Raw genomic sequence first — 54,367 nt, forward strand, 5'->3', positions numbered from 1 at the left:
GACCAGACTCGTTGTCAGCCCGACCGAGAACCGGAAAACTGAACAGCGCACAGAGCCTCACCCAGGCGATCTACACCACGCCGCGGGACGTGACCGTCCAGGACCGGACCGACCAGCGGCTAGCCAGCACGACGATCCGATCTTGTGCGATTTCCAAGCTGACAGTGCGGGTTCGATTCCCGTCACCCGCTCCACGCGAAAGGCCCTGGTCAGGACGACAGTCCCAGCCAGGGCCTTCGATGCTCCAAGGTCAAGGATCATGCGGCGTGCCATGAGCCCTGCTCGCCGCTAACGTTGTCCCGATCGGCCGGTGAGCACCCGCCGTTCCGCCGATTTCTCCTGGTCGGCACCAGGGCTCGGCCCCGGTTCCGGCTCAGGATCTCGTCCTCCCTGACCGCCGTCATCAGCACCGCAAACGGCGCTGCCGTCGCCCAGAGCGCCACCGTTCAGGTCTGGGACGCGTTCCAGGAGAACCACGGGGATCTCCCGTGTGGTTCGTTGTTGGTGGGCCGCGTGTTCCGACATGGCCGAAACCATCAGGCGCCAGAGGTCTGGACGCTCTTCCGCAGTGGAGCGCGCGCATGCGGTGAAGGCCTCCGCGCCGACCTGCACCGTGACGTACGGGTCGGCGAGCAGGTTGAGGTACCACGCGGGATGGTGGTCTGAGCCGCGGTTGGAGGCGGCCAGCACGTAGCGGTCGCCGTCGCGTTCGTAGACGAGTGCGGTGCGGCGCAGTTCGCCGGGCATCACATCTCCCGGACACTCGCAGCGGCACGGTGGTGGCGGGGCGCCTCGACCTCGTCGAGCAGTGCGATCGCGAAGTCCGCGTAGCTGATCCGACTGGCCGCATCGCCATGCTCGGCGAGCCGGTAGTGGCCGGTGCGTGTGCCGTCGTGGTCGAAGTCGCCTGCGGGGGCCATGTACGCCCAGTCGAGATCGCAGGTCCGGAGCTCTTCAAGGCCTGCTGCGTGGCCGAGGGAGAAGGAGCGGTACTCGTTCGGGTAGCCGGGCTCGTCCATCAGGGGAGCACCGGACGCCCCGGGCATGATCGACGCGAGGCCGACCACCACCAGGCGGCGCACGCCCGCCTTCGCCAGGCCGGTGGCCAGGGCGCGAGACGACGCGGTGAAGAAGTCGTGCGGTGGCACGGACAGGTCCGCGGCGGCACTGATGGCGGCGTCATGCCCGGCGGCCGCGTTCGCGATGCTCACCGCGTCCGTGACGTCGCCTGCCACCACCTGCACGCCGGCCAGGTCGCTGTGGCCTGCGGGGTCGCGCACCACGGCGGTGACCTGGTGGCCGCGTCGATGCGCCTCGGCGACCGCCTGCCGCCCGGCCCGGCCGCCCGCGCCGAAAATCACGATGTTCATGAGTAGCGCCTCTCACCAGGGCCGGGAGCCCGTGCGCCCGGCCGGTTCGCCGACGCTATCGAGGGCAGCGGTTACCACCGGGATACCAGCTATCGTGAGCCCCATGAGGCAACCCCTGCCCGCCGACATGTTCGACGAGCTGTGCCCGTCCTCGCTCAATCCGATCCGATTCGGCGACAAGTGGGCGGCGCTCATCATCCGCTGCCTCGAGTCCGGACCGCGTCGGTTCTCCGAGCTGCGCGTACCGCTGCGCCGCGTCACCCCCAAGGTCCTCACCCAGTCGCTGCGCTCCCTCGAACGGGACGGTCTGGTCAAGCGGACCGTCCACGCCAAGCTCACCCCGCATGTCGAGTACGAGCTGACGCCCGTGGGCCGCAGCATGCTCGAACCGATGGCGGTCGCATGTGCTTGGGCCGAGCAGCACTGGACCGAACTGCTCGACGCCCGCGAGTCGTACGACGACGCCACCCGCCTCGACCGCGCCGGATAACACGGTGTGCTGCGGGCTCGACACTGCAGGCAGGTCCGGCCCTCGGCGTGCCAGCAACGTGCACCGGGCCAGGACGAGCAAGGTCAACCGAGGCCGTCAAGGACCCTTTGACCAGGCGCAGGCCCGGCCGTGTCCGGGGACCGGCCGCCGACTTCCTGAGCTGCCGGGCCATCGGCAGGCGGACGCCCCGTTGGTGGCCGGGAAACGAATCGCTTCGGCGGGCAACCGGCCCTACCCTTCGCTGCCATGAAGCTCCTCTCCGTCAATGTGGGCAAGCCCCGCCCCAATCCGTGGAAGAAGCTCAGCGCGACCGGAATCGACAAGCGACCCGTCCCCGGGCCGGTCGTTGTCGTCGCGCCCGGCCCCAAGGGCACCGGCGAAGTCGGTCTCGTGGGCGACCGTGTCTACGACCTGAAGCACCACGGCGGTCCCGACCAGGCTGTCTACGCCTACGCCCGCGAGGATCTCGACCGCTGGGAAGCCGAGTTGGACAGACCCATCACGAACGGTGGCTTCGGGGAGAACCTGACGACCATCGACCTCGATGTCAATCGCGCATTGATCGGCGAACGCTGGCGGATCGGGTCGGAAGTCGTCCTGGAGGTCTCCTGCCCACGGATCCCGTGTGCGACATTCCAGGGCTGGCTGCAACAGCACGGCTGGATCAAGCGGTTCACGCAAGCCGCATTACCGGGTGCCTATCTGCGTGTGATCGAGCCAGGCCAGATCCGCGCCGCCGACCCGATCGAGATCATGTACCGGCCCGCCCACCACGTGACCGTCGAACTTGTCTTCCGCGCGATGACACTCGAACCGGAACTGTTGCCGCAACTGCTGGCCGCCGAGGCACTGCCGCAGGAGGAAAGGGACCTGGCTCTCAGGCGGTGTCCCTGAGGAGGTGCCAGCAGCGCTGCGGACCAGGCGACTAGCCCGGCCAGCCGATCGCGTCGAGGAACTCCTCAACGGCGACCACGACCCGACTGAGCACCGCGACCGACTCGGTCAGCGGGCCGGGAACGTACATACCGTGATCGGCGCCGTCCACCTCCAGCACGTGGGGTGACAGCCGGCGGGCCATCGCACCGTCCCAAACCTTGTCGGCGGTGCCACCCACGAGCAGGAACGGCGCTGTCGCGCGGCCCAACGCATCAGCCACCCACGGCAGGGTGAGCAGGGGCGTGAGCCACACGGCGGGCAGGGATCTCTCAGCGGCGACCGCTGCGGCGTTCGTGCCGAGCGACTTGCCGATCAGCAGTGGCCGACCGCCGACGGTGTCGATCAGTGGAACGATCTCCCCGCCGACCCAGCTCTCGATTTCTGGCTGATCAGGCCTCGGAAACTCCTGGGACCACGAGTGTCGATGCACCGTTGCGCCCCGCTGCTCCGCGACATCGCCGGCATACATCAGCAGGGGCGCGCCCGGCCCGAACCGGGCGCCGGGAATCACGACAGCGTCAGCCACGCGGACGACCTTACCGGCGACCGGCCGAGGACAGGCCGGGCGCGCAGTGGACGAACCGCCGGTCAGCCGGCGAGTTCTCGCAGAAGGCTTGTCCGGAAGATGACCCGCCTCGCCGCTGACCTCACCCACTTCCTCCGCACGTAGGGAAGGCGCTTCTGCGCCGTTCAGGGGTTGGTTGCCGGCCACCTGTCCGTGGCAAGATCCGCTAGGTGCAGATCGGGATGCTGGGACCGTTCGAGGTTCGCACCGGCGGCGGCGTCCTGGCGGACGCGCCGGGGGCCCGGTTGCGCGCGCTGTTGATCGCCCTCGCGCTCGAACCGGGTCACGTGGTCCCGAAGGCGACGCTCATCGACTGGATCTGGGGTGAGCGCCCGCCCGCCGACGCGGCGAACGCCCTGCAACGCCTGGTTTCCCGGCTGCGGAAGGTGCTGCCGGAAGGGTCGGTCGACGGGCAGACGGACGGGTACCGCTTGACGGTCGAACCCGACGCCGTCGACGCCGTGCGGTTCGAACGCCTCGTCGGCCAGGCCCGCACCGACGACGAGCCACGACGGGTACGGCTGCTGCGCGAGGCCCTGGCACTGTGGCGTGGTGCCGCCATGCAGGACGTCGGTCTTCCCGACAGCGCCGCCTTCGACGCGGCGGTCACCCGCCTTGAGGGACTACGCCTCGGTGCGCTGGAGGATCGGTTCGATGCGGAGATCAGCCTCGGCCAGGGCGCGGAGCTGGTCGGGGAGCTGACCGACCTGGTGGCCGCGCACCCGGTGCGGGAACGGCTGGTCGCCGCCCTGATGCGTGCCCTCATGGCGGCCGGCCGCGACACCGAGGCCCTGCTCGCCTACCAGCGCGCGAGAGAGTCCCTGGCCGACGCGCTGGGCGTCGACCCCTCTCCCGAGTTGTCCGCACTGCACGTCGCGCTGCTGCGGGGCGAGTCGGGGCGGCGGCGGGAGGAGAACCGGAAGACCAACCTGCGGGCCGAGCTGACGACCTACGTCGGCAAGGACGCTGATGTCGCCGCGGTCCGCGAACTCGTCGCCGAGCACCGGCTCACCACCCTGATCGGGCCGGGCGGCTCGGGGAAGACCAGGCTGGCCACGGAAACCGCGCGTACCCTGCTCGGCGAACTGCCGGACGGCGCCTGGCTGGTGGAGCTCGCGTCCATCGGCGCGGACGGTGACGTGGCGCAGGCGACCCTCACGGGGCTCAGCCTCCGGGATGCGCTGCTCGGCGGGGCGCCGAACATGGAGCTGACGGACCGGCTCATCGCCGCGATCCACGACCGCGAGGCGCTGCTCATCCTGGACAACTGCGAGCACGTGATCGAGTCGGCGGCGGCGTTTGCGCATCGGGTGCTCGGGGAGTGCCAGCGGCTGCGGATCCTGGCGACGAGCCGGGAACCGCTCGGCATCACCGGGGAGGCGCTGTGGCTGGTCGAGCCACTGGCCCTCCCGGAGGGGGACGCCGCCCCCGGCGAGATCGCCTCCTCTCCCGCCGTCCAGCTGCTGCGGGACCGGGCGGGCGCGGTGCGCAAGGACCTCGGGACCGACGCCCAGACGCTGTCGACGATGGTGCGGATCTGCCGGGCGCTGGACGGGATGCCCCTGGCGATCGAGCTGGCCGCGGCCCGGTTACGCACCATGTCCGTCGACCAGCTCGCCCATCGGCTCGACGACCGGTTCCGCCTGCTGACCGGCGGTAGCCGTACCGCCCTGCCCCGGCACCGGACGCTGCGCGCGATGGTCGACTGGAGCTGGGAGCTGCTCACCGACGCGGAACGGACGGTGCTGCGGCGGCTCTCGGTGTTCTCGGGTGGGGCGAGCCTGGACGCGGCCGAGCGGGTCTGCGCCGGCGACGCGGTCGAGCAGGAGCAGGTGCTCGAACTGCTCACCGCACTGGCCGAGAAGTCGCTGCTGGTCGCCGAGGGCGCCGGCGCGCCGCGCTACCGGATGATCGGCACGATCAAGGAGTACGCCGGGCACCGGCTCGCGGAGGCGGGGGAATCCGAGCTGGCGCGCCAGGCGCATCTGGCCTGGTGCACCGAACTCGCCGAGGCCGCGGAGCCGCATCTTCGCCGTGCCGAGCAACTGGACTGGCTCGCCACGCTCGGCGCCGAGCACGACAACATCAGTTCCGCGATACGCGGTGCGCTCGCGGCCGGCGACGCGCAGGCGGCGATGCGGCTCGCGGCCGCCGCCGGCTGGTACTGGTGGCTCAGCGGGCACAAGGCCGAAGGCATCGAGCTGATCATCGCGGCCACCGAGACGCCCGGGGAGGTGCCCGACGAGATCCGGGCCATCGTGTACGCGCTCGTCGTGCTGTTCGAGGGCTCCGGGCGGGCCGACGAGCACGACACGGCCGAGTGGATTCACAAGGCGTACTGGTTCAGCCGGCGCGCCGAGTCCCGTAACCCGCTGCTGGGGTTGGTCGAGCCGCTGGAGCGCATGTTGCAGGCCCCGGACGCCTTCCTGCCCGCGTGGGAACCGCTGCTGGACGACGGGGACCCCTGGGTGCGCGCACTGGCCCGGTTCCACCTCGGCAAGATGAGGATCATGCTCGGCCAGGGCGGGCGGGACGCGGATGCGCATCTCGAGAAGGCGCTCGCCGAGTTCCGGGCGCTCGGTGAGCGGTACGGGATCTCGATGGCCCTGTGCGAGCTGGCGGACCGGATCGCCGTGCGCGGCGAATTCACCCGGGCGTGCGAGCTCTACGAACAGGCGGTCGCGGCCGTCACCGAGGTCGGCTCTCTGGAGGATGTCATCCGGATGCGGGCGCGCCAGGCGCAGTTGTACCGGCTGCTGGGCGACGAGGGGTCCAGCGCGGTCGCCCTGGCCGAGGCGCGACGGTGCGCGGAAGGGGTCACCTGGCCGGATGCGCTGGCCGAGTTGGCCCTCTCGACGGCGGAGCTCGCCCGCTGGCGCGGCGACGCCGAGGAGGCGTACCGGCAGCTCGACGTCGCGACGACCCTGCTCGGGGACGACGTGCAGCAGACGAGCGTCCGCGCGACGATTCACCACCTGCTCGGCTGCCTCGCCGAGGATCTCGGCGAGGCCCGTACGCACCATGCGGCGGCCTGCCAGGCGGCCGCCGAGGCGGGGCACGCGCCCCTGGTCGCGCAGGTGCTCGTCGGGGTCGCGGACCTGGCACTACGCAGCGAGGAGTACGAGCAGGCCGCGCGGCTGCTCGGGGCGAGCGCCGGGATACGCGGGTTGACCGATCGCTCTCAACCCGACGTGGCGCGGATCGGGCAGGCCGCGCGAGGCCGCCTCGGCGATGAACGGTTCGCCGAGGCGGCTCGGGACGGCGCGCAGACGACCTGGTCCGAACTCGTCAAGGACACCCTCGCCTCCTGACGGGTGGCGGGCACCGTCAGCCCGCGGCGCGGTGGATGGTGATGTCGCCGTGCCGGCTACGGGCGTGCACCGTGAGCGTGGTGTCGGACGGGCCGGGGTTGTCCTGGGACCGGACGGAGTCGCGCACCGCCCCCCGCTTGCTGTCGGCGTCCACCCGCGCGACGGCGCCCTCGCTGATGCCGACCTCGATGTCTCCCGAGTGGTTCACCAGCTCCGCCTGGCCGCGGGTCAACCGGCCGATCCGGATGGCGCCGTCGCCGGTCCTAGCGGCGACGCCGCCGTCGGCGCGGTCGATGTCGAAACGGCCGCTGCCACTGCTGAGGTCGAGGTCGCCCGCCGCGTGGCCGATCCAGACCTGGCCGCCGGAGCTGGACAGCTTGACGGTGTCCTCGACCTCGCCGATCCGCATCGCGAAGGCGGCGCCCTCGATGGTGGCGCGCCCGGCCAGGCGGCCGATCGCGACCGCACCGGCCCCGATGTTGGCCTGGAGAGCGCCGATGCGGTCGAGCCGGACCTGCCCCGACGCCATGTGCAGCTCGCACTCTCCGAACGAGCCGTCCGCGGTCACCTCCGAGTGCGCGAGGTAGGACACCAGGCCGGAACCGGCGGGTAGGTCGATCGTGATGGCGACCGAGCCGTTCCTGTCCCCGGAGGCGGTCGTCTTGACCGACAGTTGACCGCCGGCGAAGTCGACCCTGGTCTTGTCGGCCACCCGGATGTCCGACGGGCTCGCCTTGTCGATGGGCTCCACCAGCACGACGGTCTCGGTACGGTCGCTCGCGGTGACCCGCACCCGAGCGCCGGCGACGACAACGGTGGCGAGGATGGGTCCTGGAGTGGCGAAGGTGCGCATGGCACGTCTCCTCTTGTCTGTGCTTGATCGCGTTGGTGGGCGGATCAGCCGCCCGCGGCGCGCGCTCGTCGCTGGCGAGCGCGCGCCGTCGGGTCGTTGCCGGCTGCGGGCGGGTCACGAAGGCCCTCGGCTGGGCGTTACGCGCGCTTGTTGAACGTGGACCGCGCCCACAGGTAGCCGACGAGGGCGATGCCGACGCACCAGGCGACGGCGGTGATCGCGTCGCTGGAGGACGGCGCGCCGTTGAGCAGCCCACGCAGGGTCTCGATGATCGGCGTGAAGGGCTGGTACTCGGCGAACTGGCGCAGACCCGGCCCCATCTTGTCGGCCGGCACGATCGCGCTGCTGAAGAACGGCAGCATGACCAGCGGCACGGCGGCCAGGCCCGCCGTCTCCGGCGACTTCGCCGCCAGGCCCAGGGCGACCGTGAGCCAGCCGGCCGCGACACCGAGCAGTACGACGATGCCGACCACACCGAGCCAGTCGAGGGAACTCGCCGACGGGTCGAATCCCAGCAGGAAGGCCACCCCGACGAGCGCCCCGATGGCGATCAGGTTGGTCAGCAGGCTGGCGACGACGTGACCGGCCAGCACCGCGCCACGGGAGACGTCCATGGCCTTGAACCGGTTGATGATGCCCTTGGTCATGTCGGAGTTCACCGACGTCGCGGTGGCCCCCAGCCCGTAACAGACGGCCAGCAGCATCAGCCCTGGCGTCGCGTAGTCGATGTAGTCGACACCGACGTTGAAGGCGTCTCCGAACATGTAGACGAACATCAGCATGATCACGAGCGGCATCAGGACCGCGTTGAACACCGAGGTCGGGTTGCGGGCGATGTGCTTGAAGTTGCGACGCAGCATGACGATCGAGTGGGACTTGGCGCTCATTTGGCGACCACCTCCGTGGCGTGGCCCGTCAGGGCGAGGAAAACGTCATCGAGGTCCGGTGTGTGGACGGAGAACTCATCGGCGCTGATCGAGTGCTCGTCGAGCCGGTCCAGCAGGGTCCGCAGCGACTTCGTCCCGCCGTCGCCGGGAACCCGCAGGGCCAGTGCCTCGTCGTCCCGGGTGGAGTCGGCGAGGACCCGCGCGGCGGCGTCGAGTTCGGCGACGGTGGTGAACCTGAGCCGGACATGGCTGCCCGGGACCTGGCGCTTGAGCTCGTCGGGAGTGCCCTGGGCGACCAGGCGGCCCTGGTCGAGCACCGCGACCCGGTCGGCGAGCTGATCGGCTTCCTCGAGGTACTGGGTGGTGAGGAAGATGGTGACGCCGTCGGTCACCAGCTCGCGGATGATCTCCCACATCGTGCGCCGGCTGCGCGGGTCCAGCCCCGTCGTCGGCTCGTCCAGGAAGATGATCCGTGGCCTGCCGACCAGCGTCATGGCCAGATCCAGCTTCCGGCGCATGCCCCCGGAGTAGGTCGACGCCGGCTTCTGCGCCGACTCCACCAGATCGAACCGCTCCAGCAGTTCGGCGACGACCCGCTCGCCGGAGGCGACGCGCTTGAGATCCGCCATCAGTTGCAGGTTCTCCTGCCCCGTCAGCAGCTCGTCGACCGCCGCGAACTGACCGGTGACCCCGATCGCCGCACGCACCGCCCTGGTCTCGGTCGCGACGTCGTGCCCGGCAACCCGTACCGTTCCGCCGTCGGCCTTCATCAACGTGGTCAGCACGTTGACCGTGGTCGTCTTGCCCGCCCCGTTCGGGCCGAGCAAGGAGAAGATCGAGCCCGTACGCACATCCAGGTCGATGCCGTCGAGCACCACCTTGTCCTTGTAGGCTTTCCGCAGCCCGGAAACCGCAATCGCTGAACTTGTCATGCGGCCAACTATCGGGAGCCGGCCTGTCACCCCCCTGACACGGCACTGACACGTCCACTGACACGGCGTGCCACGTCGTCGCGACCGATGGCCTGTTGCCGACGGCTGCGGCGGTGGTCGGCGGCGTGTGGGCGGCTCGCCGATCCCGCAACCGTCGCTGATGCAGTTCGGTCAGAACTGCTGACCGGATGGTGGGGTGCCGCCGGTGGCCGGCCGACGCGAGGATGAGCGGCATGGGGTTTGGTTTCAAGACCACCTGGCTCGCGGTCCGGAAGCGGAGCCCGGAGGAGGTCGCCGACGCGCTGCAGTTGGCCGACCGCGAGCGTCTTCCCTGGGACGAGGGCACCGACCGCGCGTACGTGTCCGGTGTGTACGTGGCCGGTCCCGTGGACGGGTGGACGCTGGCCCACGGCCGGCGCGGTCTCGCACCGCTGGACTACAGCGCCGCCGACCCCCGGTTTCCCGAATGGCTCGCGGCCCTGAGCGTGCGGCTGGGCGAGATCCAGTTCTTCGTCAACGAGCGGGGCTGGTTCGCCCACGGGTGGGCGCACGCAATCGACGGGGTGGTCCTGCGGGCGTTCGCCACCTTCGACGGCGACATCCCGCTGTTCCTCGGTGAACCCACGCCGGCGGAGCTGGAGGTCGGCAAGGGCCTGCGCGGCTATGCGGACGACTGGCGGGACTGGCAGGAGGAGGACTGGGACGCCTGGTACGCCTCGGCGCCCGACGAACACGACGTGCTCAAGCTGGCGGCCCGGTGGAGCCTCAACCCTCTCCTGGTCGACGGCGAGCATGTCGACCCGGGGATCTACGGCATGCCCGTGCGGCAGTCCTGACCTGGGCGACGACGCAAGCATCAGCCGGCGTGGGCCGGTTCAGCCGCCGAAGCGACGCCAGGCGTCCTCGGCGACGGCGTTGACGCTCTCGCGTGCGGCGATGAGGTCGGCGGCGGTGAACTGCCCCGCCTCGCCGGCACGCCAGGCGACGGCCCGCCGCGCGAGCTCGGCGTACTCGGGAAAGAGGCGTGCGAGATAGGTGCCCGCCGCGGCCTTCGAGATGATGTCGCCGTGGGCGAGCGTGTAGTGCAGGCGCGCGGGTCCCAGCATGAACCAGCTCACGACTCCGCCGTCCACGACGCTGGCGGGGTCCACGTCCGCGAGTTCCGCCGCGAACGTCGTCACCGTCGACTGCCAGTACTCCCGCAGGTTGTCGAGGTTGTATCGGCGAAGCTGCTCCGGGTCGATCTGTATCCCCAACTCGGCGACGGCTGGGCCGCGCACCGGAATGCCGTGGCGCCGGAGGGTCAGCCAGAGGACCGGGGTCAGCTCGCCGCACGGCGTATCGGTCCGGAATTCGCCGTCGACGACGAACGGGACCGCTCGGCGGTCGGTGGGCCAGGGCCGGGTCAGCGCAGGTTCGAGGTAGACCGCGTCGAAGTGCGGTGACCGAGGCATCCCGGCGTGGATCGCCGCGAGCTGGGCCAGGTCGTCGCCGGTCGGCGGGCGCGATGTCAGGATCACCGTGTCGACGTCACTGGCGCCGGGCTGCCAGGCGCCGAGCGCAGCGGACCCGACGACGTAGAGGCCGTGCACATACCCGGGCAGGGCCCGATCGACCGCGTGCAGATAGCGCCGGGCCAGTTCCTCGATCACTCCGGTGACGCTAGCCACCGGCCGCAGCCTGGACGGTCCTCATCCGAGGTCGAGGACGTGTCGCAGGGCGGGCTTCCCGTCGAGCTGCACCTCCTCGACCGGCACGAACCCGGTCCGCCGGAGCACCGCCAGCGAGGCCGGGTTCGCCAGCGCCGCCGAGGCGACCAGCCGCCGCAGGCCGTACTCCTCGCGGGCCAGCGTGGCGACCCGGCGGACACTCTCCCGGGCCAGGCCGCGCCCGGCGGCCCGCTCGGCCACCCGGTAGCCCAGCTCGGCGCTGCCGTCGGCGACGTCGACCAGGTTGAACCGGCCCAGCACGGTGCCGTCCTCAGGATCGACCAGGACGTGGAAGTGGCACAACCCGGTGTCCTGCTCGGCCAGCAGGCCGATGAGCCGGTCGCTGAACTCGTGGAAGTAGTCGTCGCCGCGGTCCGGCACGAACCGGGCGAAGTAGGCCCGGTTCGCCTGCTCGAAGCGGAGCAACGCGGGGGCGTGCCGGATGGCGAGCCGTTCGAGTTCGGGCATCAGGCGACGCTAGCAACCCGCAGGTCGGCCAGCAGATCCTCCACGGCGGCGAACTCGTCCGGCCGCAGCGGGCCCTGGGCGAGCGCGCCCGCGTTCTGCTCGACCTGGGCGACGGTGCGGAATCCCGGGATCGGGACGGTGGCTCCGCTGCGTGCCCACAGCCAGGCCAGCGCGCCCTGGGTGGGCGTACGGCCGCCGGTGGCGAACACCTCCCGAAGGGCCTCCACCCGGGCCAGCCACTCGGGTGCCCCGGCGCCGTCGCGGAAGTACGTCATCCAGTCGTAGCTCTGCGACCGCACGTCGTCCCGGGCCACCGTGCGGCCGTCGGCGTACTTGCCGCTGAGCAGGCCCATGGCGAGCGGACCGCGGTTGATGCTGGCCAGCCCGGCCCGCTCACACAGCTCGATCATCGCCGGCCGGTCGGCCAGCACCGACATGTCGTGCTGCACGGCCGTGCAGTGCGGGCCGGCGTCGGCGAAGGCGGCGGCGCGTTCCGGGTCGTCGGTGCTCCAGCCGTACGCCCGGATCTTGCCGGCGGTGACCAGGTCCTCCAGCGGGGCGACGAGGTCCAGCGCCTCCGCGATCGGCAGGTCGCCGAGGTGGAGCTGGTAGAGGTCGACGTGGTCGGTGCCCAGCCGCCGCAGCGAGCCGTCCAGGCAGCTGCGCAGGTACGCGACGCTGCTGTCCGTGCCGAGCGCCTCCCGGGTCCGCTCGTCGAAGGTGAACCCCCACTTCGTGGCGATGACCACCCGGTCCCGGTCGGCGCCGAGCGCCCGGCCGAGCACCACCTCGCTGTGCCCGGCGCCGTAGCTGCTCGCCGTGTCGAAGAACGTCACGCCGAGTTCGAGGGCCCGGCGGACGGCCCGGGTCGACTCGGCGTCGTCGACCCGGCCCCAGCCGTACTGGTTGGTGCCACCGGCGTACGGGCCGCCGATGGCCCAGCAGCCCATGCCCAGCGCGCTGACCTCGATGCCGCTCCGCCCCAACGTGCGCTTCATGATCCGCTCCCCGCTCCCGCAATCGTGGTTCCGCCGGTTGCCACTCTGCGGCTTCGAGCGGGCTCGAAGTCAAGACCCTGGATACCAGCGCAGCTCGACGGTGTTGCCGTCCGGGTCGCGGACGTAGATCGAGGTGGCCGTGCCGCGCGCCCCGAAGCGCGGCACCGGCCCGGTCAGCACCGTGAACACCCCGGCCTCGACCACCTCCGCCCAGTCGAGCGGTTCGACCACCAGGCAGAAGTGGTCCACGTTCGACCCGTCCGGCTCGCCGCGGACCAGGTCGATGATGGTGTCGGCGTTGACGCGTACGGAGGGGAAGGGCACCTCGCCGGCGCGCCAACGGTCGACGCGTACGGGCGCCAGCCCGAGGGTGTCGCAGTAGAAGGTGAGGGACCGTTCGACGTCGGTGACGGCGAGGACCAGGTGGTCGAAGCCGGTCACCCGCACGGCGCTCACCGGGTCTCCAGCGCGTACGCGCCGCGCAGCCAGCCGGTGAACAGCGCCGGGTCGATCTCGTCGACGGTGCGCAGCTTGACCGAGGCCATCCGGCGCGCGCCCGGGGTGAGCCGCCCGGAGTCGTCGGCGACGTCCTGCCCCCGCCACAGCCCGAAGGTGACGTACGCCGGGTACGCCTTGACCAGGCACACCGGGGTCTGGCCGGGCCGGTCGCCCAGCCCCCAGACCGGGTGGCCGTGCCACATGGCGCCGGTGGCCTCCGGCACTGCGGCCTCGATGACGGAACGCAGCTTCTCGGCGGTCTCGCGCAGCGGCGCGTCGAGGCCGGTCAGATAGGTGGTGACGGGATCCATGTGGTCCTCCTGGGTGCGGTGGGAACACCGTCAACACTCGTCTGCCGCGCCGTCCGGACCAAGACGCGATCGGGCTACGATCGTTGACCACGATTCAACGATGGGGGCCGGCGGTGCTGGAGCGGTACGAGGTCGAGACCTTCCTGACCCTCGCCGAGGAACTGCACTTCGGCCGGACCGCCGAGCGGCTGCGGGTGACCACCGGGCGGATCAGCCACGTGGTGCGGAAGCTGGAACGCCGGATCGGCGCGCCGCTCTTCGAGCGGACCAGCCGGGTGGTCCGCCTCACCCCGATCGGCGCCCGCCTCGCCGACGACCTGCGGCCCCTGGTCGCCGGCATCGAGGACGCCGTCCAACGCGCCGTCGACGCCGGGCGCGGGCTCACCGGTGAGCTGCGGGTGGCGTACGTCGGTGAATCGACCGCGCCCGTGCTGCTCAGGGCCGTCACCCTGTTCACCGAGCGCCACCCGGACTGCGTGGTGCACGTCCACGAGGCCCCGCTCGCCACCACCCGGTCGAGCCTCCAGGACGGCTCGATCGACGTGCTGATCGCCTCGTACCCCTTCGACGGTATGGCGAACGGCCCGGCGCTGCTGCACGAGGCCCGGGTGCTCGCGGTGGCCGCGGACCATCCGCTGGCGGGCGCGGAGTCGGTGTCGCTGGAGGTGCTGGCCGAGCATCCGGTGGTGCAGTACCCGGCCGTGACCTCGGCCGCCTTCAAGCGGGACCGCACCCCCGACCGGACCCCGTCGGGCCGGCCGGTGCCGCCGGGCCCGGCGGGCGCCACCTTCTCCGAGATGCTGGCCCTGGTGGCGATGGGGCGCGGGGTGCTGCCGGTGGGCGAGCAGGCCCGGCACTACCATGCCCGGCCCGACCTGGCGTACGTGCCGATCCGCGACGCGCCGCCGATCCGGCGCGGCCCGGTGTGGCTGGCCAGCAACACCACCACCCGGGTACGCGAGTTCGTCCGCGCCGCGGTGGACGCCAACCCCGCTCCGGCGGCCTGAGGCTGTCGGACCCGGCTGGCAGCATGACGGCGTGCGGGACGAGATCCGGGCGCTGGTCGAGGCGTTGACGCCGGGCGACGAGCAGGAGGCGCGGCACCGCGCCACGACGCTGGCCTGGCTGGCCGCGACGGAGGACATCTTCCGCCGGGCGAAGCCGCGCACGCCCTCGCCGCACCTGGTGGCCTACTTCCTGCTCCGCGACGAGACCGACGGCGCCGTGCTGCTGGTCGACCACCGTAAGGCCGGCATGTGGCTGCCCAGCGGCGGCCACGTCGAGCCGGGCGAGCACCCCGCGCAGACCGTACGCCGGGAGATGGTGGAGGAATTGGGCGTGCCGGCCGTCTTCGCGCCGGACCTCGGCGACCGCCCGGCCTTCCTCACGGTTACCGAGACGGTCGGTCCGCCGAAGGAGCGGCACACCGACGTCAGCCTCTGGTATGTGCTGTCCGGCAGCCGCGACCAGAAGCTGACCCCCGACCCGGCCGAGTTCCGGGGCGTCCGCTGGTGGACGCCCGCCGAGGTCGCCGCGGCCCCGCCCGGGACGGTCGAGCCGCACCTCGGCCGGATGCTGGCGAAGCTCAGCCGATGCTGACCCTCAGCGGGTGCAGGTCCCGGCGGGGGGTCAGCGCGGTGGCCAGCAGGATCAGCGCTGCGGCCAGGCCGACCAGGAAGAACAGCGAGAGGGTGGGCTGACCGAGCCACTCCCAGAGCGGGTGCCAGCTCGGGTGCGGCTCGTCGAGGTGGTGCCGGGCCAGCGACGAGGTGGCGAGCAGCGCGGGCACCCACCAGAAGAACAGGGTGACTCCCAGCAGCAGCGGCGCCCGCCGCCGGCCCTCGGTGCGCCGGCTCGCCCAGGCGAAGACCAGCCAGGCCAGCACGCCACCGACCAGCCCGGCCAGCACGGCGACGGGCAGCACGGCCGGCGGCGCGGCCCGTTGCAGCCCCACCCCGAGGTACGAGCCGAAGGACCGCGGGTCGTCGAAGGTGGCCCGCAGCACGGTGTCGCCACGGCGGGCCACCAGGACCGTCTCGACGGGCTGGCTCGCCGGGTCGCAGCGCGGGTCGGCGCAGGTCTGGAGCACCTCGGAGGTCGGCTCGTACACCTCCCAGCCGGCGGCCCGGAGGCGCTGCTGCGCCGTCGCGAGCGTCTGCGCCTCGGGCGTCGGCATCGGCCCGGTCGCGGAGCCGCCGGTCGTCCCCTCCTGGTATTCGCCGCCGTCGCCGAGCAGCAGGCTGCGCAGGGACGCCCGGGACAGCGGCTGGCCGTAGATGACGAACAGCGCGCGGGCGGCCGACACGTCCTCGCCGAGCTGGTGGCCGGGGAACGCCTCGGCGAAGACCGCGGTGAACTCGGCCCGGTCGGGCTGCGGCCGGGAGGTCTCCCAGGCCGCCCGGGCGGCCAGCGCGCCGATGAACAACCCGCAGATCAGCGCGGTGAGGACGGCCCACACGCCGACCGTGCGGCTGGCCGGCCGGCCCAGGCGGCAGCGCAGGCCGGCCCGGACCAGGTCGGCCGCCTCGCGCAGGGTGGGCCGGGTCCGCCCGGCGGGCGCGCCGTCCAGCAGCAGGCCGAGGATCTCCTCGCCACGCTCCCGCCGGTAGGCGCGGGGGTAGGCGAGCAGCAGGCGCCGGAAGCGGCGGGTGAGCGACATGGTCTCCCCTGCGGTTGAAAGGCGTGGGCGGACGCGGTTCAGACGGTGCGGGGACGCAGGGCGCGCAGCCGGGCCTCGGCGGCGGTGGTGAGCTGACGCAGCCGGGTGGTCTCGGCGCTCAGGGCGTCGAGGCCGGCGGAGGTGAGCCGGTAGTAGCGGCGCAGCCGGCCGTCCACCACCTCCTCGTGGTCGGGCTCGACCAGGCCCTGCGCGGTGAGGCGGTCCAACGCGGTGTAGAGGGTGCCGGGCAGCAGGGTGACGCGCGCGGCGGAGAGCGCGGCGACCTCCTGGATGATCCCGTAGCCGTGCCGGGGGTCGCCGGCGAGCGCGGTGAGGATCAGGAACGTGGGCTCCCGCATCTGAGTCACACCGTCAACATATATAAGTGATCGATACATCGTCAACGCCTTGACCCTGCCCCTGCGGCAAGGCCCAGCGTGGTCCGTGCCGGTCGCCGCGACCGGCACGAGGAGACGCGACCGGCGCGAGGAGGATAGGCCCGTGCAGCTGCTGACCATCGGGGCGTTCGCCCGTGCGGCGCGCCTGACGCCGAAGGCGTTGCGGCTCTACGACGAGTTGGGGCTGCTGCCGCCCGCCGCCGTCGACCCGCACTCGGGCTACCGGTACTACGCGCCCGCCCAGCTCGACCGGGCCCGGCTCATCGCCGCGCTGCGCCGGGCCGGCATGCCGCTGGCCGAGATCCAGGCCGTCTGCGGCCTGCCGCCGGACGCCGCGGCCGAGGCCGTCGACGCCTGGTGGCGGCGGGTCAGCGCCGACACGGCAGCCCGTGGTCGCACCGTCGCGCTCCTCGTCGACCAACTCACCGAGAGGGGCACCACCATGTCCGACACCACCTTCCGGTACGCCGTCCGCTGCGAGACCGGCACCGTCCGGGACTCCAACGAGGACACCGCGTACGCCAGCGGGACCCTGCTCGCCGTTGCGGACGGCATGCGCGGCCCGGGCGGGGCCGCCGCCAGCGCCGCCGCCGTGGACGCCCTGCGGCCGCTGGAGCCGGCCGACGTGCCGGCCTCCGAACTGCTCGCCGCGCTGGCCGACGCGGTGGGCGCCGCCGACCGGGCGGTACGCGCGCACGCCACCGACGCCCACCAGCCGGTCACCACACTCACCGCCATCCTGCGGCGCGGCACCCGGCTGGCCCTCGTGCACGTCGGGGACACCCGGGCGTACCTGCTGCGCGGCGGCGAGCTGTCCCGGCTGACCCAGGACCACACCTACGTCCAGTCGCTGGTCGACCAGGGCAGGCTCACCCTGGCCGAGGCCGGGGCCCATCCGCAGCGGGCCCTGCTGGCCCGGGCGCTCGGGGCCGGTGAGGTCGAGGCGGATCTGGGGCTGCGCACGGCCCTGGCCGGCGACCGCTACCTGCTCTGCTCCGACGGGCTCGCCGCGGTGGTCGAGCCCGCGGCGTTGCACGCGGCGCTCGCCGAGGCCGATGACCCGGAGGCCGCCGTCGGGCGGCTGGTCGACCTCGCGTATGCCGCGGGCGCCCCCGACAACATCGCCTGCGTGGTCGCCGATCTCGTGGCGGCGTAGTGGGTCGACCCGGGTCGGCCTGTCCGACCCGGGTCGTACCCTGGCGATCATGCGGATTGGCATCGTGATCCTCCCCGACCAGCGCTGGTCGGACTCCCGGCGGCGCTGGCAGCAGGCGGACGAGTGGGGCTTCGACCACGCCTGGACCTACGACCACCTGGGGTGGCGCGACCTGGTCGACGGTCCGTGGTTCGACTCGATGACCACGCTGACCGCCGCCGCGACGGTGACCTCCCGGATCCGCCTCGGCACCCTGGTCGCCTCGCCGAACTTCCGGCACCCGGCGGCGTTCGCCCGGCAGGTGACCGCGCTGGACGACGTCTCCGGGGGGCGGGTGCTGCTCGGCCTCGGGGCCGGCGGCATCGGCTTCGACTCGGCGGTCCTCGGCGGCGAGACCCTACCGCCCCGGCAGCGGGTCGACCGGTTCGCCGAGTTCACCGAGCTGCTCGACCTGATCCTGCGGGAGGACGGCACGACCTGGCGCGGCGAATGGTTCGCCGCGGTCGACGCGCGGAACAACCCCGGCTGCGTCCAGCAGCCCCGGGTGCCGTTCGTGGTCGCCGCGAACGGGCCCCGCTCGATGCGACTGGCCGCCCGCTTCGGCCAGGGCTGGGTGACCACCGGTCTCGGCGGCGACGACCTGGAGAGCTGGTGGTCGACCGTGGCGGAGCTGTCCGCCCGGCTGGACGCGACGTTGGAGCAGGCCGGCCGGGACCCGGCCACCCTCGACCGCTACCTGTCGCTCGACTCGGCGCCGGCCTTCTCGCTCACCAGCGCGGACTTCTTCGCCGAGCAGGTCGCCCGCGCCGCCCGGCTGGGCTTCACGGATGTCGTGACCCACTGGCCTCGGGCCAGCAGCTGGTACGCCGGCGACGAGGCGGTCCTGGTGCAGGCGGCGGAGCTCCTGCCGGAGCTGCGCCGGGCCTGAACGATCAGGTGCCCAGGTCGCCGGTGCTGATCCCGCCGTCCCCGGCGGACACCAGCCGGAACCGGATGCAGACCACCTGGGTGTCGTCGTCGACCGGGAAGCCCACCCGGGCCCAGTAGCGGCGGTGGCCCTCGCGCCACTCCTCGATGGACCGGTCCCCCTCGCCCTCGGAGCGGGCGAAGTCCCAGGTCACGTCGGCGAAGCGGACCACCTCGACGCCGGTGACCTCGACCACGCCGATCAGCTTGTCGTCGTCGTCCACGAGGACCAGCCGCTCACCGGCGTGTTCCAGCTCCTCGTTCTCGGCGGCGTACTCGTCGGTCAGCAGGCCGGCCGTGGCCGTCTTCACGCCGGAGAGCACGAGGGTGTTGAGGGTGGTGCGCAGCTCGCCGGGCGTGCCGAGGGCGAGGGTGCGGAGTCCACCGATGCGGGGCCACATCCTGCCGAGGCTAACCGCCGGCCGCCGGCCCGTCGCGGGATTTCGCCCGCGCTCGGGCCTGGCCGGGGTGTGCGCTGCGTCGAGGGTTTCGTCAGATGAGATGGCCCGCGTAGCCGGCGGCGGCCAGCACCCGGGCGTCGCCCGTCGCGGCGTGCGCCTCCAGCACCGCGTCGGCCAGCTTCACCACGTGCGCGTCGCCGTGGCGGGCCGCCCGCGCGAACACCTCCGCGGGCTCCCGCTCCGTCAGGGCCGGTGCGGGGGCCGGGGTCGGTGGGGCGTACACCGAGGTCACGGCGGCCGAGGCCGACCAGGCCGCGGCGACGCTCGGCGCCCAGAGCGCCGGATCCAGGGCCGGCAGGGTACGGAGCACCGCGGTCGGCGCGGTCACCGCGTGCACCAGCATCACGGGGTTGCCGTGCCCGAACCGCAGGTAGTCCAGCGCGGTCCGGTGCACCAGTTGGGTGAGGGTCCGTTCGGCCTCGGCGGGGTCGGCGGGTGGGCGCAGCGCGGCCGCCGCGTCGGACCACCCGGGCAGGTCGGGCAGCCGGCCCAGCCGGTCGCGGATCCCGCCGGTCTGTGCCGGGATCCGGGGCACCGCCGCGAGCGCGGCCGGCACGCCGGACCGGCCGGTGAGCGGCCCGGCGCCGGGCACGGGCTGCCAGCGGGCGGCCCAGTAGCCGAGCGCCTGGCCCAGCTCGGCCAGCCGCTGCGGGTTCGCCCCGTCCGTCCGCAGCACCCGCACCGCGTGCCCGACCCGGATCACCCCGTGGGTGGCCCCGGCCGCGATGCCCGGCAGTAGCCGCGGCCACCAGTCGCCGAGGACGTCGTGCCAGGGGCGGTCGCGCAGCTCCCGGTCGAAGTGGGCGAGCCAGTCGCCGGCCCGTTTCGGGTCGCCCAGGGCGGCCCGCCAGTCGTCGATCGGCCGCAGCCCGCGGGGCAGCTCGTCGAGCCGGCCCAGGTAGTCGTCCAGCCAGCGGTGCACCCGGGTGCCGTGGCCGTGGCGGATCAGCGCCTCGACCGCCATCGGTCCGTGGTTGGAGAGCCAGCCCTCGAATTCCGGGCCGGTCCGGTGCAGCCGTTGGTACGCCTCGTCCAGGATGCCGTCGTCCATACGACGATCCTCGGAGTTGAAGCTCCCTTCAGGTCAAGCCTCCGGCAACTGCTCCCCGGTGAGCAGGGCACGCAACCGCAGCCGTTCGGCGACCGGCGCCGGGCAGGTCGCGACGATCGCGACCGTCCCCACGAACTCGGCCCCGCTGTCCCGGACCAGGCGGTGCAGCGCGTCGAGTTGCGCCCCGGTGGCCACCCAGTCGTCGGCCAGCAGCACCCGGTCGCCGGGGCCGAGGCGGCGGGCGTCCACGCCGACACGGAGCCGCCGGTCCCGGTAGTCCGGGGGTGTCTCGGCCCAGCGCATCGGCCCGACCCGGCGCCGCTCCCCGCCGTCCTTGTAGGCGGGCAGGAATCCGGCGCCGGTGGCCACCGCGACCAGCGGGCCGAGCAGCAGCCCGGTCACCTCGGGGGCGATCACGACGGTCGGCCGGGTGGTCGGGAAGAGGCCGGCCAGGGCGGGCCCGACCCCGGCCAGCACCTCCGGATCGCGCCACCAGCCGGACAGGTCGCTGACCAGATGGCTGCTCCCGGGGCCCGGGTCGACCCAGCGGAACAGCTCGACCAGGCGTCGGCTCAGCACGCCCTCCATCCTGGTCCACCGATGCCAGGCGCTGCCGCACCGGCCCCGGCCAGCGCTCATTCCGTCGTTCGGTGGAGGGGTGCTCGCTTGATCGGCTACACGTACCAGGGTAAATGTGGGCATAGCACCATGATCACGTTGACTTCGGAAGTGCTTCTCTCGTTACGGTCCGAGCCGGTTTGTTCCGCAGACGAAAGGACCGGGCGGTGGCTGGTAGGCACCTTCGTACCCGCAAGTTCTCCTCGCCGGCCGGCATCGCCGCCACCGCGGCCGTCGGTGTGGTGCTCGCCGTCGGCGGCACCGTCGGCGCGGTCCGGCTCACCTCGGCCGAGCCCGCCGCCGCGCCGGCCGCCGTCGAAGCCCTGCCCAGCACCCTCGCCCCCACCTCGGCGTCCCCCTCCGCCTCGCCGAGCGCGTCCCCGAGCCTCAGCCCCTCGCCGAAGGCCACCCCGAGCCCGACGGCGACCCGGACCCAGGCGGCGTCCCGGAGCAAGACCCGGACCGCCAGCCCGAAGCCGACCGCGAAGAAGACCACCACCGCCGCGAAGGTCGTGGACAGCGGCTCCTGCGGCGCGTCCTTCTACGACGAGGGGCAGATGACCGCGAACGGCGAGACGTTCAACCCGGACGCGCTGACCGCCGCGCACAAGACCCTGCCGTTCAACACGAAGGTCCGGGTGACCAACCCGGCCAACGGCAAGTCGGTCGTGGTCCGGATCAACGACCGCGGTCCGTACATCGACGGCCGTTGCCTGGACCTGTCCCGCGCCGCCTTCGCCGCGATCGCCTCGACCGACCTCGGCGAGCTGACCGTCAGGTACGAGGTCCTCGGCTGACCGGGTGACCGGCGGCGATCGGGTCGGCGGTGGGATCCGGCCGGACAGAACATCCTCGGACGACGGGCCAGGTTCATTCACCCGTTCACGTCCATCAGGCATGCTGTCCGGTGTACGCACGCAACCCTTCCAGTCGGGCCACGGCCCGCTGAGCCCCGGATCCCGCGCCGGCCTCGGCGCGGCCCTCGCGCTGCTCGCGATCGTCTCCGCCGTCGAGCTGGCCGACGGGCGCCCGGCGCACTACGTCGCCCTCATGGTGGCCGCCCCGTTCCTGGCCGCGGCGCTCGCGTCCTGGCGGGTGGTGCTCGGGGTGGGCCTGCTCGCCACCGGGATCGGGGCTGCCTTCGCCCTCGCCGAGCAGACCATGTCGCTGGTCACCGCGGTCAACGTGGCCGGCATCGCGCTGGCGACGGCGATCGCCGGCGCGGTGGCGGGGGTCCGCCAGCGGCAGTCCGAGCGGATCGCGGAGCTGTCCCGGCTCGCCTCGGTGGCTCAGCAGGCGGTGCTCCGGCCGCTCGGCCCGCAGGTCGGCACCCTGGCGGTGGCCGCCCGCTACATCTCCTCCACAGCGACCGCCGAGATCGGCGGCGACCTGTACGAGGCGATGGACACCCCGTACGGCGTCCGCATGATCATCGGTGACGTGCGCGGCAAGGGGCTGGACGCGGTCCGGCTGGCCAGCATCGTGCTCGGCTCCTACCGGCACGTGGCGTACGAGCGGGCCGACCTGCGGGCGGTGGTGACCGACCTGGACCGGGCGGTGGCCCGCAACGTGGGCGACGAGGACTTCGTCACCGCCGCGCTGGTCGAGGAGCGGGGCGGCACCCTCACCATCGTCAACTGCGGCCACCCGCCCCCGCTGCTGCTGCGCCGGGGCGCGGTCATCCCGCTCGAACCGCCGGCGCCCGCGCCGCCGCTCGGCTTCATGCCGGTGGTCCGGCCCCGGGTGGAGCGGCTGGAGCCGGGCGACCGGCTGCTGCTCTTCACCGACGGCCTGGGCGAGGCGCGCCGGGACGGGGAGTTCTTCCCGACCGCCGACCGGGCCTGGCGGCTGCTCGGCCACGGCACGGTGGCCGACGGTCTCGCCTCGCTGGAGACCGCCCTGGTCGAGTGGGTGCACGGCCGGCTCGACGACGACATCGCGCTGGTCCTGATGGAGTACACCGGGCCGCGCAGCGCCGCCGCCGAGCCCGTGCCGAGCTGGGAGGTCGGCGCGGCCGAGAGCTGAGCCCCGGCTCAGCCCTCCGCCAGCTCGTCGGTGGCCCGCCGGCCCGCCTCGCCGGCCCGGTGCAGGAAGTCGGCGATGAGTTCGAGCTGGGCCTGGTCGTAGCCCGCGCAGATGTCGTCCATCGACGCGTTCATGCCGGCGTAGAGGCCGTACAGCTCCGCGTTCCGTTCGCGCAGCGCCCGGACCGTGACCGAGCGGCGGTCGGCGGCCTCCGGATTCCGTTCCCGGACGATCCAGCCGCCCCGCTGGAGCCGGTCCAGGACGCCGGTCATGGTGGCGGGGTGCAGGCCGGCCCGGCGCGCCAGGGCGCCGGGGCTCAGGGGGCCGTGCCGGGCGATCAGGTCGAGGCAGTCCAGGTCGACATCCCGCAGCGCGAGGCGTACGCCGACGTGGTGGTTGAGCAGCGCTAGCTGGTTGCTCAGCTCCCGCATCGCCTCCTTGATCCGGGTGGCAGACCGACGGCGGTGCCGTGCGTCCTCAGATCCTACGGAATCCATATTGTTTGAGCCTCATATCAACTGTTACGGTTTCCATATCTTACGAGGCTCGGTCGCTGATCGGCCGGGGGCGAGGAGGCGTGGTCCATGAAGCTCACGATCGTCGGTGCCACCGGCGGCATCGGCCGGCACCTGGTCGACCAGGCCGTGGCGGCCGACGCGGACGTCACCGCCGTGGTGCGCGACCCGGCGAAGCTCACCGGGGCGCCGGTCCGGGTGGTCGCCGCCGACCTGGCCACGCCCGACCCGGCGGCACTACGCGCTGCGGTCGAGGGCGCCGACGCGGTCCTGTCCTGCCTCGGCCCGCGCTCGGCCGCCGACGCGGGCATCGCCTCCCGGGGCACCCGCGCTGTCGTCGACGCGATGGCCGCCGCCGGCGTACGCCGCATCGTGGTGGTCAGCGCGGCCCCGGTCGGCGTGGTGGCGTCCCCCGGTCGCCCGCGCCCGCCGCGCCGCGACCCGGGCGACGGCCCGCTCATGCGCTTCCTGCTCGGGCCGTTGATCCGGCGGGTCCTCGCCCGGCACTACGCCGACCTCGCGCTCATGGAGGAGGTGCTCCGGGACAGCGCGCTCGACTGGACGGTCGTCCGCCCGCCCCGGCTGACCGACAAGCCGCTGACCGGCGCCTACCGCACCGAGTACGGGCGCAACGTGCGGGGCGGCCTCACCGTCTCCCGCGCCGACGTCGCCCATGCCATGCGCCGGCTGCTCGACCGGCCCGAGTCGGTCCGGCGCACCGTCGGCATCGCGAACTGAGTGGGGGCGGGCGGTGCACACCGCGGCGGCGCTGGCGCTGGGGATTGCCGGAACCTGAACCGAAAGTGTGTAACCGCTGTCACTTCGGAGATCGGCTTGTCGTTGGCTACCCGCGAGTAATACAGTCTGGAGTTACTGATCGGTAACACCTGTCCGGAAGCGGGGCCAGCGAGCATGACCCACTACAAGAGCAACCTTCGGGACCTCGAGTTCAACCTCTTCGAGGTCTTCGGGGCGGACCGGACGTTCGGCCAGGCGCCGTACACGGACCTGGACGTCGACACCGCCCGTAGCTTCCTCTCCGAGGTCGACCGCCTGGCCCGCGAGGACCTGGCCGCCAGCTACTCGGACAGCGACCGCAACCCGCCGGTCTTCGACCCCGCCACGCACACCGCGCCGCTGCCGGAGTCGTTCAAGAAGTCCTACCAGGCATTCATGGACTCCGAGTTCTGGCGCCTGGACCTGCCCGAGGCCCTCGGCGGCACCAACGCCCCGCGCGCCCTCTGGTGGTCGCTCGCCGAGCTGGTCCTCGGCGCCAACGCCCCGATCTGGATGTACGCCTCCGGCCCGTCCTTCGCGCACGTGCTGCACGTCGAGGGCACCGAGCAGCAGAAGAAGTGGGCCCGGCTCTTCATCGAGAAGCAGTGGGGCTCGACCATGGTGCTGACCGAGCCGGACGCCGGCTCGGACGTCGGCGCCGGCCGCACCCGCGCTGTCCAGCAGCCGGACGGCTCCTGGCACATCGAGGGCGTCAAGCGCTTCATCACCTCCGGTGAGCACGACCTGACCGACAACATCGTCCACTACGTGCTGGCCCGCCCGGTCGGCGTCGAGGGCGTCGGCGGCCCGGGCACCAAGGGCCTGTCCCTCTTCGTCGTGCCGAAGTTCCACTTCGACGAGGAGACCGGCGAGCTGGGCGAGCGCAACGGCGTCTTCGCCACCAACGTCGAGCACAAGATGGGCCTGAAGGTCTCCAACACCTGCGAGGTGACCTTCGGCGAGCACGGCGTGCCGGCCAAGGGTTGGCTGCTCGGTGAGAAGCACGACGGCATCCGGCAGATGTTCATGATCATCGAGTACGCCCGGATGATGGTCGGCACCAAGGCGATCGCCACCCTGTCCACCGGCTACCTGAACGCCCTGGAGTACGCCAAGAACCGGGTGCAGGGCGCCGACCTGGTCCAGCAGACCGACAAGACCGCCCCGCGGGTGACCATCACCCACCACCCGGACGTGCGCCGCTCGCTGCTCCTGCAGAAGTCGTACGCCGAGGGTCTGCGCGCGCTGGTCTGCTACACGGCGAGCTGGCAGGACAAGGTCGCGGTCGCCGAGGCGGCCGGCGACGAGAAGGCCACCAAGCTGGCCAAGCGCGTCAACGACCTGCTCCTGCCGCTGGTGAAGGGCGTCGGCTCGGAGCGGGCGTACGAGCTGCTCGGCCACGAGTCGCTGCAGACCTTCGGCGGCTCCGGCTTCCTCCAGGACTACCCGCTGGAGCAGTACGTCCGGGACGCCAAGATCGACACCCTCTACGAGGGCACCACGGCGATCCAGAGCCTCGACCTGATCTTCCGGAAGATCGTCCGGGACAACGGCAAGGCCCTCATGGCGGTCGCCGGCGAGATCCAGGAGTTCATCGCCTCCGAGGCCGGCAACGGCCAGCTCAAGGAGGAGCGGCAGGCGCTCGGCAAGGCGCTCGGCGAGATCCAGAACATCCTCGGTGTGCTGATGGGCTGGCTGACCGAGGCCCAGGGCGGCGACGCCCGCGCCCTCTACAAGGTCGGCCTGAGCAGCCGCCGGTTCCTGCTGGCGATCGGCGACCTGGTGGTCGGCTGGCTGCTCCAGAAGCAGGCGGACGTGGCGTTGAAGGCGCTTGGCGGCGAGGTCTCCGCCAGCGACAAGGCGTTCTACACCGGCAAGGTGGCCGCCGCCCGGTTCTTCGCCCGCGAGGTGCTGCCCCGCATCGGCGCCGACCGGCGGATCATCGAGGGCGCCGACCTGGAGATCATGGACCTCCCGGAGGAGGCGTTCTGATCCCCGATGGGGTGATTCGACCCTGACGGCCGGCGGCCGGCGAGCGCACCGCTCGCCGGCCGCCGCCGTGTTTTCACCCCGTGGCCGGTAGGCCGGCCCCCTGGCGGGTAACCGCCGTGGACCACGACCGGAACGCCCAAGGGCCACCCGCACGGGGGAGTGCAGCGCACATGGGCATTGGCAGCGCCATCTTTCTCATCGCGCTCGGCGCGATCATGACCTTCGCCATCCGGGCCAACGTCTGGTGGATCGACCTGCGCGCGGTCGGCTGGGTGTTCATCCTGGCCGGGCTGGGCGTACTGCTCACCACGCTCTGGTTCTGGCAGGACCGCCGCAAGCGGGCACGCACGCTCATCGTGGAGGAGAACCGGCTCTCGCACCCGACCGCGATGATGCCCCCGCCGCCGGATCCGCCGCCGCCCACGGCCCCGCCGTCGTGACCGGCTGAGCCGGCTGAGCCCGCCACCCGGCGGGCTCAGCCGCGTGCGGTGTGCCGGGCGGTGATGGGCGCGCCGCCGGGCGCCAGCTCGGCCCACCGGGTGGTGGGCCGGTGCACGACCAGGTCCGTGGTGCGCAGCCCGTCCGGATCCGCCCGCTCCGGGTCCAGCAGCGCGGACAGCAGCGAGATGCCCGGGTTGTGGGCGATCAGCAGCACGTAGCCCGCCTTCGGGTCGACCGCCCGGACCACGTCCAGCAGCGCGTCGGGGTGCGCGTCGTACGCGGCCGGCTCGTAGCGCACCGCCGGCGCCGACCCGGCCGGGCCGCCCTCCGGCGGTGATCCCGTGGCGCCCAGCGCGACCCCGTGCCAGGTCTGCCGGGTCCGCTTGGCGGTCGAGCAGAGCACCACGTCGGGAAGGAGCGCGTGCCGGGCCAGCCAGGCGCCGGCCGCGGCCGCGTCGGCGTGCCCCCGCGCGGTCAGCGGTCGCTCCTCGTCCGGCATCTCCTGGGACTGCTCCGCCTTGGCGTGTCGCAGCAGCACCAACGTCCGCTGCTGGTTCCTGCCGTCGGTCATGCGCCCAGCTTGCCTGATTGGCGATCTCCGCGCCTGGGTATGTCGATGTGCGCCGCTACCTCATCCATGGCCGCGGCGGGCAGGAAACGCCAGCAGGACGCCAAGGAGGCGACGTCATGGGCATCGGTGCCAGCATCTTCCTCATCGCGCTCGGCGCGATCTTCGCGTTCGCCATCGACGCCAACCTCGGATGGCTGAACCTGAACGTGGTGGGCTGGGTGCTCATGCTCGCCGGGGTGGCGGGCCTGATCACCACGCTCTACTTCTGGAACAGCCGGCGCCGGGTGGTGGCCGCCCCGGTGCGGGAGCGCGTCGTCGCCGAGCCGGTCGTGCCGGTGCAGGACGACCGGGTCGTGCGCGAGGAGTACCGCGAGGTGCGCCGTCCGGGCACGGGCTACCCGGCCTGACCCGCACCACAGACGTCGAGGGCCCCGCAACGGCGCGGGGCCCTCGCTCGCTGTCCGGACCTGGCGGCGTCAGGCGAACAGCGCGAAGTAGATCGCGACGTGATGGCAGATGGCCGCGACCAGGGTGCAGGCGTGGAAGAACTCGTGGTGGCCGAAGACGGTCGGCCAGGGGTTGGGGCGGCGCAGCGCGTAGAAGACCGCGCCGACGCTGTAGATCGCCCCGCCGACGCTCAACAGCACCAGGGCGGTGACCCCGCCGGCGTGCAGGATCTCCGGCAGCATGGCCACGGCGACCCAGCCGAGGGCCAGGTAGAGCGGGGCGGAGACCCAGCGCGGCGCGTGCGGCCAGATCAGCTTGACCGCGACCCCGGCCAGCGCGCCGCCCCACACCAGGCCGAGCATGATCGTGGCGTGCCGGGTGTCCAGCAGCAGGGCGCAGAACGGCGTGTAGGTGCCGGCGATGAACACGAAGATCATCGAGTGGTCCATCCGGCGCATGATCTGGTAGCCCCGCTCGGACCACACGCGGCGGTGGTAGAGCGCGCTGGTGCCGAAGAGACCGCACACGGTGAGGCTGTAGATCAGGCAGCTCACCAGCGGGGCCCAGCCGGGGCGGGCGGCGGCGATGGAGCACAGCACGACGCCGCAGACCAGCGCGGCGAAGAACGCGTAGGTGTGCAGCCAGCCGCGCATGCGGGGTTTCCCGATGTCGACCGGCTTGAGCCGGAGCGGTGCGGAGGTGGTCACGCCAAACAGGTTACGACACCGTAGGTTACTTGCAAGTAGGGACGGCGAGGTCGGCAAGGGTCACCAACGAGTCGATCAAGAAGTATCTTGCTCCCGTGCTCCGTGACCTCCTTCCCGTGCCTTTGGCGCTGGTACTTCTCCTCGGCACCGGGTGCGGGGTCCTGCCGGACTCTGCCGGCGCCCCGGCGGCCACCCGCGTCGCGCCTACGGCGGAACCCACCGTCTCGTTGCCGGCCCTGACCGGCGCCGAACTCGGTGACTGGGCCTGCCGTGAGGCCGGACGAGCCATCCGGGACGTCCGGCACGACAACCCCGAGGTGATGCGGCCGATCAGCGAGGCGGCCGTCCGCTCGGGGGTGCCACTGCTGGTCGAGCGGGGCAAGGTCCTACAGCGGAAGATCCGCGAGGCGGAGGCCAACCGGAACCCCGACGGCACCGTGTGGGGCGTCGACATCTCCATCGCCACCTACGACCTCACCTACAACTGCGAACACGCCATCGTCGACCGAACCGGCTCCGCTCCGGAAGGATGACGGGATGCGGATCCGGCCCGTCGGCGCGCACGCCCTGCTGCTCGACTGCGGCGGCCCCGAGCAGGTCGAGGCCTGGCGGGGCGAGTTGTGGCGCCGCCGCGCGGCGGGCGAGCTGAGCGCCGTCGAGATCGTCCCGGCGGCGGCCACCGTGCTGGTCGACGGCGTGCCGGACCCGGTGAGCGCCGCCGCGCGGATCGCCGCGTGGACGCCGGCAGGCGCCGCCGCCACGGCCGGCGCCGCCGAGGTCCGGGTCCCCACGGTGTACGACGGCGCGGACCTGCCCGCCGTCGCCGCGTACTGGGGCGTCGACGTGCCCGCCGTGGTGGAGCGGCTGCGGCGGACCGAGTTCCGGGTGGCGTTCTGCGGCTTCGCGCCGGGGTTCGCGTACCTCACCGGAATGCCGGCGGAGCTGGCCGTGCCCCGGCTCGCCACTCCGCGTACCCGCGTGCCGGCCGGGTCGGTGGCGCTGGCCGGCCCGTACGCCGGGATCTACCCGACCGCCTCGCCCGGCGGCTGGCTGCTGGTCGGGCGGACGGACCTGGTCCTCTTCGACGTGCACGCCGACCCACCGGCCCGGCTCACCCCGGGCACCCGGGTCCGGCTGGTCGACCGGTGATCGAGGTGCTCCGGGCGGGCGCCCTCACCACCGTGCAGGACCAGGGCCGCCCCGGCTGGGCGCACCTCGGCGTGCCCCGCTCCGGCGCGCTCGACCCGGCCGCCCTGCGGCTGGCCAACCGGCTCGTCGGCAACCCCGAGCACGCCGCCGGCCTGGAGATCACCCTGACCGGCTGCGCGCTGCGCGTCACCCGGGCGGTCACCGTGGCGCTCACCGGCGCTGAGGTGAACGTGGGGATCGAGCGCCGGCCCGCCGACGCGCCGTCCGGCCCGGGCCGGACGGTCGAGCGCCCGCGCGTCGAGCACCGCCCCGGGGACATCGGCCGGCCGCTGTCGCTGCCCGCCGGGGCGACCCTGCGGATCGGTCCGGCCCGAGCCGGGGTACGCACCTGGCTCGCCGTCTCCGGCGGGATCGCGGTCGAGCCGGTGCTCGGCAGCCGGTCCACCGACACCCTCTCCGGCCTCGGCCCGCCCCCGCTGCGCGACGGCGATCGGCTGCCCCTGGGCGTTCCGGCCGGCCCGCCGGCCCCGGTGGACCTCACCGTCGCCCCGGCCACGCCGGCCGTGCTGCGGCTGGTCCTGCGCCCCGGTCCGCGGCAGGACTGGTTCACCCCGGCGGCACTCGATCGGCTGCTCACCACGGCATACGCGATCAGTCCGGCCAGCAACCGGGTCGGCGCACGACTGACCGGCGCGACCTTGCCCCGCGCGGTGGCCGGCGAGCTGGCCAGCGAGGGCCTCGTCCTCGGCGCGGTGCAGGTGCCGCCGGACGGCCAACCGCTGATCTTCCTGGCCGACCACCCCACCACCGGTGGGTACCCGGTCATCGGGGTGGTGGAGGACGTGACCCCGCTCGCGCAGGCCCGCCCAGGGACTACGGTGACGTTCCATGGACCTCAACGCTGACCTCGGTGAGGGATTCGGCATCTGGCGGCTGGGCGACGACGAGGCCCTGCTGGGGCTGGTCACCTCCGCCAACGTCGCCTGCGGTTTCCACGGCGGTGACGCGTCCACCATGCACCGGGTCTGCGCCGCCGCCGCGCGGCGCGAGGTCGCCGTGGGCGCCCAGGTGGGCTACCGGGACCTGGCCGGCTTCGGCCGGCGGCACATCGCGTACGACTTCGCCGCGCTGCGCGACGAGACGGTCTACCAGCTCGGGGCGCTGGACGCCTTCTGCCGGCTGGCCGGCACCCGGGTGCGCTACCTCAAGCCGCACGGCGCGCTCTACCACGCGGCCGCCTGCGACGAGGTCCAGGCCGCCGCGCTGGTGGCCGCGGTCAGCGGCTACGACCACGAGCTGCCGGTGCTCTGCCCGCCGGGCTCGGTGCTCGCCCAGCTCGCCGTGGGCGCCGGTCTGCGCGCGGTCGCCGAGGGCTTCGCCGACCGGAACTACCTGCCCAACGGGCAACTGGTGCCCCGCACCGCCGCGAACGCGCTGGTCACCGACCCGGACGAGGTGGCCACCCGGGCGGTCCGGATGGCCACCGAGCGGACCGTGGTGGCGGTCGACGGCAGCGTGGTGCCCTGCCCGGTCGAGTCGATCTGCCTGCATGGCGACACACCGGGCGCGGTGCGCTGCGCCGAACTGGTCCGGGCCGCCCTCATCGACGCCGGAGTGACGCCCACCCCGTTCGCCTGACCGGCGGCCCGGCACCCCTCCGGCGTCAGCCTTCGTCGAGGCCGCGCAGCACCAGCGGGAGGCGGGTCGCGCCGCCGGACACCACCCGGACCGGTACGCCCCAGTCCTGCCGGGTGAGGTGGCAGGCGGCGTGCTCGACGTCGGCGTCGCAGGTGGCCGCCTGGGCGGTCACCTGGAGCACACCCTCGGTCACGTCGCCGCTCAGCACCAGCCGGCGGGACAGGTCGGTGCTCGTCCCGGCACCGTCGACCAGCAGCTCCGGCGGGGACGCCGAGATCACCACGCGGGTCGACGGCCCGTACGTCTCGTCCAGCTTCTGCCCGGGCGCGGGCGTGAAGATGACGTCGAGGGTCAGCTCGCCGGCCGCCACGTCGGTGGGCTTGCGCTCCAGCTTGTGCCGGGGGCCGTCCACGGTGTTCGCGCCCGCCGCGCTGAGCGCGCCCGGGGCCAGCCGGGTCAACCGGTGCGCGGCCGACTCGACCACCAGCACCTCGCCCTCGGCCGTGAGCACCAGGTCGCTCGGCTCGGCCAGCCCGTCGGCCACCGTGGCGACCTGGTTCGTCTCCGGGTCGAAGCGGCGCACCGCGCCGTTGTAGGTGTCCGCGATCAGCACCGAGCCGTCCGGCAGCGCGCACACCCCCAGCGGGTGCTGGAGCAGCGCCCGGTCGGCCGGGCCGTCGACGTGGCCGAAGTCGAACAGGCCCTGCCCCACGGCGGTGCCCATCACGCCGTTCTCCACGTAGCGGATCGCGCTGGTTTCGCTGTCGGCGACCCAGAGCCGGGTGCCGTCGGCCGAGACGGAGAGGCCGGAGGGCTGGGCCATCCAGACGTCCGGCAGCGGGCCGTCGCGCAGCGCCTCCACCGTGGTCCCGGCGTACATGCCGGCGGTCCGCTTCGCCGGGTCGAACCACCAGAGCTGGTGGATGCCGGCCATGGCGATGACGACCCGGTCGTCGTACCAGGCCACGTCCCAGGGCGAGGAGAGGTCGACCGCGCGGGCGTCGTGCGAGTGGTCGTCGACCGTCGAGCGCCACTGCCGGCCCGTGCCGGCGACCGTGGCCACCTCGCCGGTCTCCAGCCGTACGCCCCGCAGCAGGTGGTTGACGGTGTCGGCGACGACCAGGTCGTAGCCGGCCACCTCGGCCACGTGCGGGGGCAGCAGGCAGAGCCCCTGCGGCTCGGCGAACGTGGCGTCGCCCGCCGGGCCGTCGGCGTCACCGCGCTCGCCCGTGCCGATCCGCCGGATCACGGTCTCCCCGTCCGGGGCAAGCTCGACCAGGGAGTGCCGGGCCGAGTCGGAGACCAGCAGGTTGCCACCGCCGAGCACCACGGCCTTGCCGGGGAAGCGCAGGGCGGTGTCCGGCTCGGCCGGCGGCACGTAGGGGCCCTCGCCGCGGTGTAGGGTGCCCTTCGCCTCGTGGGTGCCGATCAGGTCGTCGATCAGCCGGACCAGCCCCTCGGCGTGCCCCTCGCCGGCCATGGTGGCGACCACGTAGCCCTCGGGGTCGACCACCGACAGGGTCGGCCAGGCCTTCGCCGCGTACTGCTGCCACATGTCCATCTCGGGGTCGTCGAGCACAGGGTGGTGCACGCCGTAGCGCTCCACGGCGGCGGCGAGGGCCGCGGCGTCCTTCTCGTGCTCGAACTTCGGCGAGTGCACCCCGATCACGACCAGCACGTCGCCGTACTTCTCCTCGAGCGGGCGCAGCTCGTCGAGCACGTGCAGGCAGTTGATGCAGCAGAAGGTCCAGAAGTCCAACAGGACGATCTTGCCGCGCAGGTCGGCCAGGGTGATGTCCTTGCCACCGGTGTTCAGCCAGCCCCGGCCGCGGAGCTCGGGTGCCCGTACTCGTGCGCTCATGCCCCCATCGTGCCGCAACGTGGGCGGCGGCCGGCCCGATGGGGCGGTGAAGAGCGACACGCCGGCTACCCGGCGGCGCTGCCCCGCCAGCGGGCCACCAGGTCGGCCTGCTGGGCGGGGGCACCGGGTAGCGGACCCTCCACGGGGTTGTGGAGGGCCTGGAGCAGCAGGGTCAGGTAGCGGTGCCGCAGCGCGGCACCCCGGTCGGCGCCGGGCAGGTCGACCAGCATGACGGTCTCCAGCAGCAGCACGATGTCGGCCCCGCTGACGTCGTCCCGCAGGTCACCGGACCGGCGTACCCGGTCGAGGAGCGTGTCCGCGAGACGGGTCGCCTGCTCGGCCATCCGGCTCAGCTCGGGGGTCGGGGCGAAGGTGCCGGCGAGCCGCTGCGCGAGCGCCTGCCCGCCGCCCTCGACGACCCGGTGCAGGCAGGCCACGTAGGCGTCCCACGGCGCTGCTTCGGCGGCCAGCGCGGTCTCCAGGTCGGCGATGTAGCGGGCCAGGCCGTCGGCCGCCAGGGCCCGCAGCAGATCCTGCTTGCTGGGGTAACGCCGGTAGAGGGCGCTGATGCCGACACCGGCGCGGGTGGCCACGGCTGCGACGGGCGCGTCGGGATCGGCCAGGAAGACCTCGCGGGCGGCGTCGAGGATTCGGGCGTCGTTGCGGGCCGCTTGGGCGCGACGGCCGCTGAGCGGGCCGGGATCGGGTGCGGACATGCGCCGACCATAGCAGTGGAACAGATCGTTCCGTTCTGCTATCCTGAAGCGGAACGAAACATTCCGTTCCCCGAAAGGACCGGCCACGTGAGCTTCCCCGTCCTCACCACCGCCCTGGACCTCCTGCGCCGCGCCGCCGAGGGGGTTCCGGCCGACCGGCTCGACGATCCGACTCCGTGCGACCGGTGGACCGTCGGGCAGGTGCTCATGCACGCCGCCGGCGACCAGCACGCCTGGGCGGCGCACGTCGGCACGGGTGCGCTGCCGGCGTACAACCCGTTCGACCCGCCGCACGGCCACGACGAGGGCGTCCGGAACGTGGTGCGGACCGCGGTCGAGGCGGCCGCCGCGACATGGGAGCGCGTCGACCCGGCGGGCGGGCCGGTCCCCACGCCGCTGCCGCCCGTGCCCACCCTGGATCCGCAACTCGCCGCCGCCGCCTGCGCCCTGGACGCCGCGGTCCACGCCTGGGACGTCGCGGTCGCCACCGGGCAGCCGGCGCCGCTCACCGCCGAGCTGGCCGAGCAGCTCATGCCGGCCGCCCGGGCGACGGCCGAGCCGCTGCGCGGATTCGCGTACGCCGACGCGCTGCCCGCCGGGCCCGGCGCCGACCCGGTCGCCGCCCTGCTGGCCTACCTTGGACGCGACCCGCACTGGCAGCGTTGACGAACGACGGCGGGGCCACGGTGATCCGTGGCCCCGCCGTCGTGGAGTTTGCTACTGACCGGCCGGCTTGAGGCAGAGCACCCGGTTGGTCCCGTCGCCGGGAAGCACCACCTGGGGCTGCGCCGGGTCGGCGCACTTGTCCTTGCTGTCGACCTTCGACACCACGGTGAACGCGCCCTGCTCACCGCAGTCGGCCGCCACCGCGGAGGTGCCGGACTGCTTGACGCAGGAACCCACGGCCGGGTCGAAGCCCGCCGGCTTGTCGTCCCCACCGATCTTGCCGAGCAGGGTGAGCAGGCCGAGCGGCACGGCGAGGATGAGCACCGCGGCGATCAGCACCGCCGCGAGCACCCGGCCGTTGCGCACCTTCGGCGTGGGCGCCTCGGTCTTCGGCTCGGCCTCCGGCTTGAACGCCTCGAAGCGGCCCTGGTCCGGGTCACCGCCGGGGCCCGCCTGCGGCCAGGCCGGCGGGGCCTGCTGGGGCGGCGGCGGGAACGCGGGCGGGAAACCACCCGGCTCGCCCATCGGTCCCGACCCCGGTACGCCGACCGAGGCCCGCCCGCCGGCCGGCGCGCCGAACGGGTCACCGGGCCCGTTCCCCGGCCCGCCGAACGGGTCGTGCTGGCCGTTCGGGGGGCCGAACGGATCCTGGTGCGCGGCGGGAGCGCCGAACGGGTCGTGCGGCCCGCCGGGGCCCCCGAACGGGTCGTGCTGCCCACCCGGGCGCTCGCCGTTGTGCGGGTGCACCCCGTTGACCGGCCGGCCGTTGCCGGGCGGGTCCACGAAGGACGGCACGCCGGGCGGGAACGGCGGCGGGCCGGCGGGTGAGGACGGCGGGGCCGAGTGCACCGGAGGCGCCTCGGCGTAGCCGTGCGAGCGCTCCGACTCGTCCGCCCGGGACTGGGGGCCCGGCTCGGCGAAGCCGTCCTGCCCGGGTGCCTCCTCCGGCTCCGGACGGGCCGGCCGGCCGTAGACCCGCGGGGCCGGCACACCGGTCGTGGGCAGCGGCTGGTCGGCCGGAGGGGTGACCCGGCTGGTCATCGGCACCGAGGCGCTGGCCGAGACGGCACCGCCCTCCGGGGAGACGCGCGGCCCCGGCACCACCGGTCCGGCCGGCGACTGCGGCTCCTCGTGCGCCGGTGCGCCCCAGCCGGCGTCGGCGGCCGGCTCCGGCTCGTACGCCTGCGGGTTGCGATCGCCCGGCTCGGCGCCGGGGAACGGCGCGTAGTCGGCGGGTGGCGCCGCGGCCAGGGCGGCGCCCGGCACGCGCTGCTGCTGCGGCGGCAGCGGCACGGCGTTGGCCGGGGAGATCCCCGGGCCCGGGGCCGGCTGGTAGATCGGCCCGTCGTCGGCGCGGGTCGGCTCCCAGCCCGGCGACGCGGACTGCTCGGGCTGGGTCTCGGCGGACCGGCCCCACGCTTCGCCGGGCGCCCACGGTTCGGCCTCCGGGATGGCGGTGCGGTCGCGCGTCCACTGCCCCGGGTTGTCCTGGGTTTCGGCCCAGGCGGGCGGCGAGTCGGGGGATGGGACGGAAACGCCGGCCCGGGCCGGAGCCTCGGCGGAACCCCGGCCGGACTGCCCCGGCTCGTCCGCCGGCCGCTCCGGCTCACGCTGCTGCGGTACGGCCGCGGCACCGTTCCACGCGGCGGCCGGACGCTGCTCCTCGGCGGCGCCCCAGGCGGCCGGCTGCGGCGCCTCGGCGGCACCGGCGGACCGGCCCGCGGCCCAACCGCCGGAGCGATCCGGATCGTCGTCCTGCGCCGTCGAGGCGTTCTGCCAGCCACCGGCGTGGCGGTCGTCGCCGTGGGTCGCGGCCGGGCCGTTCTGCCAGCCGCCGGAGTGGCTCTGGTCGTCGCCCTGTGCCGCGGTCGGGCCGCCCTGCCAGCCGCCCGAGTGACTCTGATCGTCCTGGGCGGGCCAGGCGCTCTCGGGGCGGACGGCACCCGGGACGGAGACCTTGGCGGCGGCGCGGGCGGTCGGCTCGGCCGGCGACCAGCCGGGAGCGCCCTGCTCACCCTGCTGGCCCCAGGCGGGCCGGTCGTCCTGCTGCTGTGCGGCGGCCCCGACGGCCCAGCCGCCGGAGTTGTCGTCCTGCGCCGCCCGCCAGCCACCGGAGCGGCCCGGGTCGTCGTCCTGCTGCGCCGGGGTCCAGCCGCCGGACCGGTTCGGGTCGTCCTGCCCGGCCGGGCCGGCCCACGACTCGTTCGGCACGGTGGCGGGCGCGGGCACGGGGGGCGCGGGCACCTGCGCGGCGCCGCGGGCACCCGGCTCGCCGGCCTGCGCCCAGGCCGGCTGCTCACCGGACGGGGCGGGGGCGGCCCCCCAGGCGGGCCCGCCCTGCTCGTTCCCCCAGGCCGGCGGGGTCGGCCCGGCGGGCGTGTCCTGGGGGGCGGCGGCCCAGGCGGGCGGCGCCGGCTCGGCGCCACGGTGGGGGCCGGCCGGCTCGGGCCCGCCCCAGGCAGGTGCTCCCTGGTCGGGCGCCTCCCAGGCCGGGGCGGACTGTTCGCGCGTGGCCCAGGCGGGCTGCGAGGTGGGGCCCCAGCCGCCCGGCTCGGCCGGCGGCGGCACCTGAGCGGTGGCCCGGCCGGCGGCGGGCTGGCCGCCCGGCGGTGCCCAGGCAGGGGGCTGGTCGTCGGCCGCGGCCCACGCGGGGGCCGGCTGGGCGGGCCGACCGGCCGGCGGGGGCGGGGCCCAGCCGAGGTCGGGCGCGCCGTACCCGTTGTCCTGCTGCGCCGGGCGGTCGCCGTACGGCACCGGTCCGCCGGCGCCCGACGACACCTCGCCCGGCTCCTGGCCGGGGCGGTGCGGGGCCTCGGACGTCATGGGTGCGCCTCCTCCATCACATGTCGGCCGCCGATGCCGATCGGGACCGTCGGCATGGCTGCCGGCGTCGCCGGCGGGTACCGGCCGTGCGGGCTCCCCGCACCGTATCCGGTGGCCGCCTGGAGGCGCCCGGGGGAGCACGGGCCGTCACCGAACGTCACCGGATGGTATCGATCGGTTGCTCTTGACGCGATCGGTCCGGGGGCGGGCGGTTGGCGACCGAGCCCCACCGTACCGGGCGGTGCGGCGAGGTGGAATCCCGGTGTCAATCGACGTGAAACGCCGAAGACCCGCCCGGTGTGCCCGGGCGGGTCTTCGAACTGGAGGAGGTGAGGAAAGTAGGGGAGCGTCAGCTCATGTGACGCTGGGCGATGGCGAGAAGCTCCTCGCGGACCGCGGGCGAGTTGGCGGAACGCAGCGCGTGCTCGATGGCGCGGGCGCGGCGGTTGGCGTCGCGGCGGTTGCGGATTCGCTCGATCATGCTCATCTGGGTCTCTCCTCCTGGCTATTCGGTTGTCAGCCCCTTGATGTCTCTATTGAACACCACTACGGCGGTAACTTCCATCGATTATTAGGTGAGCTGAGCCACGTGCCTAAGGATCGTAGGTCAGGAGGACCCGGAGGCCGTCGTTTCGTTTCCCCAACGGCAACGGCCGGTGTGCCGGGCGTTCGCCCGTGGCACACCGGCCGTTGCCTGGTGCGATGCGACCGTCAGGTCCAGGCGAGCAGCGCCGCCTCCGGATCGGCCAGGAAGTCCCCGATGTCGCGGAGGAACTTCGAACCCAGCTCACCGTCGATGATCCGGTGGTCGAAGGAGAGACCCAGGGTGGTGACCAGGCGCGGCTTCACCTTGCCCTTGTGCACCCAGGGCTGCTCCCGGACCGCACCGAAGGCGAGGATCGCGGACTCGCCCGGCGGCAGGATCGGGGTGCCGGTGTCGACGCCGAAGACGCCGACGTTGGTGATCGTCAGCGTGCCGCCGGACATGTCGGCCGGCGAGGTCTTCCCCGCCTTGGCCGTCTGGACGAGGGCGGTCATCGCGTCCGCCAGCTCGCGCAGCGAGAGCCGGCCGGCGTCCTTGATGTTCGGCACGATCAGGCCACGCTCGGTGGCCGCCGCGATGCCCAGGTTCACGTAGTCCTTGACCACGATCTCGTCGCCGGCCCAGGTCGAGTTGACCATCGGGTGGCGCTTGACCGCCAGCAGCACCGCCTTCGCGACCAGCAGCAGCGGGGAGACCCGGACCTCCCGCCACTCGCGCCGCTCGCGGAGCCGGTCCAGGGCCTTCATGGCCCGCGTCACGTCGACGGTCAGGAACTCCGTGACGTGCGGGGCGGTGAACGCCGAGCGGGCCATGTTCTCCGCGGTGAGCTTGCGTACCCCCTTGACCGGGATGCGCTGCTCGCGGTCGGCGCCGAAGCTCGCGGCGGCCGTGACCGGGGCCGCGACCGTCAGCGGCTCGGCCGCCGCCGGGGCTGCCGCCCGCTGTACGTCCTCCCGGGTGATCGAGCCCAGCGGGCCCGAGCCGGTCAGCGTGGCGAGGTCGACGCCGAGGTCCTTGGCGAGCTTGCGGACCGGCGGCTTGGCCAGCACCGGGCCGCCCGCCGGCCGGCCGTTGCCGTTCAGCGCGGGCGCCGGAACCACCGGGGCCGGCGCCGGAGCCGGCTGGACCGGGGCGGCCTGGACCGGGGCGGCCGGGGCCGTCGCGGCCTGGGCCGGGACGCCGCCCTTGCGCGGGCGGCGCTTCGCCGGCGCGTTCCGCGGGCCGTAGCCGACCAGGACGGCGGTACGCCCGCCCGGTGCCACGCCTCCGATGAGGCCCGGCTCGACCATGCCCTCCTCGGGCGCGACCTCGACCGCGGCCAGCGAGGCCGCCGACGGGGTGGGCAGGTCGGCGGCGGGGGCACCGGTCGTCGACTGCTCGATCGGTCCGGCGTTCGGGTCGGTGTCGATCGCGATGATCGGGCTGCCCACCTCGACCGTGGCGCCCTCCGGGTGGAAGATCGCCTGCACCCGGCCGGCCCACTTCGCCGGGATCTCGACCGCCGCCTTGGCGGTCTCCACCTCGACGATCGGCTGGTTCAGCTCGATGTCGTCGCCCACCTTGACCAGCCAGGCGAGGATCTCGCCCTCGGTCAGGCCCTCGCCCAGGTCGGGGAGGTTGAACTCCTTGATCCGTGACATGCCGCTCACCAGCCGAAGGTGCGGTCGACGGCGTCGAGCACCCGGTCGAGGTCGGGCAGGTACTCCTCCTCCACCCGGGCGGCCGGGTAGGGGGTGTCGAAGCCGGTGACCCGCAGCACCGGGGACTCCAGGGAGTAGAAGCACTCCTCGGTGATCCGGGCGGCGATCTCCGACCCGAGGCCCAGGTTGCCCGGGGCCTCGTGGACGACCACGCAGCGGCCGGTGCGCTTGACCGACTCGTACGCGGCGGTGAGGTCCAGCGGCGAGAGCGTGCGCAGGTCGACGACCTCCAGCTCCCGGCCGTCCTCGGCGGCGGCCGTGGCCGCGTCCAGGGCGGTGCGCACCATCGGGCCGTACGCCAGCACGGTGGCGTCGGTGCCCGGCCGGGCGACCCGGGCGGCGTGCAGCGGGTACGCCTCGCCGAGCGGGGCGTCCAGCTCGACCGGGCCCTTCTCCCAGTAGCGCCGCTTCGGCTCCAGGAAGACGATCGGGTCGTCGGAGGCGATGGCCTGCTGGATCATCGAGTAGCCGTCCTGCGGGTTCGCGCAGGTGACGACCTTCAGACCGGCGGTGTGCGAGAAGTACGCCTCGGGCGACTCCGAGTGGTGCTCGACCGCGCCGATACCGCCGCCGTACGGGATCCGGATGACCATCGGGATCCGCACCTTGCCCTGCGAGCGGTAGTGCATCTTCGCGACCTGCGACACGATCTGGTCGTACGCCGGGTAGACGAAGCCGTCGAACTGGATCTCGCAGACCGGCCGGAAGCCGCGGATGGCCAGGCCGACCGCGGTGCCGATGATGCCGGACTCGGCGAGCGGGGTGTCGATCACCCGCTGGTCGCCGAAGTCCTTCTGGAGGCCGTCGGTGATCCGGAAGACGCCGCCGAGCTTGCCGACGTCCTCGCCCATGATGACGACCTTCGGGTCGTTCTCCAGGGCCTTGCGCAGGCCGGCGTTGAGGGCCTTGCCGAGGGTGAGCGTCTCCGTGGCCATCAGTGCGCGCTCCCCTCGAACGACTCCAGGTACTTGGTGAACTGGGCCCGCTGCTCGTCGAGCTCGGGGGACCCGTTGGGGTAGACGTGGTCGAACATGGTCACCGGCTCCGGGTCGGGCATGGCGAGCACCCGCTCGCGCAGGTGCACCGACTCCGCGCGGGCCTGCTCGTCGACCTCGGCGAAGAACGAGTCGTCGACGATCTGCTGCTTGGTGAGGAACGCCTTCATCCGGGCGATCGGGTCCTTGGCCTGCCAGGCCTCGACCTCGCTGGCGATCCGGTAGCGGGTCGGGTCGTCGGAGGTGGTGTGCGCGCCCATCCGGTAGGTGTACGCCTCGATGAGGCTCGGGCCCTGGCCGTGCCGCGCGTTGTCCAGCGCGTGCCGGGTCACCGCGTACGACGCGAGCACGTCGTTGCCGTCCACCCGTACGCCGGGGAAGCCGAAGCCGCCGGCCCGCTGGTAGAGCGGGACGCGGGTCTGCCGCTCCAGCGGCTCGGAGATGGCGTACTGGTTGTTCTGGCAGAAGAACACCAGCGGGGCGTTGAAGACGCTGGCCCAGACGAACGACTCGTTGACGTCGCCCTGGCTGGTGGCGCCGTCGCCGAAGTAGGCGATCACCGCCTCGCCGTCGTCGCTGCCCGTCTTGCCGTCCATGGCGACACCCATGGCGTACCCGGTCGCGTGCAGGGTCTGCGCCCCGATGACGATCGTGTACATGTTGAACTTGAACTCGTTCGGGTCCCAGCCGCCCTGGTCGACGCCGCGGAACAGGCCGAGCGGCATGATCGGGTCGATGCCGCGGCAGTAGAGGACGCCGTGCTCCCGGTAGGTCGGGAAGGCCATGTCCTGCGTACGCAGCGCCCGGCCGGAGCCGACCTGCGCCGCCTCCTGGCCCAGCAGGCTGGCCCAGAGGCCCAGCTCGCCCTGGCGCTGCAGCGCCGTGGCCTCGGCGTCGAGCTTCCGCACCAGCACGAGGTCGCGGTAGAGCCCACGGTACTCCTCGTCGGTGAAGTCGACGCGGTACTCGGTCCCGTCCGGGCCGAGCGCGCTCTCGATCCGCTCGCCCTCGGGCGTGAGCAGCTGCACGAGCTCCGGTTCGCCCGTGGCGGCGGCGCGTCTGGTACGGGGTGCGGCCCGCTTGCTGCGGGTGGCGGCCCCGGGGTCGCCCTTTGCCATCCGTCTCTCCCTGTCTGGTCTGCGCCGGCGCCGGGGGGTGACCCGTGCCGCGCACATCGTGCGCCCGACCCGGCATGGTGCCGGACCGGTCCCTGGCGGCCGCGCCTAGCCCCGGTGAGGGTTGCCGCGCGGCGTGAGCCGGGTCCGTGAAGGAGCCCGACCCGGGAGCGCCGGCGCCGTACCGCACCAGCCGCGGGGTGCGCGGAGGTGGCGGCTGCGTTGCCGTCGTGCCTGAATGATTGCAGAGGAGGTGAGCGGGCCCACAGTATGGCCTCCTCCAGCGGTGACGTTCCGTCGCGTTCGCGACGCATAGACGTATTTGTCTGGTGAGTCACGCTCGGACGACGGACAATTTGTGTGTCGACACGCTGTGGTGGCTGGTGAACTGAGCGTCACTGGTTCAAGCTGACAGTAGCCCCCTTACGGCATTTGTCCGTTTAGCCTGCGCCGGGATTCCGCCCTGTCGACGCGTACGAGGAGTGTGCCGGTGTCCGAGCCGACAAAGGGTTCACCATTCCTCGGGCGGCACCGGGCCGCGCCGCGGTCGGGCTACCGGCCGGTGATCGGCGCGCACCGGGCGCAGGGCCTGGGCGGCCCCAGCCGGGGCTACCTCTTCACGGTGGCGCTGCTCGCCGGCACCGCGTCCATGCCGATCCTCGCCGCGATCAGCGCCGGGTCGGCCACCGTCGGGAACAGCGCCCTCCCGGACACCAGCACCCCGTTCATCCCGACGCCCTCGGTCGGCCCGGTGGTGATCCCGCTGCCCCAGGGAACCCAGTCCCCGCTGCTGCCCAGCCCGACCCCGGTCGCCGGTGCCGCGACCGTGCCGCCCGCGGCGCCGGTGCACCCGGCCGCCGTGGCCCTGCCCGACGACAGCGACCTCCGCTTCCGCCACCGGTCCCGCCCGGCCGCTCCCGCGCCGGCACCCGGCCCGACCCGGACCAGGCCGGCCGGCCCGCCGCGCCCGTCGCCGGTGCCCTCACCGTCGCCGTCCGACCCGGCCACTCCGGAGCCGAGCCCCAGCCCGACCGCCGAACCCACCGCTACCGAGCCGACCTCCGACCCGTCACCGACCGGTGACCCGGACCCGACGACCGCGCCGCCGGACGGCACGCCCTCGCCGACCACGACGCCCGAGGAATCGCCCACGCCGACCCTCACCCCGAGCGACGACCCGGACGCGAGCGCCACGGCGTCGGCCACGCCCGGGGCGTGAACCGCGCTCCCGGCGGATCAGGCCGGGTCGTCGGTGAGGCGGTGGCGGTTCGCCTCGATCCAGGCGTCCAGCGCCACCGGGTCGTCCGGGTCGACACCGTCCGCCATGAGCTGGGCGACCGCGGCCGTGGCCGGGCTGCGCCGCTCGCCGGTGCTGTAGAGCCGGGCGAACTCGGGAACCATCTCCTCGATCGCCTCGTCCGTGCGGGCGGCCGCCGCCGGCGCGAGCCCCCGCTGGCGGGCCGCGTACGCCGCCCAGCCGCGCAGCACTCGCGGCAGCATGGCCGCGTCGTCCATGTCGAGCACGGCCCGCCGGTGCACCCAGTCGAGCAGGAACAGCTCGGCCACCGTCGGGCTCCACCGCATCGGGTCGGCGTCCGGGAAGCTCGCCGCGTGGTCCAGCAGCAGCCCCAGGCAGAAGTGCAGGGAGGCCAGCTCCCCGTCGGCCACCCGGTCCAGGCCGAAGCGGACCGCCTCCGGCGAGCCCAGGAAGGCGCGCACCAGCCGGGTCCGTGCCTCGTCGGTGAGCGGCGGGAGGTCGGCCGCCGCCGCCGGCGCCGGGGCGGGCAACGCGGCCAGCCGGGCACCCACCAGCGCCCGGTCGGTCGCCAGCGAGCCCTGCGCGGGCAGCTCGCCGAGGTCGTCGGTGATCGCCAGATGCCGGCTCACCTCGATCCGCATCCGGGCCGGGTCCTCGGTGCGGAACCAGGTGAACTCGTCCTGGGTGCAGATCTCCCGGGCCTGCTCGACGATCCGGGCGGCCGGACCGCCCACGAACACGTCCTTGGTGATCCCGATGTTGTGGTCCACCAGGGCCACCAGGGCGTGCTCCGGCCCGCCCTCGACGTCGTCATAGGCGAAGGTGGCCAGGTAGGAGGTCTGGTCGCCGTACACATCGCCGTACGACCAGGCGCCCGTGAGGTGCACCCGGCCGAGCTGGCCGGCCCAGGCCGGCGCGTACGCCCCCGGGCGGACCCGGGTGGCGCCCTCGGCGTCGGGCACCAGGGCGGCGAAGACGGCGCGGATGGTGGTCGCGGCGGCGCTGCGGCGGCGCGAGGTGGCGGTGAGGAAGCCGGCCACGAATTCGCGGACGGCGGTGTCCCGGTCGGTCTCGGCAACGGCGTAGACGCTGCCCAGCAGCGCGGCGCCGAGCATCTCCGCGTCCAGGGCGGAGTCGAGCCTCGTCACGTCGCGAGCGGCGTGCAGCACCGCCTCGTAGGGGGTCTGTGGCGTGGCCATGCGTCGACCCTACGCCGCCCGGCCCGCCCGGACACCGCTCAGCACGCCGGGCTTTCCGTGCCGGCACTCAGCCCCGGGCCGCCTCCCGCAGCGCCTCGCGCGCCTCCGCGTAGCGGGTCAGCACCGCCCAGACCGGGTTCAGGACCTGCTTCTCGCCGACGCTGCCCACCGAGGTGAGCAGCCGCTCCTCGGCCCGGCGGCGGGCGCGCCGCGCCGCCCACCGGATCACCGGCCGGGTCAGCGCCGCGACCAGTAGCCCGGCCAGCAGGCCGCCGAGCAGCAGCACGGTGGGCCAGGGCACCTCGCCGAGTTCCGGGTAGTTCAGGGCGGGCAGGCCGAGGATGCGCAGCGCGTAGCCCAGCACCAGCCAGGCCAGGCCGGCCAGCGCGGCGAGGGTGACCAGCCACTGGAGCGCGCCGATCACCCGCCACCAGGCCGGCCGCCGGTCCATGCCCAGGTCCGTGGCGGCCACCGCGTGGTCCAGCGCGTCCGGCAGGTCGCCCAGCCGGGACCGGGCCGCGGCGGTCACCGCGGCCGGCCAGGGCGCGGGCAGGCCGGCGGCGGAGCGGTCGGCCACCGCGCGGATGGCCAGGTTGAGCGCCGAGCGCTGCGCGGCGGTCGGATCGGGTACGGAGGTGGCCGCGACCAGGCTCTCGGCGGGCGCGTCGGCGCCCCCGCCGGGCAGGTGCAGCCGGCGGAGCGGGTCCGGCCGGAGCTTCCGCCAGCCCCGGAGCAGCGGCCAGCCGGTGCTGCCGACGGCCCGGTGCCGGTACGCCCCCTCGACCGCCTCGGCCACCGTCGGCACCCCGGCCGCCCCGGCCAGCGCCGTGGTGAGCTCCCGTGCCGAGGCGTCACCCGGGCCGGTGCGCGGCGGCTCCGGCCCGACCAGCGGGTCGAGCCCGGCCACCACGGCGTCCACGTCGCCGGCCAACCGGCGCAGTGCGGCCTGCCGCTCGGCGACCGTGCGCTCCAGCTCGGCGCGGAGCCCGTCCAGCCCGGCCGGGTCCACCGCCACCGTGGGCAGCAGCGGCACCCCCTCCAGCCCGTCGGCGTCGAGCAGCCGGCGCAGGTCGCCGAGGACCCGGGGCAGCTCGGCCGGGGGCAGCCGGTCGGCCTGGTTGAGCACCACCACGGTCACGTCCTTGTGCCGGTGGAACTCGCGCAGGTAGCTCGTGTGGATCACGCGGTCGGCGTACTTCTGCGGGTCGACCACCCAGACCACCAGGTCGACCAGGCCGAGCAGCCGGTCCACCTCCAGCCGGTGGGTCCGCTGCACCGAGTCGAAGTCGGGCAGGTCCAGCAGGACCAGGCCGTGCAGGGCCGACTCGTCGTCGCCGTCCAGCGGGCTCTCCCGGACGAACCGGTGCCGGGGCAGCACCCCGATCCAGTCGAGCAGCCGGGACGCGCCGTCGAGCTGCCCCCAGACGCAGGCGTGCGCCACCCCGGTGGTCGGCCGGCGGACGCCGACCGGGGAGAGGTCCAGCCGGGCCAGGGCGTTGAACAGGCTCGACTTGCCGCTGCCCGTCGCACCGGCGAGCGCGACCACGGTGTGGTGGCCGGACAGGGCGAGCCGGGTGCCGGCCCGCTCCACCACGGTGTGCGCGGCCACCAGCTGGGCGTCGGGCACCTGGCCGCCGACGGCGCCGAGGAAACGCTGCACCGCCTGGAGGCGCGCGATCAGGACGTCGGGGTCGACCCGCTGCCCGCCGCGGAACGCCTCCCGCATCCGGCCGACGATGTTGCTCACGCGCGCCCGCCCTCGCCGGCGGCGGGCAACACCGGCCCGGGCGGGCCGGACAGGCCGGCGCGGTGCCGGGCCTTCTCCACCTCGCCGGCCGCCCGGCGCAGCGCCGCGCCGGTCTCGGCGGCCGGGCGTGCGTCGGCGGTGCGGGCGAGGAACCGGTCGGCCTCCTCGGTCAGCAGCGCGCCGATCCGCTCCAGCAGGTCCACCCGCGCCTTGCTGGCCAGGTTGCGGACCGCCTGGTCACCGAAGATCGCCTGGAGCACGGCCTGGGCGGCGACCGTCGTGCCGGCGCCGGTGGCGACCTCCAGGCCGGTCGGGATGAAGGCGGTGGCCGCGAAGACCGCGATCATGACGGCCAGGCCGGTGGCGTTGACCGCGTACGCGGCGGTGCGGGCCACGAAGCGGCGATCGCCGCCCTCGGCCCGGACCAGCTCCAGCACCCCGCGCTGCCAGTCGCGGACCAGCCGCTCGGCGCGCTCGGGGAGATCGGCCGACGCGTGCGCCAGCTCCGGTTCGAGCAGCGCCGCCCCGGCCGGGTGCGCCTTCCACCCGGTGTACGCGTTCTCCGCCGCCTCGGCGGCCACCCCGCGCAGCAGCGTGACCAGTTGGGACTCGATGGCGTTCCGCAGCTCGGCGGCCGGGGCCGGACGGCCGGTGACCGCCGCAACCAGCCGGTCCCGCAGCCGGCCGATCCGCGCCTCCAGGGTGCGGAAGAACTCGCCGGTGCCGACGAACTCCTGCCAGCGGGCCAGCACCTCGCCGCGGAGCAGCCGGCCGTCCTTGAGCCCCTGGTCGACGACCCGCTCCGCCCCCCGGTACGCCGCCCGGACCCGCTCGTCCAGCGCGTCGGCGGCCGCGACCTGCTCGTCGGCGGCGTCGGCCAGCGCGTCCACGGTCGGGTGCAGGGCGGCCAGCGCGCCGTCGAGGGTCTGCCGGACCACCGCCGAGCGGGCCTCGGCGTCGGCGGCGAGCCGGGCGAACCAGGTGGCCAGCGGCGCGGTGACCTTGTCGGGGAGCAGCCCCTGCCCGTCCACCCAGGTCTCGGGCAGGACGAACAACGGCGCGGCGCCCAGGTCCTGCGCGGCGAGCATCTCGGACAGGTGGGCGGCGATCTCGTCGGCCGCCTCCGGGGGCACCCGGTCGAGGACCATGGCCACGGCCGTGCCGCGGGCCCGGGCGCTGCGCAGCAGTTCCCACGGGACGGCGTCGGCGTAGCGGGCGGCGGTGGTGACGAAGAGCCAGAGGTCGGCGGCGGCCAGCAGCTGCCCGGCGAGTGCCCGGTTGGCGTCGACCACCGAGTCGATGTCGGGCGCGTCGAGGAAGGCCAGCCCGGCCGGGAGCGCGGGGGCGGTGACCAGCTGGAGGGTGCCCGGGTTCTCACTGGGCTCGGTGGTGCGGGTCAGGCCGGGCAGCAGGTCGCCCTGGCGGAACCAGGCCGCGTCGGCCGGGTTGCAGACCAGCACCGGAGACCGGGTGGTCGGGCGGAGCACCCCCGCGGCGCTGACCCGGGCCTGGACAAGGCTGTTGACCAGCGTCGACTTGCCGGCGCCGGTCGAGCCGCCGACCACCACGAGCAGCGGGGCGTCGAGGCGGGCGAGCCGGGGCAGCAGATAGTCGTCGAGCTGGTCGGTGAGGCCGGTGGCGGTGCGCCGGGCCGGCTCGGCCGAGGGCAGGGCGAGCGGGAACCGGGCCGCCCCGATCGCGGCCCGCAGGCCGGTGAGCGCGGCGGGCAGACCGTCCGCGGCGTCGGCCGGCAGATCCCGACCGGCGTCGTCGGGTCCGGTGCGGGCTGCGACGGCGGGCGCGCCGGCATGGGTGGCGGGATCGCCGTGCGTCGTCACCGCTAAAGCGTGCCCGACCGACGCAAGGTAAGACAACCGGACGGTAATAACGGTCAGGTTGCGTCGGGTCGGCTCAACCTCGACTTGCGGATTGGCCGGCGCGTGGCACTATTGAGTCGAGTTCACTCAACTTGTGGTGCGGTCGCTGCGGGCGACCCGCCGGGCAGGCCCGTTGACCTGCTCACCGTTACGAAGCGAGGAAGCGAACATGGCACGTGCGGTCGGCATCGACCTCGGCACGACGAACTCCTGCGTCAGCGTTCTCGAGGGCGGTGAGCCCACCGTCATCGCCAATGCGGAGGGCTCGCGGACGACTCCCTCGATCGTCGCGTTCGCCCGCAACGGCGAGGTGCTCGTCGGTGAGGTCGCCAAGCGCCAGGCGGTGACCAACCCGGACCGGACCATCCGCTCGGTCAAGCGGGAGATCGGCACCAACTGGACCGTCGACATCGACGGCAAGAAGTACACCCCGCAGGAGATCTCGGCCCGCACGCTGATGAAGCTCAAGCGGGACGCCGAGGCGTACCTGGGTGAGCAGATCACCGACGCGGTGATCACCGTGCCGGCCTACTTCAACGACGGCCAGCGGCAGGCCACCAAGGAGGCCGGTGAGATCGCCGGCTTCAACGTGCTGCGGATCGTGAACGAGCCGACCGCGGCCGCGCTGGCGTACGGGCTCGACAAGGGCTCCAAGGAGCAGACCGTCCTGGTCTTCGACCTGGGTGGCGGCACCTTCGACGTCTCGCTGCTGGAGCTGGCCGAGGGCGTCATCGAGGTCAAGTCCACCAGCGGCGACAACCACCTCGGTGGTGACGACTGGGACCAGCGCATCATCGACCACCTGGTGAAGACCTTCCGCGGCGAGCACGGCATCGACCTGTCCCAGGACAAGATGGCCATGCAGCGGCTCAAGGAGGCGGCCGAGAAGGCCAAGATCGAGCTGTCCGCCGCCACCACCAGCAACATCAACCTGCCGTACATCACCGCCGGCTCGGCCGGCCCGCTGCACCTCGACGTGACCCTGAGCCGCGCCGAGTTCCAGCGCATGACGCAGGACCTGCTGGACCGCTGCAAGGGCCCGTTCGAGCAGGCCGTCAAGGACGCCGGGATCAAGATCTCCGACGTCGACCACGTCATCCTGGTCGGCGGCTCGACCCGGATGCCGGCCGTGACCGACCTGGTCAAGCAGCTCACGGGCCGCGACCCGAACAAGGGCGTCAACCCGGACGAGGTCGTCGCCGTCGGCGCCGCCCTCCAGGCCGGTGTGCTCAAGGGTGAGGTCAAGGACGTCCTGCTGCTCGACGTGACCCCGCTGAGCCTGGGCATCGAGACCAAGGGCGGGATCTTCACCAAGCTCATCGAGCGCAACACCACCATCCCCACCAAGCGCTCCGAGGTTTTCACCACGGCCGACGACAACCAGCCGTCGGTGCTCATCCAGGTGTTCCAGGGCGAGCGGGAGATCGCGGCCTACAACAAGAAGCTCGGCACCTTCGAGCTGACCGGCCTCCCGCCGGCGCCCCGCGGCGTGCCGCAGATCGAGGTCACGTTCGACATCGACGCCAACGGCATCGTCAACGTGCACGCCAAGGACCTGGGCACCGGCAAGGAACAGAAGATGACGATTACCGGCGGCTCGTCGCTGCCGAAGGACGACATCGAGCGGATGCGCCGGGACGCCGAGGAGCACGCCGACGAGGACAAGCGGCGCCGCGACGAGGCGGAAACCCGCAACGTGGCCGAGGCGCTCCAGTGGCAGACCGAGAAGTTCCTCGCCGAGAGCGGTGACAAGCTGCCGGGCGAGAACCGTGACCAGCTCAACGAGGCGCTCGGTGAGCTGCGCAGCGCCCTCGGCGGCCAGGACATCGACAAGATCAAGGCCGCGCACGAGAAGCTGGCGCAGGTCTCCCAGCAGGCCGGTTCGCTGCTCTACTCGCAGCAGCAGGGCGAGCAGGCGGCCCCGGGCGCGGCCGGGCCGGGCGCGGGCGCAGGTGCGGGTGCGGGTGCGCCCGGTGGCGCCCAGGCAGGCGGTCCCGACGACGTGGTCGACGCGGAGATCGTGGACGAGGACAAGAAGTGACGTTCGGTCCCGGACACGTTTCTCGCAGAGGGATGAGGTAGCCGCATGACGCAGAAGCCACGAGCCGCCGACCCGGGTTCCACCGGGTCGGCGCCGGGTGGCTCCGCGACCGCCGGGCGGGATGCCGGCGAGGAGCCGCGGGTCGTCATCCGTGACAAGCGCAAGATCGGCAAGACCACCGAGCAGACGGTGACCGACACCTCGGCCGCCGACGCCGCGGCCGACGCACCCGCCGAAGGGCTGGTCGAGGAGGCCGAGGTCGTGGTCGACGAGATGGAGGGCGAGGCCGACGTCCCAGTCGCCGGCCCGCCGGTGGTGGACGCCCCGGCCCGGCCGAGTGAGGAGGCCGCCCCGGCCAACGCCCCGCTCGGCGCCGAGCTGGAGTCGCTCCGGGCCGAGCTGGACGAGCGGACCCGCGACGTCCAGCGGGTGTCGGCGGAGTACGCCAACTACCGCAAGCGGGTCGACCGGGACCGCGGCCTGGTCCAGGAGCAGGCGACCGGCACGGTGCTGACCGCACTGCTGCCGATCCTCGACGACCTGGACCGGGCCCGCGAGCACGGCGACCTGGTGGGCCCGTTCGGCAGCGTGGCCGAGCAGCTCACCACCGCGCTGACGAAGTTCGGCCTGACCGCGTTCGGCGAGCAGGGTGACCCGTTCGACCCGACCCGGCACGAGGCGGTGGCACACCAGACCTCCGCCGACGTGACCGAGCCGACCTGCGTGCAGGTCATGCGCCGGGGTTACCAGCTCGGCGAACGGCTGCTGCGGCCCGCCCTGGTCGCGGTCGCCGAGCCCGAGTAGTGCCGACCCGTGACGTCCCGCCCGCCCACGCCGGGCGGGCGGGACGACCGGGGTACCCGTGGAAGGGGGTGGACCGGTGAGTTCCAAGGACTGGATCGAGAAGGACTACTACGCCGCGCTGGGCGTGGAGAAGTCCGCCTCCTCGGACGAGATCAAGAAGTCGTACCGGAAGCTGGCTCGGGAGTCGCACCCGGACCACAACCCCGGTGACCCGAAGGCCGAGGAGCGGTTCAAGGCCGTCTCCGAGGCGTACGCCGTGCTCGGCGACGAGAAGAAGCGCCGCGAGTACGACGAGATGCGGTCGCTCTTCGGCTCCGGCGCCTTCCGGCGCAACGCCCGCGGGGCGGGCCAGCCGGGCGGCATGCCGTTCGACGTCTCCGACCTGTTCGGCGGGGCGGGCGGCGGCGAGGCCCGGTTCGGTGGCGGCGGGCTGGGCGACCTGTTCAGCTCGATCTTCACGGGCGGGGGCGCCGGCGGCGCGGCCCGTCCGCGCGGTCCGGCCCGGGGCCGGGACGTCGAGACCGAGGTGGCACTGGACTTCCCCGACGCGGTGCGCGGCGTGACCCTACCGTTGACGTTGCGCGCCCCCGGGGTCTGCGAGACCTGCCACGGCAACGGGGCGAAGCCCGGCACCCAGCCGGTCGCCTGCCCGGTCTGCCACGGCGCCGGGGTGACCACCCGCAACCAGGGGTCGTTCAGCTTCTCCGAGCCGTGCCGCAACTGCCAGGGCGTGGGCACGATCGTCGAGGAGAAGTGCCCGGAGTGCCACGGCACCGGCGGGGTCACCAAGACCCGCACGCTGAACGTGCGCTTCCCGGCCGGGGTGGCCGACGGCCAACGCATCCGGCTGGCCGGGCGGGGCGAGCCCGGTGAGCGCGGCGGCCCGGCGGGCGACCTGTTCGTGCACGTCAAGGTCCGCCCGGACGAGCTGTTCGGGCGCACCGGGGACGACCTGACCCTGACCGTGCCGATCACGTTCGCGGAGGCGGTGCTCGGCATCGACCTGCGGGTGCCGACCCTGGACGGCACGGTGACCCTGCGGGTGCCGCCGGGCACGCCGAGCGGCCGCGTGCTGCGCGCCCGGGGCAAGGGCGTCGTACGCCGGGACGGCCGCGCCGGTGACCTGCTGGTCACCCTCGACGTGGTGGTTCCCGCGAAGCTTTCGGACGAGGCACGGGCGGCGCTGGAGACGTTCGCGGAGCAGACCCCGCCGGCCGCGCGGGAACATCTCGACGCGCGGGTGCGTCGATTCAGTTGACCGGGTGACGAGGCAGCGGAGGTGAGCGGGGATGGGGCAGGAGTTCGTCGGCTCGGGTGACCCTGCCTACGAGGCCAAGGTCCTGATGATCTCGGTGGCGGCGCGGATGGCGGGGATGCACCCGCAGACCCTGCGCCAGTACGACCGGTTGGGCCTGGTGCAGGCCGGCCGGGCGGCCGGGGGTGGCCGCCGGTACAGCGTCCGGGACGTGGTGCTGCTCCGCGAGGTGCAGCGGCTCAGCCAGGACGACGGAATCAACCTGGCCGGGGTCAAGCGGATCATCAACCTGGAACGGCTGCTGGAGGAGGCCCAGCAGCGGGTGGCCCGGCTGGAGGCGGAGCTGGACGCCGCGTACCGCCGGATCGCCGAGCTGGAGTCGCTGGGCGGCTTCTCCCGCGGCGACCTCGTCCCCACGAACCGCACCTCCACCGCGCTCGTCGTCTGGCGCCCCCGCCGCACCTCGGAGCGCTGACCCCGACACGCCACAGGCCGGCGCGCGCCCACCCCGGGCCGCGCCGGCCTTCCCATGATCCAGTCCCTGACCGGCTGCTGTCCGAGGTGTGTACGTGGATCAGTAACGTCTCGGCGCATGAGGATTCTTGTCGTCGGGGCGGGCGCGACCGGAGGCTACTTCGGCGCCCAGCTCCAGCAGGCCGGCCGGGACGTCACCTTTCTCGTCCGGCCCGGGCGCGCCGGCGTGCTCCGCGAGCGCGGGCTGCGGATCACCGGCCTGGGGACCGAGACCGTGCTCACGCCACGGCTGCTGACCGCCGCCGGGATCGACGGGCACTACGACGTCGTGCTCGTCTCGGTGAAGGCCACCGCGCTGCCGGCGGCGATGGACGACGTCGCCGCCGCGGTCGGCCCGCATAGCACGGTGATCCCGTTCCTGAACGGGATGGCGCACATGGACGCGCTCAACGAGCGGTTCGGCGGGGACGCCGTGCTCGGCGGCGTGGTCCGCGTACTCACCACCCTCGACGCCGAGGGTGACATCGTCCGGCTGGGCACCCTCGCCGACATCGTCGTCGGCGAACAGCAGGGCGGCACGTCGCAGCGTGTCGACCAGATCACCGCGGCGCTGTCCGGTGCGGGGTTCGACTTCTCCGTCTCGCCGGACATCCGCCGGGCCATGTGGCACAAGTGGGTCTTCATCAGCACCCTCGGCGCCCTCAACACCCTGGTGCGCGGTTCCGTGGGCGACGCGACGGCGACCTCCGGTGGCGACCGCCTCGGCCCGCAGATCGCCGCCGAGGCCGCGGCCGTCGCGGCGGCGGCCGGGTATCCGGTGCCGCAGCAGACCCTCGACGGCGTGCAGGCCTTCGTGACGCGGCCCGGCTCGGCCGACACCGCCTCGCTCTACCGGGACCTGGTCGCCGGGCAGCCGACCGAGGTCGAGCAGATCTTCGGCGACCTCACGGCGCGGGCCCGCGCGCTCGGCGTACCCACCCCTCTGCTGGACGCCACGACGGTGGCCCTGCGCGTGCACGAACAGCGCCTCACCGGCGGATAGTGCGGCCGCGAGAGTGCGGCGTGGGCTTCGTCCGTCCGCCCGGTGGTTCGGGGAAACCCGGGTGCCGGGCGAGGACGATCCGCTAACGTCTGAACCAGGCCCAACCAACTCAATCCGGACTCCGAACTGGCAGGGGGAGCCATGGCGGAATCGGCGAAGACGGTGGCGGAACGGGCAGAGGAACGGCTGGAGCAGGTGGCCGAGAACGTCCGGGAGCGGTTCGATCGGATCACCAAGGGTGGCTTCACCGACAAGATCAGGGAAGGGCGCTTCGCCGACCAGGTGGACCACGGTGTCGACCGCGCCAGGGACGACGAGCGACGCAGGAAGCAGGGCGGATCGACAGGCTGACCGATCCGCCGACGTGCGGGCCGGGACCCACGGGGGGTCCCGGCCCGTTCGCCGTCCCAGGGCGGGGCCACACCCCCACCGAAAGAGCAGGAGATCAGAGCCGCCGGTTCTCCCGCACCAGCCCGCCTTCGCACCAGTCCCGGTAGACGAAGAGGTCCGGGCGGGCGAGCAGCACCCGGCTGTTGTGCGCCCAGTTGCGCATCAGCTCGTCGCCGGCCCGCTCGGCCTGCTCGACGAGCTTGCGGAAGCGGCGCTTCGGGTGGGCCCGGAAGTTCGTCCGGATGCCGTCGGCCGCGTAGATGTAGAGGCAGTGCAGGGCGAACCGGCGGGCCGGGCAGGCCGGGTCCATGGCCAGGTCGAAGAGCGTCTGCACCAGGTGGTCCCCGGCGACGAGCAGGTCCCAGTCCGGCGGCATCGAGGTGAGCGGGACCGAGTCCGGCTGGTAGGCCCAGGACCGCAGCTCGGCGGGCGAGGGGTCGACGGGATTGGCGAAGCCGTGGAACGTCTCTTCCTGCACGCTCACCGGCCGACCTTCCGCTTCCGCTGGCGGGGGCACCGGCCACCCGCGGACCCTGGCTGCTGGGCCGAAACGTTAACGCGGCTTCGCAGGGCGGCGGTAGACCTTCCCGGAATCAATTCGGCAACCGTTGGCCGGGCCGGGTCGACCGTACGGCCGACCCGGCCCGGCCGAGGTCAGTCGGCCACTCCCGCCGGCACCGGCCGCCGGGCGGCGCTGCGCCGGCGCAGCCAGAGCTTGAACCAGGGCAGGTCGGGCAGGCGGGCCAGAATCGGCCCGGTCACCACGGTGATGAGCACGTACGCGGTGGCGAGCGCCGCCAGCCGGGGCTCGACCGGGTACGCGGCGGCGACGGCCAGGCCCGCGATGACGATGGAGAACTCGCCGCGCGGGGTGAGTGCGAAGCCGGCCCGCCAGCGACCGGGCTCGCCGATCCCGGCCCGGCGGGCGGCCAGCCACCCGGTGGCCAGCTTCGTCCCCATG

Annotated in this window: 57 protein-coding genes (1 of these 57 cut by a window edge); 26 read left to right on the forward strand and 31 right to left on the reverse strand. The window is 73.6% G+C overall.

Features of this window, described 5'->3' with window-relative positions; genetic code table 11:
• Nucleotides 1-288: 288 nt before the first annotated feature.
• Together ABZW14_RS00005 and ABZW14_RS00010 are read right to left on the reverse strand one after the other, a co-directional pair.
• Nucleotides 289-747 carry a nitroreductase/quinone reductase family protein gene (locus ABZW14_RS00005; protein ID WP_355337237.1) on the reverse strand — a complete coding sequence of 153 codons (459 nt, stop codon included), beginning with the start codon at nt 745-747 and terminating at the stop codon, nt 289-291.
• Nucleotides 747-1,370: an NAD(P)H-binding protein gene (locus tag ABZW14_RS00010; RefSeq protein ID WP_355337240.1), complete on the reverse strand. Its 624-nt coding sequence runs from the start codon at nt 1,368-1,370 to the stop codon at nt 747-749. Before ABZW14_RS00010 ends, ABZW14_RS00005 begins: the two co-directional genes overlap by 1 nt.
• Nucleotides 1,371-1,473: 103 nt before the next feature.
• Here ABZW14_RS00010 and ABZW14_RS00015 point away from each other — a divergent pair, with 103 nt between their 5' ends.
• A complete protein-coding gene (locus ABZW14_RS00015) occupies nt 1,474-1,860 on the forward strand; it encodes a helix-turn-helix domain-containing protein (RefSeq protein ID WP_355337243.1) in 387 nt (128 codons plus the stop codon).
• Nucleotides 1,861-2,106: 246 nt separating this feature from the next.
• Nucleotides 2,107-2,754 (forward strand): MOSC domain-containing protein, encoded by a 648-nt coding sequence (locus tag ABZW14_RS00020; protein WP_355337246.1) that lies wholly within the window; start codon nt 2,107-2,109, stop codon nt 2,752-2,754.
• Nucleotides 2,755-2,785: 31 nt separating this feature from the next.
• Here the strand turns inward: ABZW14_RS00020 and ABZW14_RS00025 are convergent, their stop codons facing one another.
• The gene (locus ABZW14_RS00025; protein ID WP_355337249.1) at nt 2,786-3,322 is read right to left on the reverse strand and encodes an alpha/beta hydrolase; all 537 of its coding nucleotides are present in this window, start codon (nt 3,320-3,322) and stop codon (nt 2,786-2,788) included.
• Nucleotides 3,323-3,531: 209 nt separating this feature from the next.
• Between ABZW14_RS00025 and ABZW14_RS00030 the strand changes: the two genes are divergently transcribed.
• A complete protein-coding gene (locus ABZW14_RS00030; protein WP_355337252.1) occupies nt 3,532-6,672 on the forward strand; it encodes a BTAD domain-containing putative transcriptional regulator in 3,141 nt (1,046 codons plus the stop codon).
• 16 nt (nt 6,673-6,688) lie between these two features.
• On the opposite strand, the gene ABZW14_RS00035 is transcribed toward ABZW14_RS00030, so the two are convergent.
• The 3 genes from ABZW14_RS00035 to ABZW14_RS00045 form a co-directional block, all read right to left on the reverse strand.
• A complete protein-coding gene (locus tag ABZW14_RS00035) occupies nt 6,689-7,525 on the reverse strand; it encodes a DUF4097 family beta strand repeat-containing protein (protein ID WP_355337255.1) in 837 nt (278 codons plus the stop codon).
• Between the two features lie 137 nt (nt 7,526-7,662).
• A complete protein-coding gene (locus tag ABZW14_RS00040) occupies nt 7,663-8,412 on the reverse strand; it encodes an ABC transporter permease (RefSeq protein WP_355337258.1) in 750 nt (249 codons plus the stop codon).
• Nucleotides 8,409-9,344: an ATP-binding cassette domain-containing protein gene (locus tag ABZW14_RS00045; RefSeq protein WP_355337261.1), complete on the reverse strand. Its 936-nt coding sequence runs from the start codon at nt 9,342-9,344 to the stop codon at nt 8,409-8,411. Before ABZW14_RS00045 ends, ABZW14_RS00040 begins: the two co-directional genes overlap by 4 nt.
• Nucleotides 9,345-9,577: 233 nt before the next feature.
• Here ABZW14_RS00045 and ABZW14_RS00050 point away from each other — a divergent pair, with 233 nt between their 5' ends.
• Entirely contained in the window at nt 9,578-10,180 is a 603-nt protein-coding gene (locus tag ABZW14_RS00050; RefSeq protein ID WP_355337264.1) for a hypothetical protein, read from the forward strand.
• 39 nt (nt 10,181-10,219) lie between these two features.
• Here the strand turns inward: ABZW14_RS00050 and ABZW14_RS00055 are convergent, their stop codons facing one another.
• From ABZW14_RS00055 to ABZW14_RS00075, 5 genes are all read right to left on the reverse strand, one after another.
• Nucleotides 10,220-10,996: a nucleotidyltransferase domain-containing protein gene (locus ABZW14_RS00055; protein ID WP_355337266.1), complete on the reverse strand. Its 777-nt coding sequence runs from the start codon at nt 10,994-10,996 to the stop codon at nt 10,220-10,222.
• Nucleotides 10,997-11,035: 39 nt separating this feature from the next.
• The gene (locus tag ABZW14_RS00060) at nt 11,036-11,521 is read right to left on the reverse strand and encodes a GNAT family N-acetyltransferase (RefSeq protein WP_355337268.1); all 486 of its coding nucleotides are present in this window, start codon (nt 11,519-11,521) and stop codon (nt 11,036-11,038) included.
• A complete protein-coding gene (locus ABZW14_RS00065) occupies nt 11,521-12,519 on the reverse strand; it encodes an aldo/keto reductase (protein ID WP_355337270.1) in 999 nt (332 codons plus the stop codon). Before ABZW14_RS00065 ends, ABZW14_RS00060 begins: the two co-directional genes overlap by 1 nt.
• A 69-nt stretch (nt 12,520-12,588) precedes the next feature.
• Nucleotides 12,589-12,975 (reverse strand): VOC family protein, encoded by a 387-nt coding sequence (locus ABZW14_RS00070; protein ID WP_355337273.1) that lies wholly within the window; start codon nt 12,973-12,975, stop codon nt 12,589-12,591.
• Nucleotides 12,972-13,328, reverse strand: coding sequence for a DUF1801 domain-containing protein (locus tag ABZW14_RS00075; protein WP_355337276.1), 357 nt, complete (start codon nt 13,326-13,328; stop codon nt 12,972-12,974). The genes ABZW14_RS00070 and ABZW14_RS00075 overlap by 4 nt, the downstream gene beginning before the upstream one ends.
• A 113-nt stretch (nt 13,329-13,441) precedes the next feature.
• Here ABZW14_RS00075 and ABZW14_RS00080 point away from each other — a divergent pair, with 113 nt between their 5' ends.
• Nucleotides 13,442-14,335, forward strand: coding sequence for a LysR substrate-binding domain-containing protein (locus tag ABZW14_RS00080; RefSeq protein ID WP_355339308.1), 894 nt, complete (start codon nt 13,442-13,444; stop codon nt 14,333-14,335).
• 31 nt (nt 14,336-14,366) lie between these two features.
• Nucleotides 14,367-14,927 (forward strand): NUDIX domain-containing protein, encoded by a 561-nt coding sequence (locus ABZW14_RS00085; RefSeq protein WP_355337279.1) that lies wholly within the window; start codon nt 14,367-14,369, stop codon nt 14,925-14,927.
• Here the strand turns inward: ABZW14_RS00085 and ABZW14_RS00090 are convergent.
• Together ABZW14_RS00090 and ABZW14_RS00095 are read right to left on the reverse strand one after the other, a co-directional pair.
• The gene (locus ABZW14_RS00090; protein ID WP_355337282.1) at nt 14,914-15,987 is read right to left on the reverse strand and encodes a hypothetical protein; all 1,074 of its coding nucleotides are present in this window, start codon (nt 15,985-15,987) and stop codon (nt 14,914-14,916) included. The two genes, ABZW14_RS00085 and ABZW14_RS00090, sit on opposite strands and share 14 nt — an antisense overlap.
• A gap of 38 nt (nt 15,988-16,025) precedes the next feature.
• Nucleotides 16,026-16,346: a helix-turn-helix transcriptional regulator gene (locus ABZW14_RS00095; protein ID WP_355337285.1), complete on the reverse strand. Its 321-nt coding sequence runs from the start codon at nt 16,344-16,346 to the stop codon at nt 16,026-16,028.
• Between the two features lie 142 nt (nt 16,347-16,488).
• Between ABZW14_RS00095 and ABZW14_RS00100 the strand changes: the two genes are divergently transcribed.
• Together ABZW14_RS00100 and ABZW14_RS00105 are read left to right on the forward strand one after the other, a co-directional pair.
• Nucleotides 16,489-17,541 carry a MerR family transcriptional regulator gene (locus ABZW14_RS00100; RefSeq protein WP_355337288.1) on the forward strand — a complete coding sequence of 351 codons (1,053 nt, stop codon included), beginning with the start codon at nt 16,489-16,491 and terminating at the stop codon, nt 17,539-17,541.
• Between the two features lie 49 nt (nt 17,542-17,590).
• Nucleotides 17,591-18,469: an LLM class flavin-dependent oxidoreductase gene (locus ABZW14_RS00105; RefSeq protein ID WP_355337291.1), complete on the forward strand. Its 879-nt coding sequence runs from the start codon at nt 17,591-17,593 to the stop codon at nt 18,467-18,469.
• Between the two features lie 4 nt (nt 18,470-18,473).
• Here the strand turns inward: ABZW14_RS00105 and ABZW14_RS00110 are convergent, their stop codons facing one another.
• The 3 genes from ABZW14_RS00110 to ABZW14_RS00120 form a co-directional block, all read right to left on the reverse strand.
• Complete coding sequence (locus ABZW14_RS00110; RefSeq protein WP_355337294.1) at nt 18,474-18,908, reverse strand: ASCH domain-containing protein; 435 nt, start codon at nt 18,906-18,908, stop codon at nt 18,474-18,476.
• 91 nt (nt 18,909-18,999) lie between these two features.
• On the reverse strand, nt 19,000-20,019 hold the full coding sequence (locus ABZW14_RS00115) for a hypothetical protein (RefSeq protein ID WP_355337297.1): 1,020 nt from the start codon (nt 20,017-20,019) through the stop codon (nt 19,000-19,002).
• Nucleotides 20,020-20,052: 33 nt separating this feature from the next.
• Nucleotides 20,053-20,607, reverse strand: coding sequence for a phosphoribosyltransferase (locus ABZW14_RS00120; protein WP_355337300.1), 555 nt, complete (start codon nt 20,605-20,607; stop codon nt 20,053-20,055).
• 197 nt (nt 20,608-20,804) lie between these two features.
• Here ABZW14_RS00120 and ABZW14_RS00125 point away from each other — a divergent pair, with 197 nt between their 5' ends.
• Together ABZW14_RS00125 and ABZW14_RS00130 are read left to right on the forward strand one after the other, a co-directional pair.
• A complete protein-coding gene (locus tag ABZW14_RS00125; RefSeq protein ID WP_355337303.1) occupies nt 20,805-21,434 on the forward strand; it encodes a septal ring lytic transglycosylase RlpA family protein in 630 nt (209 codons plus the stop codon).
• 100 nt (nt 21,435-21,534) lie between these two features.
• A complete protein-coding gene (locus ABZW14_RS00130; protein ID WP_355337306.1) occupies nt 21,535-22,662 on the forward strand; it encodes a PP2C family protein-serine/threonine phosphatase in 1,128 nt (375 codons plus the stop codon).
• 8 nt (nt 22,663-22,670) lie between these two features.
• On the opposite strand, the gene ABZW14_RS00135 is transcribed toward ABZW14_RS00130, so the two are convergent.
• A complete protein-coding gene (locus ABZW14_RS00135; protein WP_355337309.1) occupies nt 22,671-23,093 on the reverse strand; it encodes a MarR family transcriptional regulator in 423 nt (140 codons plus the stop codon).
• 153 nt (nt 23,094-23,246) lie between these two features.
• On the opposite strand from ABZW14_RS00135, the gene ABZW14_RS00140 reads away from it, so the two are divergent.
• The 3 genes from ABZW14_RS00140 to ABZW14_RS00150 all read left to right on the forward strand — a co-directional run bounded on the left by ABZW14_RS00140 (nt 23,247) and on the right by ABZW14_RS00150 (nt 26,386).
• Nucleotides 23,247-23,915 (forward strand): NAD(P)H-binding protein, encoded by a 669-nt coding sequence (locus ABZW14_RS00140; protein WP_355337312.1) that lies wholly within the window; start codon nt 23,247-23,249, stop codon nt 23,913-23,915.
• A 174-nt stretch (nt 23,916-24,089) separates the two neighbouring features.
• On the forward strand, nt 24,090-25,946 hold the full coding sequence (locus tag ABZW14_RS00145) for an acyl-CoA dehydrogenase (RefSeq protein WP_355337314.1): 1,857 nt from the start codon (nt 24,090-24,092) through the stop codon (nt 25,944-25,946).
• A gap of 170 nt (nt 25,947-26,116) precedes the next feature.
• Nucleotides 26,117-26,386: a DUF6458 family protein gene (locus tag ABZW14_RS00150; RefSeq protein WP_013283345.1), complete on the forward strand. Its 270-nt coding sequence runs from the start codon at nt 26,117-26,119 to the stop codon at nt 26,384-26,386.
• A 35-nt stretch (nt 26,387-26,421) separates the two neighbouring features.
• Here ABZW14_RS00150 and ABZW14_RS00155 read toward each other — a convergent pair whose 3' ends face one another.
• Nucleotides 26,422-26,958, reverse strand: a complete 537-nt coding sequence (locus ABZW14_RS00155; protein WP_355337317.1) for a histidine phosphatase family protein — start codon at nt 26,956-26,958, stop codon at nt 26,422-26,424.
• Between the two features lie 116 nt (nt 26,959-27,074).
• On the opposite strand from ABZW14_RS00155, the gene ABZW14_RS00160 reads away from it, so the two are divergent.
• On the forward strand, nt 27,075-27,365 hold the full coding sequence (locus ABZW14_RS00160) for a DUF6458 family protein (RefSeq protein ID WP_355337320.1): 291 nt from the start codon (nt 27,075-27,077) through the stop codon (nt 27,363-27,365).
• A gap of 69 nt (nt 27,366-27,434) precedes the next feature.
• On the opposite strand, the gene ABZW14_RS00165 is transcribed toward ABZW14_RS00160, so the two are convergent.
• The gene (locus ABZW14_RS00165) at nt 27,435-28,112 is read right to left on the reverse strand and encodes a hemolysin III family protein (RefSeq protein ID WP_355337323.1); all 678 of its coding nucleotides are present in this window, start codon (nt 28,110-28,112) and stop codon (nt 27,435-27,437) included.
• A 227-nt stretch (nt 28,113-28,339) separates the two neighbouring features.
• Here ABZW14_RS00165 and ABZW14_RS00170 point away from each other — a divergent pair, with 227 nt between their 5' ends.
• Genes ABZW14_RS00170 through ABZW14_RS00185 form a run of 4 tightly spaced genes read left to right on the forward strand, consistent with a single transcriptional unit; the run spans nt 28,340 to nt 30,899 of the window.
• Nucleotides 28,340-28,645 carry a hypothetical protein gene (locus tag ABZW14_RS00170; protein WP_355337326.1) on the forward strand — a complete coding sequence of 102 codons (306 nt, stop codon included), beginning with the start codon at nt 28,340-28,342 and terminating at the stop codon, nt 28,643-28,645.
• 4 nt (nt 28,646-28,649) lie between these two features.
• Nucleotides 28,650-29,261, forward strand: a complete 612-nt coding sequence (locus ABZW14_RS00175; protein ID WP_355337329.1) for an allophanate hydrolase subunit 1 — start codon at nt 28,650-28,652, stop codon at nt 29,259-29,261.
• Nucleotides 29,258-30,166, forward strand: coding sequence for a biotin-dependent carboxyltransferase family protein (locus tag ABZW14_RS00180; RefSeq protein ID WP_355337331.1), 909 nt, complete (start codon nt 29,258-29,260; stop codon nt 30,164-30,166). The genes ABZW14_RS00175 and ABZW14_RS00180 overlap by 4 nt, the downstream gene beginning before the upstream one ends.
• On the forward strand, nt 30,150-30,899 hold the full coding sequence (locus ABZW14_RS00185) for a 5-oxoprolinase subunit PxpA (RefSeq protein WP_355337334.1): 750 nt from the start codon (nt 30,150-30,152) through the stop codon (nt 30,897-30,899). The genes ABZW14_RS00180 and ABZW14_RS00185 overlap by 17 nt, the downstream gene beginning before the upstream one ends.
• A gap of 25 nt (nt 30,900-30,924) precedes the next feature.
• Here the strand turns inward: ABZW14_RS00185 and ABZW14_RS00190 are convergent, their stop codons facing one another.
• Together ABZW14_RS00190 and ABZW14_RS00195 are read right to left on the reverse strand one after the other, a co-directional pair.
• The gene (locus ABZW14_RS00190; RefSeq protein ID WP_355337337.1) at nt 30,925-32,760 is read right to left on the reverse strand and encodes an NHL domain-containing thioredoxin family protein; all 1,836 of its coding nucleotides are present in this window, start codon (nt 32,758-32,760) and stop codon (nt 30,925-30,927) included.
• A gap of 65 nt (nt 32,761-32,825) precedes the next feature.
• Complete coding sequence (locus ABZW14_RS00195; protein ID WP_355337340.1) at nt 32,826-33,476, reverse strand: helix-turn-helix domain-containing protein; 651 nt, start codon at nt 33,474-33,476, stop codon at nt 32,826-32,828.
• An 87-nt stretch (nt 33,477-33,563) separates the two neighbouring features.
• Between ABZW14_RS00195 and ABZW14_RS00200 the strand changes: the two genes are divergently transcribed.
• Nucleotides 33,564-34,142, forward strand: a complete 579-nt coding sequence (locus ABZW14_RS00200; protein ID WP_355337343.1) for a TIGR03086 family metal-binding protein — start codon at nt 33,564-33,566, stop codon at nt 34,140-34,142.
• Nucleotides 34,143-34,193: 51 nt separating this feature from the next.
• On the opposite strand, the gene ABZW14_RS00205 is transcribed toward ABZW14_RS00200, so the two are convergent.
• The 5 genes from ABZW14_RS00205 to pdhA all read right to left on the reverse strand — a co-directional run bounded on the left by ABZW14_RS00205 (nt 34,194) and on the right by pdhA (nt 41,322).
• Entirely contained in the window at nt 34,194-36,965 is a 2,772-nt protein-coding gene (locus ABZW14_RS00205; protein WP_355337345.1) for a hypothetical protein, read from the reverse strand.
• 349 nt (nt 36,966-37,314) lie between these two features.
• A complete protein-coding gene (locus ABZW14_RS00210; RefSeq protein WP_165823299.1) occupies nt 37,315-37,452 on the reverse strand; it encodes a hypothetical protein in 138 nt (45 codons plus the stop codon).
• A gap of 224 nt (nt 37,453-37,676) precedes the next feature.
• Nucleotides 37,677-39,149 carry a dihydrolipoamide acetyltransferase family protein gene (locus ABZW14_RS00215; RefSeq protein WP_355339311.1) on the reverse strand — a complete coding sequence of 491 codons (1,473 nt, stop codon included), beginning with the start codon at nt 39,147-39,149 and terminating at the stop codon, nt 37,677-37,679.
• Nucleotides 39,150-39,154: 5 nt separating this feature from the next.
• Nucleotides 39,155-40,144 carry an alpha-ketoacid dehydrogenase subunit beta gene (locus ABZW14_RS00220; RefSeq protein WP_355337349.1) on the reverse strand — a complete coding sequence of 330 codons (990 nt, stop codon included), beginning with the start codon at nt 40,142-40,144 and terminating at the stop codon, nt 39,155-39,157.
• Entirely contained in the window at nt 40,144-41,322 is a 1,179-nt protein-coding gene (gene pdhA, locus ABZW14_RS00225; RefSeq protein ID WP_355337352.1) for a pyruvate dehydrogenase (acetyl-transferring) E1 component subunit alpha, read from the reverse strand. Before pdhA ends, ABZW14_RS00220 begins: the two co-directional genes overlap by 1 nt.
• A gap of 487 nt (nt 41,323-41,809) precedes the next feature.
• On the opposite strand from pdhA, the gene ABZW14_RS00230 reads away from it, so the two are divergent.
• Nucleotides 41,810-42,538, forward strand: coding sequence for a hypothetical protein (locus ABZW14_RS00230; protein WP_355337355.1), 729 nt, complete (start codon nt 41,810-41,812; stop codon nt 42,536-42,538).
• Between the two features lie 17 nt (nt 42,539-42,555).
• Here ABZW14_RS00230 and ABZW14_RS00235 read toward each other — a convergent pair whose 3' ends face one another.
• The 3 genes from ABZW14_RS00235 to ABZW14_RS00245 form a co-directional block, all read right to left on the reverse strand.
• Nucleotides 42,556-43,776 (reverse strand): hypothetical protein, encoded by a 1,221-nt coding sequence (locus ABZW14_RS00235; protein ID WP_355337358.1) that lies wholly within the window; start codon nt 43,774-43,776, stop codon nt 42,556-42,558.
• 67 nt (nt 43,777-43,843) lie between these two features.
• On the reverse strand, nt 43,844-45,502 hold the full coding sequence (locus ABZW14_RS00240) for a GTPase (RefSeq protein WP_355339314.1): 1,659 nt from the start codon (nt 45,500-45,502) through the stop codon (nt 43,844-43,846).
• Nucleotides 45,503-45,519: 17 nt separating this feature from the next.
• Nucleotides 45,520-47,361: a GTPase domain-containing protein gene (locus ABZW14_RS00245; protein WP_355337361.1), complete on the reverse strand. Its 1,842-nt coding sequence runs from the start codon at nt 47,359-47,361 to the stop codon at nt 45,520-45,522.
• A 208-nt stretch (nt 47,362-47,569) separates the two neighbouring features.
• On the opposite strand from ABZW14_RS00245, the gene dnaK reads away from it, so the two are divergent.
• The 6 genes from dnaK (at nt 47,570) to ABZW14_RS00275 (ending at nt 53,367) form a co-directional block, all read left to right on the forward strand.
• Nucleotides 47,570-49,441: a molecular chaperone DnaK gene (dnaK, locus tag ABZW14_RS00250; RefSeq protein WP_355337364.1), complete on the forward strand. Its 1,872-nt coding sequence runs from the start codon at nt 47,570-47,572 to the stop codon at nt 49,439-49,441.
• A 45-nt stretch (nt 49,442-49,486) separates the two neighbouring features.
• Entirely contained in the window at nt 49,487-50,245 is a 759-nt protein-coding gene (gene grpE, locus ABZW14_RS00255; protein ID WP_355337367.1) for a nucleotide exchange factor GrpE, read from the forward strand.
• Between the two features lie 76 nt (nt 50,246-50,321).
• Nucleotides 50,322-51,503 carry a molecular chaperone DnaJ gene (gene dnaJ, locus ABZW14_RS00260; protein WP_355337370.1) on the forward strand — a complete coding sequence of 394 codons (1,182 nt, stop codon included), beginning with the start codon at nt 50,322-50,324 and terminating at the stop codon, nt 51,501-51,503.
• A 31-nt stretch (nt 51,504-51,534) separates the two neighbouring features.
• Nucleotides 51,535-51,975, forward strand: coding sequence for a MerR family transcriptional regulator (locus ABZW14_RS00265; RefSeq protein ID WP_355337373.1), 441 nt, complete (start codon nt 51,535-51,537; stop codon nt 51,973-51,975).
• Nucleotides 51,976-52,092: 117 nt separating this feature from the next.
• Nucleotides 52,093-53,016, forward strand: coding sequence for a ketopantoate reductase family protein (locus tag ABZW14_RS00270; RefSeq protein ID WP_355337375.1), 924 nt, complete (start codon nt 52,093-52,095; stop codon nt 53,014-53,016).
• A gap of 141 nt (nt 53,017-53,157) precedes the next feature.
• Nucleotides 53,158-53,367 (forward strand): hypothetical protein, encoded by a 210-nt coding sequence (locus ABZW14_RS00275; protein WP_355337378.1) that lies wholly within the window; start codon nt 53,158-53,160, stop codon nt 53,365-53,367.
• Nucleotides 53,368-53,461: 94 nt separating this feature from the next.
• On the opposite strand, the gene ABZW14_RS00280 is transcribed toward ABZW14_RS00275, so the two are convergent.
• Both ABZW14_RS00280 and ABZW14_RS00285 read right to left on the reverse strand, forming a co-directional pair.
• Nucleotides 53,462-53,890 (reverse strand): hypothetical protein, encoded by a 429-nt coding sequence (locus tag ABZW14_RS00280; protein ID WP_151465805.1) that lies wholly within the window; start codon nt 53,888-53,890, stop codon nt 53,462-53,464.
• 170 nt (nt 53,891-54,060) lie between these two features.
• Nucleotides 54,061-54,367, reverse strand: partial view of a cation:proton antiporter gene (locus ABZW14_RS00285; protein WP_355337381.1) — the 3' end only. It continues 902 nt past the right edge of the window; only the last 307 of its 1,209 coding nucleotides appear in the window; the start codon falls outside the window, past its right edge; it ends in the stop codon at nt 54,061-54,063.

Source organism: Micromonospora sp. NPDC004551, from assembly GCF_040609975.1.
In the GTDB taxonomy this organism is placed as follows: domain Bacteria; phylum Actinomycetota; class Actinomycetes; order Mycobacteriales; family Micromonosporaceae; genus Micromonospora.

Coding starts and splice junctions, on each gene's coding strand:
- ABZW14_RS00065 (WP_355337270.1), bottom strand. CDS start 12,519: ATGAAGCGCACGTTGGGGCGGAGCGGCATCGAGGTCAGCGCGCTGGGC.
- ABZW14_RS00115 (WP_355337297.1), bottom strand. CDS start 20,019: ATGGACGACGGCATCCTGGACGAGGCGTACCAACGGCTGCACCGGACC.
- ABZW14_RS00050 (WP_355337264.1), top strand. CDS start 9,578: ATGGGGTTTGGTTTCAAGACCACCTGGCTCGCGGTCCGGAAGCGGAGC.
- ABZW14_RS00215 (WP_355339311.1), bottom strand. CDS start 39,149: ATGTCACGGATCAAGGAGTTCAACCTCCCCGACCTGGGCGAGGGCCTG.
- ABZW14_RS00150 (WP_013283345.1), top strand. CDS start 26,117: ATGGGCATTGGCAGCGCCATCTTTCTCATCGCGCTCGGCGCGATCATG.
- ABZW14_RS00140 (WP_355337312.1), top strand. CDS start 23,247: ATGAAGCTCACGATCGTCGGTGCCACCGGCGGCATCGGCCGGCACCTG.
- ABZW14_RS00010 (WP_355337240.1), bottom strand. CDS start 1,370: ATGAACATCGTGATTTTCGGCGCGGGCGGCCGGGCCGGGCGGCAGGCG.
- ABZW14_RS00120 (WP_355337300.1), bottom strand. CDS start 20,607: ATGGAGGGCGTGCTGAGCCGACGCCTGGTCGAGCTGTTCCGCTGGGTC.
- ABZW14_RS00060 (WP_355337268.1), bottom strand. CDS start 11,521: ATGCCCGAACTCGAACGGCTCGCCATCCGGCACGCCCCCGCGTTGCTC.
- ABZW14_RS00270 (WP_355337375.1), top strand. CDS start 52,093: ATGAGGATTCTTGTCGTCGGGGCGGGCGCGACCGGAGGCTACTTCGGC.
- ABZW14_RS00160 (WP_355337320.1), top strand. CDS start 27,075: ATGGGCATCGGTGCCAGCATCTTCCTCATCGCGCTCGGCGCGATCTTC.
- ABZW14_RS00045 (WP_355337261.1), bottom strand. CDS start 9,344: ATGACAAGTTCAGCGATTGCGGTTTCCGGGCTGCGGAAAGCCTACAAG.
- ABZW14_RS00145 (WP_355337314.1), top strand. CDS start 24,090: ATGACCCACTACAAGAGCAACCTTCGGGACCTCGAGTTCAACCTCTTC.
- ABZW14_RS00265 (WP_355337373.1), top strand. CDS start 51,535: ATGGGGCAGGAGTTCGTCGGCTCGGGTGACCCTGCCTACGAGGCCAAG.
- ABZW14_RS00040 (WP_355337258.1), bottom strand. CDS start 8,412: ATGAGCGCCAAGTCCCACTCGATCGTCATGCTGCGTCGCAACTTCAAG.
- ABZW14_RS00175 (WP_355337329.1), top strand. CDS start 28,650: ATGCGGATCCGGCCCGTCGGCGCGCACGCCCTGCTGCTCGACTGCGGC.
- ABZW14_RS00090 (WP_355337282.1), bottom strand. CDS start 15,987: ATGTCGCTCACCCGCCGCTTCCGGCGCCTGCTGCTCGCCTACCCCCGC.
- dnaK (WP_355337364.1), top strand. CDS start 47,570: ATGGCACGTGCGGTCGGCATCGACCTCGGCACGACGAACTCCTGCGTC.
- pdhA (WP_355337352.1), bottom strand. CDS start 41,322: ATGGCAAAGGGCGACCCCGGGGCCGCCACCCGCAGCAAGCGGGCCGCA.
- ABZW14_RS00020 (WP_355337246.1), top strand. CDS start 2,107: ATGAAGCTCCTCTCCGTCAATGTGGGCAAGCCCCGCCCCAATCCGTGG.
- ABZW14_RS00190 (WP_355337337.1), bottom strand. CDS start 32,760: ATGAGCGCACGAGTACGGGCACCCGAGCTCCGCGGCCGGGGCTGGCTG.
- ABZW14_RS00195 (WP_355337340.1), bottom strand. CDS start 33,476: ATGTCCGCACCCGATCCCGGCCCGCTCAGCGGCCGTCGCGCCCAAGCG.
- ABZW14_RS00275 (WP_355337378.1), top strand. CDS start 53,158: ATGGCGGAATCGGCGAAGACGGTGGCGGAACGGGCAGAGGAACGGCTG.
- ABZW14_RS00015 (WP_355337243.1), top strand. CDS start 1,474: ATGAGGCAACCCCTGCCCGCCGACATGTTCGACGAGCTGTGCCCGTCC.
- ABZW14_RS00110 (WP_355337294.1), bottom strand. CDS start 18,908: ATGTGGCCCCGCATCGGTGGACTCCGCACCCTCGCCCTCGGCACGCCC.
- ABZW14_RS00220 (WP_355337349.1), bottom strand. CDS start 40,144: ATGGCCACGGAGACGCTCACCCTCGGCAAGGCCCTCAACGCCGGCCTG.
- ABZW14_RS00185 (WP_355337334.1), top strand. CDS start 30,150: ATGGACCTCAACGCTGACCTCGGTGAGGGATTCGGCATCTGGCGGCTG.
- ABZW14_RS00005 (WP_355337237.1), bottom strand. CDS start 747: ATGCCCGGCGAACTGCGCCGCACCGCACTCGTCTACGAACGCGACGGC.
- ABZW14_RS00135 (WP_355337309.1), bottom strand. CDS start 23,093: ATGCGGGAGCTGAGCAACCAGCTAGCGCTGCTCAACCACCACGTCGGC.
- ABZW14_RS00205 (WP_355337345.1), bottom strand. CDS start 36,965: ATGACGTCCGAGGCCCCGCACCGCCCCGGCCAGGAGCCGGGCGAGGTG.
- ABZW14_RS00240 (WP_355339314.1), bottom strand. CDS start 45,502: ATGCGGGAGGCGTTCCGCGGCGGGCAGCGGGTCGACCCCGACGTCCTG.
- ABZW14_RS00095 (WP_355337285.1), bottom strand. CDS start 16,346: ATGCGGGAGCCCACGTTCCTGATCCTCACCGCGCTCGCCGGCGACCCC.
- grpE (WP_355337367.1), top strand. CDS start 49,487: ATGACGCAGAAGCCACGAGCCGCCGACCCGGGTTCCACCGGGTCGGCG.
- ABZW14_RS00130 (WP_355337306.1), top strand. CDS start 21,535: ATGCTGTCCGGTGTACGCACGCAACCCTTCCAGTCGGGCCACGGCCCG.
- ABZW14_RS00035 (WP_355337255.1), bottom strand. CDS start 7,525: ATGCGCACCTTCGCCACTCCAGGACCCATCCTCGCCACCGTTGTCGTC.
- ABZW14_RS00075 (WP_355337276.1), bottom strand. CDS start 13,328: ATGGATCCCGTCACCACCTATCTGACCGGCCTCGACGCGCCGCTGCGC.
- ABZW14_RS00155 (WP_355337317.1), bottom strand. CDS start 26,958: ATGACCGACGGCAGGAACCAGCAGCGGACGTTGGTGCTGCTGCGACAC.
- ABZW14_RS00210 (WP_165823299.1), bottom strand. CDS start 37,452: ATGAGCATGATCGAGCGAATCCGCAACCGCCGCGACGCCAACCGCCGC.
- ABZW14_RS00235 (WP_355337358.1), bottom strand. CDS start 43,776: ATGGCCACGCCACAGACCCCCTACGAGGCGGTGCTGCACGCCGCTCGC.
- ABZW14_RS00105 (WP_355337291.1), top strand. CDS start 17,591: ATGCGGATTGGCATCGTGATCCTCCCCGACCAGCGCTGGTCGGACTCC.